This is a genomic window from Castellaniella sp. (assembly GCF_041675725.1).
In the GTDB taxonomy this organism is placed as follows: Bacteria; Pseudomonadota; Gammaproteobacteria; order Burkholderiales; family Burkholderiaceae_B; genus Castellaniella.
In genome coordinates this window covers 1-55680 of the sequence record NZ_JBAYTI010000011.1, presented here as the reverse complement: position 1 = coordinate 55680, position 55680 = coordinate 1, and the positions used below count along the sequence as shown (strand labels likewise).

57 protein-coding genes and 1 other RNA gene (1 of these 58 only partly in view) are annotated in these 55680 nt (G+C 64.0%); 27 read left to right on the top strand and 31 right to left on the bottom strand.

Annotated features, from left to right (window positions below; translation table 11 throughout):
* The 5 genes from WCZ84_RS03690 to WCZ84_RS03670 all read right to left on the bottom strand — a co-directional run.
* On the bottom strand, positions 1-647 hold the 5' portion of the coding sequence (locus WCZ84_RS03690) for an SIMPL domain-containing protein (protein WP_372684910.1). The gene continues 88 nt to the left of window position 1, outside the view; only the first 647 of its 735 coding nucleotides appear in the window; the start codon lies at positions 645-647; its stop codon lies off the left edge, out of view.
* A 92-nt stretch (positions 648-739) separates the two neighbouring features.
* A non-coding RNA gene (gene ssrS, locus WCZ84_RS03685) (6S RNA) lies at positions 740-920 on the bottom strand.
* A gap of 40 nt (positions 921-960) precedes the next feature.
* Positions 961-1263 carry a cell division protein ZapA gene (locus WCZ84_RS03680; RefSeq protein WP_372684909.1) on the bottom strand — a complete coding sequence of 101 codons (303 nt, stop codon included), beginning with the start codon at positions 1261-1263 and terminating at the stop codon, positions 961-963.
* A 2-nt stretch (positions 1264-1265) separates the two neighbouring features.
* Complete coding sequence (locus WCZ84_RS03675) at positions 1266-1667, bottom strand: hypothetical protein (RefSeq protein ID WP_372684908.1); 402 nt, start codon at positions 1665-1667, stop codon at positions 1266-1268.
* A 4-nt stretch (positions 1668-1671) separates the two neighbouring features.
* Positions 1672-2232 carry an RNA pyrophosphohydrolase gene (locus WCZ84_RS03670; protein ID WP_372684907.1) on the bottom strand — a complete coding sequence of 187 codons (561 nt, stop codon included), beginning with the start codon at positions 2230-2232 and terminating at the stop codon, positions 1672-1674.
* A 66-nt stretch (positions 2233-2298) separates the two neighbouring features.
* Here WCZ84_RS03670 and WCZ84_RS03665 point away from each other — a divergent pair, with 66 nt between their 5' ends.
* The 10 genes from WCZ84_RS03665 (at position 2299) to WCZ84_RS03620 (ending at position 11019) form a co-directional block, all read left to right on the top strand.
* Positions 2299-4050, top strand: a complete 1752-nt coding sequence (locus WCZ84_RS03665) for a proline--tRNA ligase (RefSeq protein ID WP_372684906.1) — start codon at positions 2299-2301, stop codon at positions 4048-4050.
* A 51-nt stretch (positions 4051-4101) separates the two neighbouring features.
* Positions 4102-4524, top strand: a complete 423-nt coding sequence (gene ybgC, locus WCZ84_RS03660) for a tol-pal system-associated acyl-CoA thioesterase (RefSeq protein ID WP_372684905.1) — start codon at positions 4102-4104, stop codon at positions 4522-4524.
* A gap of 4 nt (positions 4525-4528) precedes the next feature.
* Positions 4529-5203, top strand: coding sequence for a protein TolQ (gene tolQ, locus WCZ84_RS03655; RefSeq protein WP_372684904.1), 675 nt, complete (start codon positions 4529-4531; stop codon positions 5201-5203).
* Positions 5203-5634 (top strand): ExbD/TolR family protein, encoded by a 432-nt coding sequence (locus WCZ84_RS03650; protein ID WP_372684903.1) that lies wholly within the window; start codon positions 5203-5205, stop codon positions 5632-5634. The genes tolQ and WCZ84_RS03650 overlap by 1 nt, the downstream gene beginning before the upstream one ends.
* Positions 5635-5660: 26 nt before the next feature.
* Positions 5661-7025, top strand: a complete 1365-nt coding sequence (gene tolA / locus WCZ84_RS03645; protein ID WP_372684902.1) for a cell envelope integrity protein TolA — start codon at positions 5661-5663, stop codon at positions 7023-7025.
* 2 nt (positions 7026-7027) lie between these two features.
* The gene (gene tolB, locus WCZ84_RS03640) at positions 7028-8320 is read left to right on the top strand and encodes a Tol-Pal system beta propeller repeat protein TolB (RefSeq protein ID WP_372684901.1); all 1293 of its coding nucleotides are present in this window, start codon (positions 7028-7030) and stop codon (positions 8318-8320) included.
* 33 nt (positions 8321-8353) lie between these two features.
* Positions 8354-8848 carry a peptidoglycan-associated lipoprotein Pal gene (gene pal, locus WCZ84_RS03635; RefSeq protein WP_372684900.1) on the top strand — a complete coding sequence of 165 codons (495 nt, stop codon included), beginning with the start codon at positions 8354-8356 and terminating at the stop codon, positions 8846-8848.
* A 62-nt stretch (positions 8849-8910) separates the two neighbouring features.
* On the top strand, positions 8911-9582 hold the full coding sequence (ybgF, locus tag WCZ84_RS03630) for a tol-pal system protein YbgF (protein ID WP_372684899.1): 672 nt from the start codon (positions 8911-8913) through the stop codon (positions 9580-9582).
* Positions 9582-10481 (top strand): alpha/beta fold hydrolase, encoded by a 900-nt coding sequence (locus WCZ84_RS03625; protein ID WP_372684898.1) that lies wholly within the window; start codon positions 9582-9584, stop codon positions 10479-10481. The genes ybgF and WCZ84_RS03625 overlap by 1 nt, the downstream gene beginning before the upstream one ends.
* Positions 10482-10581: 100 nt before the next feature.
* On the top strand, positions 10582-11019 hold the full coding sequence (locus WCZ84_RS03620) for a PaaI family thioesterase (RefSeq protein WP_372684897.1): 438 nt from the start codon (positions 10582-10584) through the stop codon (positions 11017-11019).
* A gap of 22 nt (positions 11020-11041) precedes the next feature.
* Here the strand turns inward: WCZ84_RS03620 and WCZ84_RS03615 are convergent, their stop codons facing one another.
* From WCZ84_RS03615 to ahpC, 6 genes are all read right to left on the bottom strand, one after another.
* Positions 11042-12130 (bottom strand): BMP family ABC transporter substrate-binding protein, encoded by a 1089-nt coding sequence (locus WCZ84_RS03615; protein ID WP_372684896.1) that lies wholly within the window; start codon positions 12128-12130, stop codon positions 11042-11044.
* Between the two features lie 25 nt (positions 12131-12155).
* Positions 12156-13073: an ABC transporter permease gene (locus tag WCZ84_RS03610; protein ID WP_372684895.1), complete on the bottom strand. Its 918-nt coding sequence runs from the start codon at positions 13071-13073 to the stop codon at positions 12156-12158.
* Positions 13074-13077: 4 nt separating this feature from the next.
* Positions 13078-14142, bottom strand: coding sequence for an ABC transporter permease (locus WCZ84_RS03605; RefSeq protein WP_372684894.1), 1065 nt, complete (start codon positions 14140-14142; stop codon positions 13078-13080).
* Positions 14135-15688: an ABC transporter ATP-binding protein gene (locus tag WCZ84_RS03600; protein WP_372684893.1), complete on the bottom strand. Its 1554-nt coding sequence runs from the start codon at positions 15686-15688 to the stop codon at positions 14135-14137. The genes WCZ84_RS03605 and WCZ84_RS03600 overlap by 8 nt, the downstream gene beginning before the upstream one ends.
* A gap of 173 nt (positions 15689-15861) precedes the next feature.
* On the bottom strand, positions 15862-17430 hold the full coding sequence (gene ahpF / locus WCZ84_RS03595; protein ID WP_372684892.1) for an alkyl hydroperoxide reductase subunit F: 1569 nt from the start codon (positions 17428-17430) through the stop codon (positions 15862-15864).
* Between the two features lie 30 nt (positions 17431-17460).
* Positions 17461-18024, bottom strand: coding sequence for an alkyl hydroperoxide reductase subunit C (gene ahpC / locus WCZ84_RS03590; RefSeq protein ID WP_372684891.1), 564 nt, complete (start codon positions 18022-18024; stop codon positions 17461-17463).
* Positions 18025-18574: 550 nt separating this feature from the next.
* Here ahpC and WCZ84_RS03585 point away from each other — a divergent pair.
* From WCZ84_RS03585 to pyrF, 4 genes are all read left to right on the top strand, one after another.
* Positions 18575-18862, top strand: coding sequence for a co-chaperone GroES (locus WCZ84_RS03585; protein WP_269360072.1), 288 nt, complete (start codon positions 18575-18577; stop codon positions 18860-18862).
* 33 nt (positions 18863-18895) lie between these two features.
* Positions 18896-20542 (top strand): chaperonin GroEL, encoded by a 1647-nt coding sequence (gene groL, locus WCZ84_RS03580; RefSeq protein WP_372684890.1) that lies wholly within the window; start codon positions 18896-18898, stop codon positions 20540-20542.
* A 148-nt stretch (positions 20543-20690) separates the two neighbouring features.
* Positions 20691-21080 carry a diacylglycerol kinase gene (locus WCZ84_RS03575; protein WP_372684889.1) on the top strand — a complete coding sequence of 130 codons (390 nt, stop codon included), beginning with the start codon at positions 20691-20693 and terminating at the stop codon, positions 21078-21080.
* 78 nt (positions 21081-21158) lie between these two features.
* On the top strand, positions 21159-22001 hold the full coding sequence (gene pyrF, locus WCZ84_RS03570; protein WP_372684888.1) for an orotidine-5'-phosphate decarboxylase: 843 nt from the start codon (positions 21159-21161) through the stop codon (positions 21999-22001).
* Here the strand turns inward: pyrF and WCZ84_RS03565 are convergent, their stop codons facing one another.
* From WCZ84_RS03565 to ftsY, 7 genes are read right to left on the bottom strand one after another with little or no spacing between them, the layout of a single operon-like run.
* On the bottom strand, positions 22002-22505 hold the full coding sequence (locus tag WCZ84_RS03565; protein ID WP_372684887.1) for a CinA family protein: 504 nt from the start codon (positions 22503-22505) through the stop codon (positions 22002-22004).
* Complete coding sequence (locus WCZ84_RS03560; RefSeq protein WP_372684886.1) at positions 22502-23026, bottom strand: phosphatidylglycerophosphatase A; 525 nt, start codon at positions 23024-23026, stop codon at positions 22502-22504. Before WCZ84_RS03560 ends, WCZ84_RS03565 begins: the two co-directional genes overlap by 4 nt.
* On the bottom strand, positions 23023-24024 hold the full coding sequence (gene thiL / locus WCZ84_RS03555) for a thiamine-phosphate kinase (protein WP_372684885.1): 1002 nt from the start codon (positions 24022-24024) through the stop codon (positions 23023-23025). The genes WCZ84_RS03560 and thiL overlap by 4 nt, the downstream gene beginning before the upstream one ends.
* 12 nt (positions 24025-24036) lie before the next feature.
* A complete protein-coding gene (gene nusB / locus WCZ84_RS03550) occupies positions 24037-24549 on the bottom strand; it encodes a transcription antitermination factor NusB (protein WP_372684884.1) in 513 nt (170 codons plus the stop codon).
* A complete protein-coding gene (gene ribH / locus WCZ84_RS03545; protein WP_372684883.1) occupies positions 24518-25054 on the bottom strand; it encodes a 6,7-dimethyl-8-ribityllumazine synthase in 537 nt (178 codons plus the stop codon). The genes nusB and ribH overlap by 32 nt, the downstream gene beginning before the upstream one ends.
* Before the next feature lie 15 nt (positions 25055-25069).
* A complete protein-coding gene (gene ribBA, locus WCZ84_RS03540) occupies positions 25070-26254 on the bottom strand; it encodes a bifunctional 3,4-dihydroxy-2-butanone-4-phosphate synthase/GTP cyclohydrolase II (RefSeq protein WP_372684882.1) in 1185 nt (394 codons plus the stop codon).
* A 58-nt stretch (positions 26255-26312) separates the two neighbouring features.
* Complete coding sequence (gene ftsY / locus WCZ84_RS03535; protein WP_372684881.1) at positions 26313-27455, bottom strand: signal recognition particle-docking protein FtsY; 1143 nt, start codon at positions 27453-27455, stop codon at positions 26313-26315.
* Between the two features lie 101 nt (positions 27456-27556).
* On the opposite strand from ftsY, the gene WCZ84_RS03530 reads away from it, so the two are divergent.
* Together WCZ84_RS03530 and coaD are read left to right on the top strand one after the other, a co-directional pair.
* On the top strand, positions 27557-28186 hold the full coding sequence (locus WCZ84_RS03530) for an RsmD family RNA methyltransferase (protein ID WP_372684880.1): 630 nt from the start codon (positions 27557-27559) through the stop codon (positions 28184-28186).
* Positions 28183-28692, top strand: a complete 510-nt coding sequence (gene coaD, locus WCZ84_RS03525) for a pantetheine-phosphate adenylyltransferase (RefSeq protein ID WP_372684879.1) — start codon at positions 28183-28185, stop codon at positions 28690-28692. Before WCZ84_RS03530 ends, coaD begins: the two co-directional genes overlap by 4 nt.
* 30 nt (positions 28693-28722) lie before the next feature.
* Here coaD and WCZ84_RS03520 read toward each other — a convergent pair whose 3' ends face one another.
* On the bottom strand, positions 28723-29124 hold the full coding sequence (locus WCZ84_RS03520) for an MOSC N-terminal beta barrel domain-containing protein (protein WP_372684878.1): 402 nt from the start codon (positions 29122-29124) through the stop codon (positions 28723-28725).
* Between the two features lie 12 nt (positions 29125-29136).
* Complete coding sequence (locus WCZ84_RS03515; RefSeq protein WP_372684877.1) at positions 29137-31698, bottom strand: AsmA family protein; 2562 nt, start codon at positions 31696-31698, stop codon at positions 29137-29139.
* Between the two features lie 212 nt (positions 31699-31910).
* Here WCZ84_RS03515 and WCZ84_RS03510 point away from each other — a divergent pair, with 212 nt between their 5' ends.
* The 5 genes from WCZ84_RS03510 to WCZ84_RS03490 all read left to right on the top strand — a co-directional run bounded on the left by WCZ84_RS03510 (position 31911) and on the right by WCZ84_RS03490 (position 36743).
* Positions 31911-33029 carry a Re/Si-specific NAD(P)(+) transhydrogenase subunit alpha gene (locus tag WCZ84_RS03510; RefSeq protein WP_372684876.1) on the top strand — a complete coding sequence of 373 codons (1119 nt, stop codon included), beginning with the start codon at positions 31911-31913 and terminating at the stop codon, positions 33027-33029.
* A complete protein-coding gene (locus WCZ84_RS03505; protein WP_372684875.1) occupies positions 33029-33337 on the top strand; it encodes an NAD(P) transhydrogenase subunit alpha in 309 nt (102 codons plus the stop codon). Before WCZ84_RS03510 ends, WCZ84_RS03505 begins: the two co-directional genes overlap by 1 nt.
* Complete coding sequence (locus WCZ84_RS03500) at positions 33334-34770, top strand: NAD(P)(+) transhydrogenase (Re/Si-specific) subunit beta (protein WP_372684874.1); 1437 nt, start codon at positions 33334-33336, stop codon at positions 34768-34770. The genes WCZ84_RS03505 and WCZ84_RS03500 overlap by 4 nt, the downstream gene beginning before the upstream one ends.
* Before the next feature lie 91 nt (positions 34771-34861).
* A complete protein-coding gene (locus WCZ84_RS03495) occupies positions 34862-35521 on the top strand; it encodes a thiopurine S-methyltransferase (RefSeq protein WP_372684873.1) in 660 nt (219 codons plus the stop codon).
* Between the two features lie 70 nt (positions 35522-35591).
* Positions 35592-36743, top strand: coding sequence for an ABC transporter substrate-binding protein (locus WCZ84_RS03490; protein WP_372684872.1), 1152 nt, complete (start codon positions 35592-35594; stop codon positions 36741-36743).
* Here WCZ84_RS03490 and WCZ84_RS03485 read toward each other — a convergent pair.
* The 3 genes from WCZ84_RS03485 to WCZ84_RS03475 form a co-directional block, all read right to left on the bottom strand.
* Positions 36740-37501, bottom strand: coding sequence for a DsbC family protein (locus tag WCZ84_RS03485; protein WP_372684871.1), 762 nt, complete (start codon positions 37499-37501; stop codon positions 36740-36742). The two genes, WCZ84_RS03490 and WCZ84_RS03485, sit on opposite strands and share 4 nt — an antisense overlap.
* A gap of 79 nt (positions 37502-37580) precedes the next feature.
* Positions 37581-38765 (bottom strand): FAD-dependent monooxygenase, encoded by a 1185-nt coding sequence (locus WCZ84_RS03480; protein WP_372684870.1) that lies wholly within the window; start codon positions 38763-38765, stop codon positions 37581-37583.
* Positions 38766-38826: 61 nt separating this feature from the next.
* Entirely contained in the window at positions 38827-40086 is a 1260-nt protein-coding gene (locus WCZ84_RS03475; RefSeq protein WP_372684869.1) for a murein transglycosylase A, read from the bottom strand.
* Between the two features lie 73 nt (positions 40087-40159).
* On the opposite strand from WCZ84_RS03475, the gene rpe reads away from it, so the two are divergent.
* The 6 genes from rpe to trpC all read left to right on the top strand — a co-directional run bounded on the left by rpe (position 40160) and on the right by trpC (position 45866).
* A complete protein-coding gene (gene rpe, locus WCZ84_RS03470) occupies positions 40160-40891 on the top strand; it encodes a ribulose-phosphate 3-epimerase (RefSeq protein ID WP_372684868.1) in 732 nt (243 codons plus the stop codon).
* A 58-nt stretch (positions 40892-40949) separates the two neighbouring features.
* Positions 40950-41642, top strand: a complete 693-nt coding sequence (locus WCZ84_RS03465; RefSeq protein ID WP_372684867.1) for a phosphoglycolate phosphatase — start codon at positions 40950-40952, stop codon at positions 41640-41642.
* Positions 41639-43159, top strand: a complete 1521-nt coding sequence (trpE, locus tag WCZ84_RS03460) for an anthranilate synthase component I (protein WP_372684866.1) — start codon at positions 41639-41641, stop codon at positions 43157-43159. The genes WCZ84_RS03465 and trpE overlap by 4 nt, the downstream gene beginning before the upstream one ends.
* A gap of 254 nt (positions 43160-43413) precedes the next feature.
* Positions 43414-43980, top strand: coding sequence for an aminodeoxychorismate/anthranilate synthase component II (locus WCZ84_RS03455; protein WP_372684865.1), 567 nt, complete (start codon positions 43414-43416; stop codon positions 43978-43980).
* A 51-nt stretch (positions 43981-44031) separates the two neighbouring features.
* Positions 44032-45066 (top strand): anthranilate phosphoribosyltransferase, encoded by a 1035-nt coding sequence (gene trpD, locus WCZ84_RS03450; RefSeq protein WP_372684864.1) that lies wholly within the window; start codon positions 44032-44034, stop codon positions 45064-45066.
* Positions 45063-45866: an indole-3-glycerol phosphate synthase TrpC gene (trpC, locus tag WCZ84_RS03445; protein ID WP_372684863.1), complete on the top strand. Its 804-nt coding sequence runs from the start codon at positions 45063-45065 to the stop codon at positions 45864-45866. The genes trpD and trpC overlap by 4 nt, the downstream gene beginning before the upstream one ends.
* A gap of 15 nt (positions 45867-45881) precedes the next feature.
* Here the strand turns inward: trpC and WCZ84_RS03440 are convergent, their stop codons facing one another.
* The 8 genes from WCZ84_RS03440 to atpG all read right to left on the bottom strand — a co-directional run bounded on the left by WCZ84_RS03440 (position 45882) and on the right by atpG (position 55667).
* Positions 45882-47378 (bottom strand): sugar ABC transporter ATP-binding protein, encoded by a 1497-nt coding sequence (locus WCZ84_RS03440; RefSeq protein ID WP_372684862.1) that lies wholly within the window; start codon positions 47376-47378, stop codon positions 45882-45884.
* Positions 47378-48454: a strictosidine synthase gene (locus WCZ84_RS03435; RefSeq protein WP_372684861.1), complete on the bottom strand. Its 1077-nt coding sequence runs from the start codon at positions 48452-48454 to the stop codon at positions 47378-47380. Before WCZ84_RS03435 ends, WCZ84_RS03440 begins: the two co-directional genes overlap by 1 nt.
* On the bottom strand, positions 48451-50583 hold the full coding sequence (locus WCZ84_RS03430; protein ID WP_372684860.1) for an ABC transporter permease: 2133 nt from the start codon (positions 50581-50583) through the stop codon (positions 48451-48453). The genes WCZ84_RS03435 and WCZ84_RS03430 overlap by 4 nt, the downstream gene beginning before the upstream one ends.
* Positions 50584-50643: 60 nt before the next feature.
* Positions 50644-51648 (bottom strand): sugar ABC transporter substrate-binding protein, encoded by a 1005-nt coding sequence (locus tag WCZ84_RS03425; RefSeq protein WP_372684859.1) that lies wholly within the window; start codon positions 51646-51648, stop codon positions 50644-50646.
* A gap of 44 nt (positions 51649-51692) precedes the next feature.
* Positions 51693-52694 (bottom strand): ABC transporter permease, encoded by a 1002-nt coding sequence (locus tag WCZ84_RS03420; protein ID WP_372684858.1) that lies wholly within the window; start codon positions 52692-52694, stop codon positions 51693-51695.
* Positions 52695-52863: 169 nt separating this feature from the next.
* Positions 52864-53289, bottom strand: coding sequence for a F0F1 ATP synthase subunit epsilon (locus WCZ84_RS03415; RefSeq protein ID WP_372684857.1), 426 nt, complete (start codon positions 53287-53289; stop codon positions 52864-52866).
* 9 nt (positions 53290-53298) lie between these two features.
* Positions 53299-54720 (bottom strand): F0F1 ATP synthase subunit beta, encoded by a 1422-nt coding sequence (atpD, locus tag WCZ84_RS03410; RefSeq protein WP_372684856.1) that lies wholly within the window; start codon positions 54718-54720, stop codon positions 53299-53301.
* Between the two features lie 41 nt (positions 54721-54761).
* Complete coding sequence (gene atpG, locus WCZ84_RS03405) at positions 54762-55667, bottom strand: F0F1 ATP synthase subunit gamma (RefSeq protein ID WP_372684855.1); 906 nt, start codon at positions 55665-55667, stop codon at positions 54762-54764.
* Positions 55668-55680: the final 13 nt, after the last annotated feature.

Here is a 55680-nt window from a genome sequence, read left to right as displayed (position 1 = left end):
GCGGGGGCGGCATCGGCGGCCATGCTCAGCATACGGGCAGGCCCCGGCATGGGCTGGAAGCGCCCGGCGCCCGAGAGATCGATAGTACGCAAACGATAGCCGGCGAAGCCCAGCGCGTCGGTGAGCGCCTCGGCGCGGGCCCGGAAGGCCTTGACGGCCTGCCCGAGCAGCGCCTGCTCGGTCGCTGCCTGCCGGGCTTCGGAGACAGAGAAATACAACCCGCCAATGGCCATGTATTCGGCCTGCTCGGCAGCCAGCCCGGACACCCGTGGAAAATCCTGGGAAGTGAGGATGATTTCGGCCCTGCCCCGCCATTCGGTGATGCGCCCGTCCCGATCCGTGGACGGCCATAGGCGGTAGCTGCCGCTGTGTGCGGCGATGCCTTCATGGCCGGAGACGGCCTTCATGACCCCATCCAGCCGTTGGTTGAGCTGCTCGGCCACCGCCCCCTGCGAGGAACCCGCGAGTTCGGCCACCAAAGTGATCTGCACGGTGTCTTGATCGACTTCGGCGCTGGCCTCGGCCGACAGGTTGGCGAGCGGCTGCTGCGGGCCGCGATCACGCGCCTGCACGGCAAGCGGCGCCAGCAGGGCAAGCGCTGCCAGCCACAAGCCAATATGACGGTGTCTGTAGAGGAACGATTTCATGGGGATCCTGAAAACAAGGACCCGCCGCACGTGTGCGACGGGACCGCGTACAAAATATGCCGTTTCGCTGGCGCACGCCACACAGCACTGAAAAATGCCCCGCCTGTGCCGTCAAGGCCGGCATCCCGGAACCGGAGGTTCACGGTGGTCGCCATCAGCCAGGTTTTGGGCTATCCAGGTGAAGGAAGCTCACCCGCCTGTCAATCCGGCAACCGATGCCTTAAGCATTGGTTCAAGGAATGATAGGCCTGGTCACGAACACGGCAGGGACTTGATCGAACACCCACCGAACACGCTGGGTGTGAAAAGCCTTTTAAACGGTGAGGCCCGGAACCTGATCGAGCAAACCGTTCATGTCTTCAATTTTACTCTTGAAATCGCCCAAGGCAAGTTGCCCCAGCGGGCCATCGGGTGCGCGCATGGCGAGCAGTTCGTTGGCGATCTGTATGGCCGCCATCACCGCAATGCGCTCGGTGCTGCCGACCTTGCCCGATTGCTTGACGGTCTGCATGCGCTGATCGACCAGACGCACGGCGGCCAGCAAAGCGGGTTTTTCGTCGGCGGGGCAGGCCAGAGAGTAGTCGCGCCCCAGGATGGTGACATCCACGCGTTCCATGATCAGTTCTCCGCGCCCGGGAGGCGTTCGAGGATGAGCTCGATCTGTTGCTGTGCGCCGGTGGCGACGTCGATCAGACGGTCGCGCTCGGTGACGGTGCGATCGAGCTGGTTCTGCAGGGCCTGGGACCGGCCCTGGTGATCCTGCAGGCGGCTTTCGAGGTCTTGGCGGACCCGGTCGGATTCGAGGCGCGCGGCCTGAAGACCCTGTTCGTGCTCGGCCAGTTGCTTATTGGCCAGGGCCAGGGCCTTGCTGTCGCGAGCAGCCTGTTCCTGCATGTCCCGACACCGGTGTTCGAGTTCGGCGATGCGGGCCGCGCGGGTTTCGGACTCGGAGCGTGCCTGCTGCAGCAACGCCACGACCTGCCGAATGCGGGTAGCCAGTTTGTCTAGATCCTGTAGCATGCCTTCAGACCTTGGTGTGAGCCGATGGGGGGGGCGCCGGCATGGCCCCTTCAGGGCGCCGATGGTGCCGCAGATAGCGATTTTCCTGCCCGCGGGCAAACAGCAAACCCGAGAGCTCGTGCAGCGCCCGTGAATAGACGTCGCGCTTGAATTCTATGACGGCATCGAGGGGGACCCAGTACGTGTTCCAACGCCAGGCGTCGAATTCGGGGGTGGATGTCGCCCGCAGGCTGACGTCGCAATCGCGCCCCACCATGCGCAAAAGAAACCAGATTTGCTTCTGCCCGCGATAATGACCGCGCAGTTCGCGCCGGACATAATGATCGGGTACGTCGTAACGCAGCCAGTCTCGTGTCCGCCCCAGAATGCGTACGTGTTCGGCCTGCAGACCGGTTTCTTCGTGCAGTTCCCGGTACATCGCCTGTACGGGCGATTCACCCTGTTTGATGCCCCCTTGGGGGAACTGCCAGGCATGCTCCTTGATGCGCTTGCCCCAGAACACCTGGTTTTTGCGGTTGACCAGAATGATGCCGACATTGGGACGGTAGCCTTCTCGATCCAGCATGGGCCACCTCTGCCATGAATTCAATACAATTACCGTCGATTATACGTACCTACCGGGATCCCGACCATGCGCGCCAGCCAGTACCATCTGAATACCCTGAAAGAAGCCCCGGCCGAGGCCGAAGTCGTCAGCCATCAGCTCATGACCCGGGCAGGCATGATCCGCAAGATCGCGGGGGGCATCTACACCTACATGCCGATGGGCCTCAAGGTCCTTCGCAAGATCGAAGCCATCATCCGCGAAGAGATGAACCGTGCAGGGGCCATCGAGCTGCTCATGCCCGTGGTGCAGCCCGCCGAGCTCTGGCAGGAATCGGGGCGCTGGGAAGAATACGGCCCCGAACTGCTGCGTCTGCATGACCGGCATGACAGGGATTTCGTGCTCCAGCCCACGTCTGAAGAAGTCATCACCGACATCGCGCGCAACGAGATCCACAGCTGGCGCCAGTTGCCGCTGAATTTCTACCACATCCAGACGAAATTCCGCGACGAGCGCCGCCCCCGCTTCGGCCTGATGCGGGGCCGCGAGTTCATCATGAAGGATGCCTACTCATTCGACCGCAACGAGCAAGAAGCCCTTCTCAGCTATGAGCGCATGTATGAAGCCTATCAGCGCATCTTCACCCGCCTGGGCCTGAATTTCCGGGCCGTCGCAGCCGACACAGGTTCGATCGGCGGCACGCGCAGCCATGAATTCCAGGTCATTGCAGAGACGGGCGAAGACCTGATCGTCTACAACCCGAAGACGGACTACGCGGCCAACATCGAACTGGCGGATGCGCCCTGCCTGCTGCCGGCGCGCGAGGCGGCAGAGGTCCCCCTCGAAAAACGCGCGACACCGAATGCGCCCAAGTGCGATATCGTGGCCACCCAGCTGGGGCTGCCGCTTGCACGCACGGTCAAGGCCATCGTGCTGGCCGGCGAGCAGCCCGGCGCAGAGGCTCGTCTGTGGCTCCTGCTGGTCCGCGGTGACCACGACGCCAACGAAACCAAGATCGGCAAGCTGCCCGGCCTGGAGAACGGTTGGCGCATGGCCACCGAAGACGAGATCCTGACGACCTTCGGGTGCGAGCCCGGCTACCTGGGTCCGGTCGGGCTGACCCCGGGGGCCATCACGGTCGTGGCGGACACCACAGTGGCGCGAATGGGCAATTTCGTCTGTGGCGCCAACGAGGCCGGCTACCATCTCAGCGGGGTCAACTGGGGGCGCGATCTCCCGGAGCCCGACCTGATCGCGGATCTGCGCAACGTGGTGGCGGGCGATCCCGCCCCAGAGGGCGGCACGCTTGCCATTCAACGGGGCATCGAAGTCGGCCACGTATTCTTCCTGGGCGACAAGTACTCCCAGGCCTTGAACGCCACCTTTCTGGATTCGGACGGCAAACCGACCGTGCTCCAGATGGGCTGTTACGGAATCGGCGTCAGCCGCATTGCCGCTGCGGCCATCGAACAGAACCACGATGACCGGGGCATGATCTGGCCGCTCGCCATCGCGCCCTTCGAAGTGGTGATCTGCCCCATCGGGCTGGGTAAAAGCGACGCCGTGCGAGCGGCAGCCGACCGTCTGTACCAAAATCTGCTCGCCGAAGGCGTAGACGTGATTCTGGATGATCGCGATATCCGTCCGGGTGTGATGTTCGCGGATTGGGAACTCATTGGCGTACCCCTGCGGGCCACCCTGGGAGAGCGCAGCCTGAAGGCCGGCGCGGTCGAGATCCAGGCCCGCACGGACGCCCAGGCCGAAGCAATACCCGTCGACCAGGCACTGGGCCACATCCTGCAACGGCTGAAGGCAAGCCGCCTTCAGGACACCCCCTGAACCCGGCCGCGGCGCCCAGGCCGCGGCCTGTCACAAGGCCTCACCAAAATCATGTCCGCCGACACACCTGCCCGTTACACCGAATGGCCCGTTCGCGTATATTACGAGGATACCGACACCGGGGGTGTCGTGTACTATGCCAATTACCTCAAGTTCTTCGAGCGCGCCCGTACCGAATGGCTGCGCGCGCTCGGGCTTGATCAACGCATGCTTGCGATACAAGAACACTTATTGTTTGTAGTCCGGCGCGCGGACATGGCCTGGCGGCAACCCGCGCGTCTTGATGACCGTCTCACGATCCGTACACGCATGAGCGAACTGGGGGCGTCCTCGATGCTGTTCGAGCAGCAGGCGTGTCGCGACGGCACCATACTGGCGGACGGCCAGATCCAAGTCTGCACCGTGAACGCCGGCAGCTTCAAACCCGTGCGTATTCCCGCTACCCTACGCATTCTTTTGCACAAGGCACAGTAACCAAATGCAAGCCACTAGCGATCTGTCGCTGCTTTCCCTCATGGGCAATGCCAGTCTGCCCGTCCAACTGGTCATGCTGCTTTTGCTGATCGCCTCGATCGTGTCGTGGGCCTTCATTTTCAGTAAGTGGTCGGCACTGAAACGGGCTGATGCACAAACCAGCCGGTTCGAGGAAGATTTCTGGGCGGGGGGCGATCTCACCGTTCTGCAGCAGGCCATCGCCAGCCGGCGCAGCGAGTATGGCGCCTTGGCGCGCATCTTTGATTCGGGCATGACAGAATACCTTAAAGCCCGTCGGGCACAAAGCCGCGGCGACACCTTGCTCGATACGCCACGCAGAGCCATGAAGGCGGCTTTTCAACGCGAGATGGACAGCCTCGAAACCCATCTCAATTTCCTCGCATCGACCGGATCGGTCAGCCCGTATGTCGGCTTGCTCGGTACGGTGTGGGGCATCATGCACGCGTTCATGGGCCTGTCCACGATGCAGCAGGCGACCTTGGCCGCCGTAGCCCCCGGTATTGCCGAAGCGCTGATCGCGACCGCCATCGGCTTGTTTGCGGCCATACCCGCCGTACTGGCGTACAACCGCTATACCAGCAAGATCGACAGGCTGGCCATGCGTTTTGAAAGCTTCATGGACGAATTCCTGAACATCCTGCAGCGACAGGTGCACTGATGAACACATTGAACAATCGCCGCCGCCGGCGCCTGAACAATGACATCAACGTCGTACCGTACATCGATGTCATGCTCGTGCTGCTGGTCATCTTCATGGTGACGGCGCCGATGATCACGCCAGGGCAGATCGAATTGCCCACAGTAGGCACGGCTTCGGAAGTCCCGCTCACACCGGTAGAAGTCCAGATCGACGCCCAAGGGCGCCTGGCAGTTCGGCTGCGCGAAGGTTCGGCTGCGTTCCGGCCAGTGGACAAGGCCAACCTGCCCGCCGAGATCCAGGCATTGGCCGCGCCGGACGCACCCGTTGTGATATCGGCCGATGGCCAGGTGCCCTACGAAACAGTCATGCACATCATGGACCAACTGCGTGACGCGGGCGTCGCCCGCCTGGGCCTGCTGGTCAACCAGAATGCCCAGGCACGCCCCTGAGGCACCCCGATGGCCACGCCTGCTTCATGACTCAGCCCGATCCAGATCTCGTCCAACGCAAGCGCGCTCAGCGCCCCCCTCGCGATGACCAGTACGGCGTATTGCTCTCGCTGCTCGCGCATGGCCTGCTGATCCTGCTCATGGTGTTCGGGTTTGCCAGTGCACCCGATAATCCCGGCCCCGTCCAGGTCGAATTGTGGGCCCGAGGCACGGACACGGCGGTTCCTACGGACCTACCCGAAGTCAATACATCGGAGCCGGAACCCGAACCGCTATCCGAGCCCGAACCCGAACCTGAAACCGAGCCCGCGCCAGAAGTGGACCCCGAACCAGAGCAGGTCCCCGAGCCAGAGCCCGAGCCAGAGCCCGACAGAAGTGCAGAACTGGCGGCCGAGCTGGCCCAGCAACAAGCGCTGGCTCAGCAGGCCGCAGCCCATGCTGCCCAGCAGGCGCTCGAGCACGAAGCGCAGGTCGAAAAAGCCCTGGCGGAAGCACGGGCAGCCGCACAGGCGCGCGAAGAGGCGGAGATCGCTTTGGCCAAAGAGCGCAAAGCACGCGAGGAAATGGAGCGCAGGCTGGCCGAACAGGCTGCCCGTGAAGCCGAAGAAAAGGCGGCGGCCGAGAGAGCCGCTGCGGAGAAGGCCGCTGCCGAGAAAGCGGCTGCTGAGAAAGCCGCTGCCGAGAAGGCCGCCGCCGAGAAAGCCGCTGCCGAGAAGGCCGCTGCCGAGAAGGCCGCTGCCGAGAAGGCCGCCGCTGAGAAGGCCGCCGCTGAGAAAGCGGCTGCCGAGAAAGTGGCTGCCGAGAAAGCCGCTGCCGAGAAGGCCGCCGCTGAGAAAGCCGCCGCTGAGAAGGCGGCTGCCGAGAAGGCCGCTGCCGAGAAGGCCGCTGCCGAGAAGGCCGCTGCCGAGAAAGCCGCTGCCGAGAAAGCCGCTGCCGAGAAGGCCGCTGCCGAGAAGGCGGCGAAAGAAAAGGCTGCAAAGGAGAAAGCGGCCAAGGAAGCAGCCGCCCGTCGCGAAGCCCTGGAAGCCTTGCGCAGTGATGCCCTGCAAGCCGCCGGTATCCCGGATGGCAATGCCAACCGCAACCAACGCGGTGGCGGTGGCAACGATGGCTATGCTGCAAAAATCCGGGCGTGCGTGCAGCCCGGCGTCATCTACAATGTCCCGGCACAAACCGGCACGCAAAACCCAACCAGTCTGTTCCGGGTTCACCTGGAAAGCAACGGGCAGGTACGTCAGGTCGAACTGATCCGTTCCTCTGGAATTTCACGTTTTGATGGCGCCGTCCAAAAGGGCATTCTGGCGTGCTCACCCTTCCCCAAGCCGCCCGGCGGCAAATATCCATCGTATATTGATGTAGATTACCGGATGTATGATCAAGGAGGTCGTTGACCATGGACGGATTCACAAGACACTTTTGGCGGTACGCTGTCGGGCTGGCCCTGACCCTGTTGCTGGCCCTGGGGCTGTCGGGGGTCGCGACAGCGCAGTTGCGTGTCGATATCTCGGGCGTCGGCGCCACTCAGTACCCCATTGCCATCGCTGACTTTTCCGGTTCGGCAAACGCGAACATGGTGCCCGAGGTGATCCGCGCGGATCTCACACGCTCCGGGCAATTTCGCCTGATCGGCACGTCGGGTGCCTCGCTCGACGCCGGCAGCACCATCGATTACGCAAGCTGGCAAGGACGCGGCGCAGACTATCTGGCCTACGGTTCCGTGTCGCAAAGCGGCGATCACTATACATTCGAATACCGGCTGGTCGACAACGTGCGCAAGGCCGAACTCGACCAGGCCTCGATCGACGGCACCGAGTCGGATATGCGGCGCATCGCCCACCAGATTGCAGACCGCATCTACGAAAAAATCACCGGTATTCGTGGTGTGTTTTCGACGCGAATCGCCTACGTGTTGCAGGCAGGCAACAATTATGAGTTACAAATTGCGGATGCGGATGGCCAGAACCCGCAGGTCATGCTGCGCTCCAAACACCCCATCATTTCACCCGCCTGGTCGCCCGACGGCAAGCAGCTCGCCTACGTCAGTTTCGAGTCGGGCAAGTCAGTCATCTACATCCAAACGCTGGCGACCGGCCAGCGCCAGCCCGTCTCCAACTTCAAGGGCAACAACAGCGCACCGGCCTGGTCGCCCAACGGCCAGAAGCTGGCCATCGTACTCTCCAAGGATGGCATTTCGCAGATCTACACCATCAACACCGACGGATCCGACCTGCGCCGTCTGATGCGCTCGCCACTGATCGACACCGAACCCAGCTACGCACCGGACGGCCAGTACCTGGTGTTCACCAGCGACCGGGGGGGCAGTCCGCAGATATACAAGGTGGCGGCCGACGGCGGCGATGCACAGCGCCTGACCTTTTCGGGAAGTTACAATATCTCACCCAAGGTCTCGCCAGACGGCCAGCAACTGTTGTACGTTACTCGAAGCAATGGCGCCTTCAGGCTCGCCACCCTTGGTTTGTTCTCAGGCACCGAGCAAATACTCACGGACGGGCCTGATGACCAATCCCCCAGCTATGCACCCAATGGCATGCAGGCACTCTATAGTGCTATCCAGAATGGGCGCAGCGTGCTGGCGGTCACGTCGATCGATGGACGCGTTCACCAGACTCTTTCAGTGCTCAACGGCAAAGTCAGTGAACCCGCCTGGGGCCCATTCACCCACTGATTTTTCCGTGTGACTCTTTCAAAAGGACTTCAAATGAGCTCGCGCATTATCCGGACCTTGACCATCGCCGCTGCTGTAGGGGCATTGGCCGCCTGCAGCTCGGTGCCGCTGGACGAAAACGGTGCCGGCAGCGGCATGGATTCGTCGGTATCCACCGGCCAGGTCATGGATCCATTCAACCCTCAGAGCCCCCTTGCGCAGCAGCGGTCGGTGTACTTTGAATTCGACAGCTATACCGTGCCCGACCAGTACCGGGGTGTCGTCGAAATGCATTCGGGCTACCTGACCAGCCATCCAGGGCAAAACGTGCGGGTCGAAGGCAATACAGACGCCCGGGGAAGTACAGAATATAATCTGGCCTTGGGCCAGCGCCGCTCGGATGCCGTGGCGCGCATGATGACGCTGCTGGGTGTCAATGCAAACCAGGTTGAAGCCATCAGCTTCGGCAAGGAACGTCCCAAGGCATTGGGCAACACCGAAGCCGATTACGCCGAAAACCGTCGCGCCGACTTCAACTATCTGCGTTGATCACGGTCGGGCAGCACTGGCGCCGCGGCAGTCGTGCTGCGGCGTTTTTCTTTGGAACCGACATGCTTACAGCCTATTTGCCCCTCTCCGCGCGAGCCAGCGTGCTCGTATTGGCCCTGTCCCTGCTCAGCCCGGCAGCCCAGGCGTTTTCGGACGACGAAGCACGCCGCGCCATCATCGAGCTCAGGGCACAAATCAAGCAGATGAACGAACAAAGCCAGCAAGCACGCATCCAGCTGTCCAACCAGATGGACCAGCTGCAGCAGGAAGTCGCTGCCCTGCGCGGCCGCATCGAGGAAATCGGCGGTCGGCCTGCTGCTGCGCAACGGGCCGCGGGCCCACAAGCGTCCGCAGGCGCAGACCCTCAGCAGCGGGCCGTCTACGAGGCCGCGGCCGATCTTTACCGGAATGGCCGCTATGCCGAGGCGGCCTCCGGCTTTGCCAGTTTCGTGGGTTCTTATCCCGATAGCCCCATGATCGGTGATGCACTGTTTTACCTGGGCAGCAGCCAGTACGCCTCGAAGCGCTTTGCCGATTCAGTCAAATCAATGAACACGTTGGTTCAGCAACATCCGAATGATCCCCACGCACCCGACGCGCTGCTGGTGGCGGCCATCAGCCAGATCGAGCTGAACGACATGAAAGGGGCCAAAGCCAGCCTGCAGCGTATCCTGGACGACTACCCGGGCAGCTCGGCCGCCGAAACCGCGCGCAACCGCATCAAGCTGCTTTGATGGCTTCCGGGTCCAGCGCACGACACGGGCCCGGCGCGGATATCGGCGAGGCCGTCCGGATCCGCACGCTGTCGTCGGGGCCCCTGCACTATGTCCAGGCCGGCCAAGGCGACCCAGTGCTATTGATCCACGGCTCTTTGTGTGATTATCGCTATTGGCGCTGGCAGATCGCGGCACTGCAACCCGGCCATACCATCATCGCGCCCAGTTTGCGCGGGTGCTGGCCCGCCGTCGGGCGCCATCCCCAGAAAGGCTATGGTGTCATGGCGCACGCGCGCGACCTGCAGGAACTCCTGCACGCCCTGGATTGCGGCGCCGCGCATATCGTGGGCCATTCTCGCGGTGCCGAGGTCGCCTGGGCCCTGGTGCGCCAGGCGCCCGGGCTCTGTCGCAGCCTCACGCTGGCCGACCCTGGCTTCCGGTTCGCCGACGAGCCGGAAAGCCCGCCCTTCTACGCGCAGACCGCCATCACCTTGCAGCAAGGTGATACCACAGCGGCACTGGCGGAATTCGTGGACACCGTGAACGGGGCCGATACCTGGCGCAAAATGGTGCCCTGGTTCAAGGAAATGGCCCAAGACAACGCCATGACCCTGCTGTCCCAGGTGCAAGAGCAACGCCTGGTGATCACGGATGCCGAAATGGCCCGGCTGGCCCTACCGGTCCTGCTGATCGGCGGCGCCCAGAGCCCTGCAAAATACGGGCAGCGGCTAGAACGCCTGGAGCGGCTTGTGCCCAATGCCAGGCGTACGCGTATTGCCATGGCGGCGCACGGCATGAACCTGGCCAACCCACGCGCCTTCAACCGCGCGCTGCTGGGTTTTTTCGAGACAGCCCGCTGCCAGACATCGAGCCCGCAGGCGCTGCAGACCGCGCTGCCGGACCATTCCGGCGGTTAATCGGCCACACCCACGATGCGCACGGCGCAGTGTACTATGGGCCTCTCATGGGCATCTTGCCCATTAATTTCGATCGACAACCATCCACGACCTTCTTGCCATGGCTCATCCGCAACCGGTTCCCTGCATCACGCCCGAAGCATTCCAGGACCTGCTCGACCGGCAGCACCCGTTTTCGAAGATACTGCGTGCAGACATACAGGAAATCGGCCACGGATGGGCGCGGCTGCGCCTGCCGCCCAATCCGGACAACCAACGCCTGGGCGGGATCGTGGCCGGCCCCATGCTGATGGGCCTGGCCGACCTGGCCCTGTACGCAGCCATCGTAGGCGCCACCGGCGCCGCAGAAGCCGTGACGGCAAGCCTGACGATCAATTTCCTGCGCGGTGCGCCATCCGGAGGCATCGTGGCCGAAGCCCGGATATTGAAAACCGGCCGCATGACGGCCGGTGAGGCTCTGTTGTTGCCCGACGGGGGCGGGGATCCAGTGGCGCAGGTCATCAGCACCTGGTCGATCCCGCGCCCCCGGGGCGCCTAGCCCAAGTGTTCAGCTCTTGCGCTTAGCTCTTGTTGAGCTTGCCAACGACCCCTTCGACATAGTAGTCCATGGCATTCAACCCGTCGTCATCCAGGGCGCCTTCCGCCAATACCACGCGACCGTCATTGGTCTTGATCGGCGCGGCAAAGGGGTTGAGCTGACCGCTGGCGATGTCTTCTTCCATGGTCTTGAGCTTGGCCTGGAGATCATCGCCGACATCCGCACCAAAACCTTCCAGATCGACCATGCCTTCTTTGAAGCCCCCCCACAACTGATCCGGCTTCCAGGTGCCGTCCAGCACGGCCTGCGCGGTGCGGGTGAAATAAGGCCCCCAATGATGGGTCACCGCCCCCAATTGAGCGGTAGGACCGAACTTCTGCATGTCTGAATGATACGCAATAGCGCGCTTGCCCCGCTCTTCGGCAGCCTGGACCGTGGCCGTGGAGTCAGTGTGGTGGGTGACGATATCCGCACCCTGATCGAGCAGGGCCAGGGCGGCATCGCGCTCTTTGCCCGGATCAAACCAGCTGTTGACCATGATCACGCGAACTTCGGCATCCGGCTTGACGCTACGCAGGCCCCGCGTGAATGCGTTGATCCCCTGCAGGACTTCGGGGATCGGATAGGCGCCCACATAGCCGACCACGCCGGTATCGGTCTTGTGTCCAGCCAGGACACCGGCCATGTAGCGGGATTGATAGAAGCGGGCGTTGGTCGTGCCGACGTTGGGTGCCGTCTTGTACCCGGTCGAGTGCACGAACTTGACGTCCGGAAACTGCTTCGCCACCTTGATGGTGGGATTCATGTAGCCGAATGATGTCGTGAAGATCAGCTGATTGCCCTGCTGAGCCAGGTCGCGAATCACGCGCTCGGCATCGGCGCCCTCGGGTACGTCTTCCACGACCTGGGTGATCACGCGGTCGCCAAGCTGCTCGAGCATGTACTTGCGGCCCAGGTCCTGCTGCCAGGTCCAGCCGGCCTCGCCGATCGGGCTGACATACACGAAACCAATTTTGAGGGGTTCTTCGGCCATGGCCGGGCCGGCAGCCCACAGGCAGGCCGTGGCCGTGACGGCGGCTGCGAAGACATGACGCAAACGTAAGGATTTCATGAATGAGATCTCCGTAATGAAATGATCAGCGGTTGGGAATGAACGCGCGGCCCAAGGATGCGGGCATGTTGATACGGATCCAGTCCACATTGCGCGAAATGAGGACGAGCACGAGAATCGTGGCCAGGTAGGGCAGCATGGACAGCAGCTGCGATGCAATGGGCACCCCAAGTGCCTGCATGTGAAAGGTCAGTATAGTGATGCCGCCGAACAGATAGGCCCCCACCAGGACACGCATGGGCCGCCAGGTCGCGAATGGGGTCAGTGCCAATGCGATCCAGCCGCGTCCCGCGACCATGTTTTCAACCCACATCGGGGTATACACGAGGGACATGAACGCGCCCGCCAGGCCGCAGCACGCGCCACCGAACAGCAACGCGGCCAGGCGAATGCGCCGCACCGGATAGCCCAGGGCATGGGCCGACTCGGGCGATTCGCCGACAGCGCGCAGGACCAGACCGGCCCGCGTACGATATAGGAACCAGCTCAAGCCCACGGCCAGTGCGACGGTCGCGTAGACCAGCGGGTGCTGCTGGAACAGCGCCTTGCCCAGGAACGGGATGTCGGACAACCCTGGAACCGCCCATGACGACGCCTTGAGCGTGGCACCGACATAGGGCAGGCCAATAGAAGCCGACACGCCGACCCCGAAGATCGACAGCGCCAGGCCACAGGCGATCTGATTGGCACTGAGCCAGACGACCAGCCAGGCGAACCCGCCAGCCATGACGGCACCTGCCAGGGCCCCGGCGACGAAACCGGCAAGCACACTGCCACTTTCTACCGCCACGGCAAAGCCCAATGCCGCCGCAACCAGCATCATCCCCTCGGAACCCAGATTGATGACGCCGGACTTCTCGTTGACCAGCAGGCCCAATGCGGCGAGCATCAGGGGCGTGCCCGCCATCATGGCGGCTGCGATCAGTGGAGCCAGTGCATCCATGGCCTCAGGACCTCCAGCGCAAGCGTTGATGAATCAGCACGTCACAAGCCAACAGGGAAAACAGGAGAATCCCCTGGAAGATGCCGGTGATCGCACTGGGCATACCCAGCCGGGTCTGTGAGAGTTCGCCGCCGATATAGAAGAGAGCCATGATGAAGCTGGCAAAAATGACACCAATCGGATGCAGCCTGCCCACGAATGCCACGATGATGGCGGCAAAGCCGTAACCTGGCGATACCGACGGCGTCAGCTGGCCGATCGGACCCATGACTTCACAGGCGCCCGCCACCCCCGCCAGCGCCCCCGAACCCAGCAGGCAGCCCCACAGCGCACGGCGCGAAGAAAACCCGGCATAACGGGCCGCCAGCGGCGCCAGCCCCCCTACCGTGAGGCGAAAACCGGCCAGCAGGCGAGCGAGAAACAGCCACGCCCACAACGCCACCAGCCCCGCCAGGATAATCCCCACGTGCAATCGTGTACCGGGCAGGATGGGCAGGAGAAAGTCGTCATCGAACATGCGTGACTGCGGAAAACCAAAGCCATCCGGGTCGCGCATCACGCCATGTACCAAATAACTGAGGAGCAGTTCGGCCACATAGACCAGCATCAGCGACACCAGGATTTCATTGGCATGAAAGCGATCCCGCAGCCAGGCCACGATGCTCGCCCAAAAAGCGCCGCCGACTGCGCCGGCCAGGACGGCCAGCGCAATCATCAGCCAGCCGCCCTGCCCGCCGCTCCCGTCATCGAAAGTCAGGACAAAGGCCGACGCCGCGATCGAGCCCACGACCAGCTGGCCTTCGGCGCCGATGTTGAACACGTTGGCACGAAAGCACAGTGCCAAGCCGATGGCACACAATAAAAGCGGTGCCATTTTGACCCCGATCTCGGCCCAGCCCTGCAGGCTGGACAACGGAGCAACAAGCAGCACATGCAGCCCCTGGACGGGAGACTTGCCGACGCCGATGAACATCAGCGCACCGCACAAGGCCGTCAGCAGCAAGGCCAGCAAAGGCGACAGCCACAGCATGCGCCGAGAAGGCTCGGCACGCGGCACCAATTCAAGCATGCTGCACCCCGGGCGCCGCCGCACCAGATGAGGCGGCCAGGTCACCGGCCCCTGGCCACAGGCCACTCATCCACTGGCCGATCTGCGCGCGCGTAGCTTCGCTGCGGGACAACGCCGGCGACATGCGCCCCTTGGCCATGACCACCAGGCGGTCGGAGAGCTCGAGGAGTTCGTCCAGCTCTTCGGAGATCAGCAGCAGGGCACAGCCTGCCTCGCGCAAGGCCAGCAATTCATTGCGGATGCGGGCGGCCGCACCGACGTCGACCCCCCAGGTGGGCTGCGCGATGATCAGGACGCGCGGCGCCGCGATCACCTCGCGACCTACGATGTATTTTTGTAGATTGCCCCCCGAAAGACTGCCTGCCTGTGCCTGCGGCCCGGGCGCCTTCACGCCAAACCGCCGGATGACGTCCGTTGTGAGACGGTGCACGGCGCCCTCGCGGATCCAGCCGCGACGTACGGTGTTCGGCCCCTGATGGGTCAGCAGCAGATTACGGCCCAGACTGAGCTCGGGTACGGCACCCCGCCCCAGCCGTTCTTCGGGCACGAATGCCATGCCGTGTTCGCGACGCCAGGAGACTGGCCGCTGCCCCATGGCCTGACCATCGAGCACGATGCTGTCGGGCCGCGCTCGGGTGTCTTCGCCGGACAGCACCCCCATGAGTTCTTGCTGACCATTGCCAGACACGCCGGCAACACCCAGGATCTCGCCCTCATGCAGGCCGAAGTGGATGTGCTCGAGGCGGGTGGCGAACGGATGCGCGCGCTCGAGATCCAGCCCTTGCACCTGCAGGCGCAGCGGCCCGGGCGCGCGGCTCTGGCGCACAGGGACCGGCAGATCGGCCCCTATCATGAGGCGCGACAGACTGGCTTCGGTTTCCTCGCGCGGGTCGCAGACCCCGGTGACCTTGCCCGCACGCATGACCGTGCAGCGATGGCACAGCGCGCGGATTTCGTCGAGTTTGTGGCTGATGTAGAGGATGCTGCAACCTTCGCTGGCCAACTGCCGCAAGACGTCGAACAGGCGCTGAACGGCTTGCGGCGTAAGGACGGAAGTGGGCTCGTCCAGGATCAGCAGCCGCGGCTTGCCAAGCAAGGCACGTACGATCTCGACACGCTGCCGTTCACCGACCGACAAGGTATGCACATGTCTTAGAGGTTCCACTTCGAGCCCGTACTGGCGCGCCGTTTCAGTGATCTGCCCCGCCAGCGTGGGCAGCGGCGTACCGGGTGGCAGGCCCAGTGCGATGTTCTCGACCACCGTGAGCGTATCGAACAATGAAAAATGCTGGAATACCATGCCCAGCCCCAACGCACGGGCCGCTGCGGGATTGTCGACCTGTACGGGCTGGCCATCCCAGTGAATCTCGCCGGCATCCGGGCGCACCACCCCATAGATGATCTTCATCAGCGTGGACTTGCCGGCGCCATTTTCACCCAGCACCGCATGGATTTCCCCAGGTTCGACCGCCAGATCGACGGCGTCATTGGCCAGTACGGCAGGATAGCGCTTGCTGATGCGGTGCAGAGCCAGGCGAGGGGGCATGGATGGATCCAGGTGTCGTGCGGGACGGGAGAGATGGCCAATTCTACTGAGTGATCGCTGCGGCTCCAAAAGGGTTAACCCTGATTTCAGGCCGGCGCAGCGTGCAGATCGTGCCCTTGCCCATGCCCGAAGCCAGGCGCACGAAAAGGCCCCATGCCCACGCAAGACTGCCCTCAGGCGGCCTCGGACGTCTCCACCGAGCTGCGGATCAGGTAGTCGAAAGCAGCCAATGCGGCCTTGGCGCCTTCGCCGGCGGCGATGATGATCTGCTTGTACGGCACGGTGGTCACATCGCCCGCCGCGAAGACCCCGGGCACGGAGGTCTGGCCTCGCGCATCCACCAGGATCTCACCATGCGGCGACAGATCGACAACCCCCTTGAGCCACTCGGTGTTGGGCACCAGGCCAATCTGGATGAAGACCCCTTCGAGATCGACCTGATGCATCGCCCCGGTGTTGCGGTCTTTGTAGCTCAGGTGGGTGACCCGCTTGCCATCCCCGTGGATTTCGGTCGTTTGTGCCGACGTGAGGATCGTGACATTGGGCAGGCTGCGCAGCTTGCGCTGCAACACGTCATCGGCCCGCAGCGCGTGGTCGAATTCGATCAGCGTGACATGCCCCACCAGACCCGCCAGGTCGATTGCCGCCTCCACGCCAGAGTTGCCGCCACCGATCACGGCTGTGCGCTTGCCTTTGAACAGGGGGCCGTCGCAGTGCGGGCAGTATGCCACGCCGCGATTGCGGTATTCGTCCTCTCCGGGCACGTTGATCTGGCGCCAGCGCGCACCCGTGGAAAGAATCACGCTTTTCGCCTTGAGCACGGCGCCATTGGCCAGCTCGACCTGCACCGGCTGGCCAGGTATCAGCCGGCGTGCCTGCTGCAGGTTCATGATGTCCACCTCGTAGGCCTTGACGTGCTGCTCGAGCGCCACGCCAAACTTGGGCCCTTCGGTTTCGAGGATGGAGATGTAGTTTTCTATGGCCATGGTATCCAGCACCTGGCCGCCAAAGCGTTCCGCCACCACACCCGTGCGGATCCCCTTGCGTGCGGCATACACAGCCGCCGCCGCGCCTGCGGGGCCGCCGCCGACGACCAGCACGTCGAATGGCTCGCGTGCATTCAGCGCCTGGACCTTGGCCTCGTCATCACCCGCATCGAGCAGGGCCAGCAATTCTTCAACCCCGGCGCGCCCCTGGTGGAACAGCGCACCATCGAGGAACACGGCTGGCACGGAAAGAATCTCGCGAGCCTGAACCTCGTCCTGGAAATGTGCGCCATCGATGGCGACGTGCCGGATGCGCGGGTTGATGACCGACATGGCATTCAGGGCCTGCACGACATCCGGGCAATTCTGGCAGGACAGCGAAAAGAAGGTCTCGAAGTGGTAATCGCCCGGCAAGGCCCGGATCTGCTCGATGACGTCGTCGTCCAGCCGGGGGGGATGCCCGCCCACTTGCAGCAAGGCCAATACCAGCGAAGTGAATTCGTGCCCCAGGGGAATGCCGGCAAAACGCACGCCGATGTCGGAGCCTGCGCGCGCGATTTCGAACGAGGGCACCCGACCATCGGGCGCCTCGGCCTGCACCAGCGTGATTTGGCCGGACAGCGCTGCAATCTCTTCGAGAAAGGCCTGCAGCTCGCGCGAACCGGCATCGTCACCCAAGGCGGCACGCAGTTCGAGCGCCTGAGTGACGCGCTCGAGATACGTGGCTAATTGTGCTTTCAGATTGGCGTCCAGCATGGCGGTCCCCTTTGTATAAATATGGCTGACTTAGATCTTGCCCACCAGATCCAGCGACGGCTTCAGCGTCTTCGCGCCCTCTTCCCACTTGGCCGGGCATACTTCACCGGGATGCGCCGCAATATACTGCGCCGCCTTGACCTTGCGCAGGAGCTCGGAGGCGTCACGGCCGATGCCGTTGTCATGGATTTCGAGCACCTTGATTTCGCCGGCCGGATTGACCACGAACGTGCCCCGCAGCGCCACGCCTTCTTCTTCGATCAGAACATCGAAATTGCGCGACAGCTGGTGGGTGGGATCACCGATCATCGGATAGTTGACCTTCTTGATGGCTTCGGACGTGTCGTGCCAGGCCTTGTGCGCGAAGTGCGTGTCGGTGGACACCGAGTACACCTCGACTCCCATCTTCTGGAATTCGGCGTAATGGTCGGCCAAGTCTTCGAGCTCGGTGGGGCAGACGAAGGTAAAGTCGGCCGGATAAAAGACGAATACGGACCACTTGCCGGCGACCGTTTCGTTGCTAACGTCCACAAACTTGCCGTTATGGTAGGCAGTGGCCTTGAAGGGCTTGATGGTGGTGTTGATCAGAGACATACAGTGCTCCTTGAAAACGTTGAAAAAGGCCGCGAGGGCGACAGGAGCCAGTGTAGGCAAAGGCGCTCAATAAGTAAAATTGATTGTCTCAATTTCTGCGATAGTTATTAACTATCGTAGGAATTCCTTATGTGCGCTGATCATGTATACATGGCTTCATCCGGTCGCCAAGGGACACTGGCATGCTTGAAGAATGACCTGGGCGTCGTATCCGCCATTCGTTTAAAGGCGGTACAAAACGTCGAGGCATCTGCGAAACCCGATTCCCACGCTGGCAAATCCCGGAACGCTTTGTGGTGCTCCTGGAACTGCCCAAAGGTTCCACTGGCAAGGTGGACAAGGTCCAGCTCAGGGCCTTGGCGAAAAATACGGCGCAGAAGGAGGGTCACGCCTGATGTTCGGCCAGCGGGCAGTCCGCGTGGACGAATGAGAATATTGCCAAGGTACCCCTTGAAATTCAGAAAATCGTCCTTATAATTAGCACTCGATGGGGTTGAGTGCTAACAACGCCCCTGAATTTCCAACAATGTCTACCTACAGGAGTTCCTCCATGGCACTGCGTCCTTTGCACGATCGCGTGATCGTCAAGCGTCTGGACAACGAGCGCACCACCGCTTCGGGTATCGTCATCCCTGACAGCGCGGCTGAAAAGCCCGATCAGGGCGAAGTTCTGGCCGTTGGCCCAGGCAAGAAGACTGAAGACGGCAAGGTCATCCCAGTCGACTTGAAAGTCGGCGATAAGGTGCTGTTCGGCAAGTATGCCGGCCAGTCCGTCAAGGTCGACGGCGAAGAAGTCCTCGTCATCCGCGAAGAAGAAGTTCTCGCGGTGATCCAGTAATCTCAGATCCGTTTCACTCCAGGGAATTTCAAAATGGCTGCAAAGCAAGTTTATTTTGGCGATGACGCCCGCTCGCGCATCGTGCGCGGGGTCAATGTTCTGGCCAACGCCGTCAAAACCACCATGGGCCCGAAAGGCCGCAACGTCGTACTCGATCGCTCCTTCGGCGCCCCCAACGTCACCAAGGACGGGGTGTCGGTTGCCAAGGAAATCGAACTCAAAGACAAATTCGAGAACATCGGCGCTCAGCTGGTGAAGGAAGTCGCCTCCAAGACGTCCGACAATGCCGGTGACGGCACCACCACCGCCACGGTGCTGGCCCAGTCCATCGTCGAAGAAGGCCTGAAATATGTAGCGGCCGGCATCAGCCCGATGGACCTCAAGCGCGGCATCGACAAGGCCGTGGCTGTCGTGGTGGACGAGCTCCACAAGTTGTCCAAGCCCTGCACCACCAGCAAGGCGATCGCTCAGGTCGGCTCCATCTCGGCCAACAGCGACGAGTCCGTGGGCGAAATCATCGCCAATGCGATGGACAAGGTCGGCAAGGAAGGCGTGATCACCGTCGAAGACGGCAAGTCGCTCGAAAACGAACTCGACGTGGTCGAGGGCATGCAATTCGACCGTGGCTACCTGTCGCCCTACTTCATCAACAATCCCGACAAGCAGGTGTCGGTGCTCGAAGATCCGTACATCCTGATCTTCGACAAGAAAATCAGCAACATCCGCGATCTGCTGCCGGTGCTCGAGCAAGTGGCCAAATCCAGCCGTCCGCTGCTGATCGTGGCCGAAGACGTCGAAGGCGAGGCCCTGGCCACCCTGGTGGTCAACAACATCCGCGGCATCCTCAAGACCACGGCCGTCAAAGCACCTGGCTTCGGTGACCGCCGCAAGGCCATGCTCGAAGACATCGCCATCCTGACGGGGGGCACGGTGATCTCCGAAGAAACCGGCCTGTCCCTGGAAAAAGCCACCCTCGAACTGCTCGGCCAGGCCAAGCGCATCGAAGTGGCCAAGGAAAACACCACCGTCATCGACGGTGCCGGCCAGGCAGCCAACATCGAAGCGCGCGTGAAGCAGATTCGCACGCAGATCGAAGAAGCCACGTCCGACTACGACCGCGAGAAGCTGCAAGAGCGCGTGGCCAAACTGGCCGGCGGCGTGGCCGTCATCCGCGTGGGTGCGGCCACCGAAGTCGAAATGAAGGAAAAGAAGGCCCGTGTCGAAGACGCCCTGCACGCCACGCGCGCGGCCGTCGAAGAAGGCATCGTCCCGGGCGGCGGTGTCGCGCTGATCCGTGCCAAGGCCGCCGTGGCCAAGGTCACGGGCGCCAATGCCGACCAGGATGCCGGCATCAAGCTGGTGCTGCGCGCCATCGAATCGCCCCTGCGCACCATCGTGAACAACGCCGGTGAAGAAGGCAGCGTCATCGTCAACGCAGTCGAAAAGGGCGAAGGCAATTTTGGCTACAACGCCGCGACGGGCGAGTACGGCGATCTGGTCGAGCAAGGCGTGATCGATCCCACCAAGGTCACCCGCACGGCCCTGCAAAATGCCGCATCGGTTGCCAGCCTGCTGCTGACCACCGAGGCCGCCGTGGCTGAAATCGTCGAAGACAAGCCCGCAGCCCCGATGCCCGACATGGGCGGGATGGGTGGCATGGGTGGCATGGGCGGCTTCTGAGCCCGGTCGCACCGTCTCCGACAACAGCCCACGCCCAGTGGGCTGCAAACCCCCGCCTGGGCCAGACCCCCAGGCGGGGGTTTTTTCTGCTGGCCGCTTGAATAAACCCATCCAGCTGCCTATGATCCTCGATATTCACGAGACCACTATGGCGCGCACCTCTTTCGACAAAAGCACCGGGCCCGTTTCCCGCATCATGCAGGCCTTCGGCTTTTCCATGCAGGGGCTGGGCGCCGCATGGCGCCACGAAGCCGCCTTTCGGCTCGAGGTCCTTCTGGCGGTGGTCTTCATGCCGTTGGCGATCTGGCTGGGGCGCAGCACCATCGAACAACTGCTGCTCGTGGGCAGCATCGCCCTCATGCTGATCATCGAACTCGTGAATTCAGCAATCGAGGCGCTGGCCGACGCGATCAGCACCGAACATCATCCCCTGCTCGGACGCGCCAAGGATCTCGGCAGCGCCGCCGTTCTGCTGGCTACGGTGCTCGCAGCGGCCATATGGGCCAGCCTGCTGCTGCCCCGCTGGTGGCCTGGCTGACAGATCGCCATGCCAGCCTGACCGCATCCGGGACACGCCCACCCCGATCCATTTTCCTGACTCAGACTTCGTGTTGCCATGAATTTCATCGACAAGCTCAAAAACGCCTGGGCCGTCCAGGATTCCCTGCTCATGGTGGGCCTGGATCCCGATCCGCGCAGGTTTCCCGCAGAACTGGCAGGCAGGCCCGATGCCATCAAGACATTCTGCCAGACCATCATCGATGCCACCGCCCCCTATGCGTGCGGCTTCAAGCCACAGATCGCCTACTTTTCCGCCCATCGCGCAGAAGACCAGCTCGAGGATATCTGCCAATACATTCACGAACACTATCCCCACCTGCCGGTCGTCCTGGATGCCAAGCGCGGCGACATCGGCAGCACCGCAAGCGAATACGCGCGCGAGGCATTCGAACGCTACCGGGCAGACGCGGTCACGGTGAATCCCTACATGGGCCGCGACTCGGTCCAGCCCTACCTGGACTACGGCGACCGGGGCGTGATCATCCTGTGCCGAACCTCCAACGTGGGGGGTGCGGACCTCCAGGACATGCGCCTGGCCAACGGCACGCCCCTGTACCTGCACGTCGCCGACCAGGTGGCCCGGGTATGGAATACCACCGGCCAGTGCGCGCTGGTGGTCGGCGCCACCTTTCCAGAGGAAATCGCACACGTACGCAGGCGCGTGGGTGACATGCCCCTGCTCATCCCGGGCATCGGGGTGCAGGGGGGTGACATATCGGCCACCGTGGCGGCTGGCCGCACGAACAATGGCACCGGGATGATGATCAACTCGGCACGCGCCATCCTTTATGCGGGGACGGACAGCAACTGGGCCCAGGCCGCCGCCAAAACGGCCCGGGTCACGCGCAGCGCGATACGTGCCGCGCTGGATGCCTCGACGAAGCCAGTGGGCGGATGATCAGGCAGCGATGTCGCCCAGCGCCCATTGCAGCGCATGACGCACCGATGCCATGCGCACGGCATGCCGGTCGCCATCGAAGAGCTGGACGTCGGCGCGTGTGACGATGCCGGTCGGTGTGCGCCGGGCCAGCCCGAAACACACCATACCGACCGGCTTGCCGACCGTTGCGCCGTCGGGCCCGGCAATCCCGGTGGTCGACAGGGCCAGGTGCGCGTCAGGCATGGCCAGCAGGGCACCCGAAGCCATTTCGATCGCCGTCTCCTGGCTGACCGCCCCGTGGCGCTCGAGGGTATGCGCCGACACCTGCAAAACCCCGATCTTGGCCTGATTGGAATAGGTGACATAGCCGCACTCGAACCACTGACTGGATCCGGGGACCGCGGTAATGGCCCCGGCCAGCAGACCCCCGGTACAGGACTCGGCCGTCATGCACCGCATGCCGGCACGGTGCAGACTGGCCCCGAATCCGGACGCCAGCGCCAGGATATCATCGTCGATCATGGAAATACCCCAAAATAGGTCAACACGGCCATGACCAGAATGGCGTACAACGCGGCCACCAGATCATCGACCATCACCCCGAAACCATTCTTGTAGTGTGTGTCCAGCCACCCCACCGGCGGCGGCTTGGCGATGTCGAAGAACCGGAACAGGACGACGGCGGCGCCTTGCGCCCAAAAACCGCCTGGCACCCACCAAAGCACAAGCCATATGGCGACGATTTCGTCCCAGTTGATGCCGCCATGATCGGCCACGCCGAGATCCTGCCCGCAGCGCTGCGCGGCCAGGCAGCCGACCCCGAAAGACGCGATCAGCAGTATGACCAGCGGGATCGTGCCCAGCCGCTGCAGAAATGCAGCCCACAAGGCCCAACCCAGCAAGGTGCCCCAGGTGCCTGGCGCCGGCGTGATCAGCCCGGACCCGAAGCCGAACGCCAGGATACGCTCTGGCCGGGCGAACACCCAGGCCGGTGTCGGGTGGACAGGGTGTGTTCCTGTGGCCGTCGGCGCCCCCGGTTTCATGGCGCCACCCCGGGCGGCGCGTCTTGTTCGGACGCGGCAAAGTGATCGAACCCCGCTTGCCGTACGACCATGGGCCGGCCGTCGGCATCGAGCACCTGCCACCCGGCGCCGGGTTCCAGAGATCCGATGCGGGTCAGCGCCACGCCGAGACGCTGCCCCAGGGCCTCGATATGCGCCCGCTGCCCCACAGGCGCCGTAAAACAGAGTTCGTAGGCGTCCCCCCCAGCCAGCACGGCGTGTTGCACGAGATCCGGGGCCAGCCCCTGCAAGGCTGGGTGAACCGGAATCGCGTCGAACCAGATGCGCGCAGCACACCCGCTGGCCGCCAATACATGCCCCAAATCCTGCAACAGGCCATCGGAAATATCGATGGCCGCGTGCGCGAGGCCGCACAAACCCTGCCCCAGGGCCAGACGCGGCTGTGGCCGCTCGAGGGCCGAACGCAGCGGCGCCAAACGCCCCGAGGGGTCGGGCAGCTGCCCCTGCAACCAGCGCAACGCAATATCCGCCGCCCCCAGGGCGCCGGATACCCAGACGTCGTCGCCCACCCGCGCCGCATCGCGGCGCAGGGCCAGCTCGGGGCGCACCTCGCCCAGCACTGTCACACACAGGACCATGCCCTGTCCGCTGCGCGTGGTGTCGCCCCCCAGCAGCGGGCAGTGCGCCGCATCGGCCAGGGCATGAAAGCCTTGGGCAAAGCCTTGCAGCCAGGTGTCATCCACGTACGGCAGGCCCAGCGCCAGCGTGCAGCCCAGCGGGCGGGCACCCATCGCCGCCAGGTCGGACAGATTGACCGCCAGCGCCTTGTGTCCCAGATCGACGGGATCCGACTGCGGCAGGAAATGCCGCCCTTCGAGGAGCATGTCTGTGCTGACGGCCAACTGATGGCCCTCGCGGATCGGCAACAGGGCGCAGTCATCGCCCACCCCGAGGAAAGGCGCGGGCACCGGACGGCTGAAGTGGCGCCGGATGAGATCGAATTCGCCGCCCTGTGCCATGCGGCCCCCGGCTCAGGCCCGCGTCCGGGCCTGGAATTCTGCGGCCCGGACTTCGGCTGCCAACCGGTCGAGCACCCCGTTCACGAACCGATAGCCGTCGGTGCCCCCGAACGATTTGGCCAGCTCGACCGCTTCGTTGATGGCCACGCGGTAAGGGACCTCGATGTGATGAATGAGCTCGAAACTGCCCATGAGCAGAATGGCATGCTCGATGGGAGAAAGTTCAGCCAGCGGCCGGTCGACGTACGGCAGAAAACGCTCACGCAAGGCGGGGGCCTGCCGTACGGCCCCGAGCAGCAGTGTTTGATACCAACCCCCGTCCGCTTGGTCGAAATCGGTGCCGTCGCGCACGTGGGCATCGATGGCGCCCAGTTCCTGGCTACCGTCTGCACCCTGCAGCAGCCAGGCATAGATACCCTGCAGGGCGAATTCACGCGCCATGCGCCGGGCACTGCGCGATGTCACGCGCGCCGCGGCACGCGGCGCACGTGATTCAGTCATCGTCATCGTCGTTTTCGTCGTCATCGAAGTCGTCGTCTTCGTCTTCGTCGAAATCGTCTTCATCGAGCTCGGGCTCGAGCGCGGCCACCAGATTGGCCATTTCGACGGCGGCCCGCGCGCAGTCGCGCCCCTTGTCGGCGGCACGGGCCAGCGCCTGCTCGTCCGTGTCGGTGGTGAGCACCCCATTGGCCACCGGGATCCCGGTTTCGAGCGCCACCCGGCTGATGGCCGAGGCCGATTCATTGCTGACGATTTCGAAATGATAAGTTTCGCCCCGGATGACGGCACCCAAGGCGATCAGGGCATCGAATTCGAAGGTTTCCGCCATTTGCGCCAGCGCCGTACCGATTTCGAGGGCACCGGGCACCGAAACCACCATGACATCGCGCTCGTCTACGCCCAGGGTGGCCAGTTCGGCCAGGCAGGTTTGCAGTTCGGCCTCGCCGATTTCGGCATTGAACCGTGAACGCACGATGCCAATGTGCAGGCCTTCCCCGTTGAGATCGGGGGTCATCACGTAGGGGTTCATATCTGGGTATCCTGATCAAGTCGTGGCGTCGGATTCGCCGGTTTCATTATGGTAACCCGTAATGGTGAGAGAAAACCCGGCCACGTTGGGCATTTTGCGCGGCCTGGCCAGCAGGCGGGCCTGCCCCACCCCCAGATCGCGCAGGATTTGCGCGCCGATGCCAAACGTGCGCAAGCCATGACGCTCGCCCGCCAGTGAGGATTCGGCCTGCGGGTCTTGTTCTTGCAGCTGCTGCCAAAGTGCAAACTGTGCGAATATCTGGTCGGCGGACCCCTGGCAATTGAGCAGCACCAGGACCCCGCTGGCGGCTGCGGAAATGGCCCGCAAGGCTTCTGGGATGGACCAGCTGTGCTGGGTGTCGCAGTCGCAGAGCAGATCGATCACGCTGGTGGGTTCGTGTACCCTGACCAGGGTTTCGTGGTCGGGCTGGATCTTGCCGTGCACCAGTGCCAAATGGGGCGCATGAGAGGCCCGGTCTCGGTAGGCCACGGCCGTGAAGGCGCCCCAGGGCGTGTTCACGGGGCGCGCCACCAGCCGCTCGATCATGGATTCGTGCTCGCTGCGATACTGGATGAGATCGGCGATGGTGCCGATCTTCAGGCCGTGCTCGCGGGCGAAGACCATGAGATCGGGCAAACGCGCCATGGTGCCATCCGGCTTGAGGATCTCGCAGATCACCGCCGCCGGCGTCAGGCCGGCCATGGCGGTGAGATCGCACCCCGCTTCGGTGTGACCGGCCCGCACCAGCACCCCCCCCTGGACCGCGCGCACGGGAAAGATGTGTCCGGGCTGCACGAGATCGGCCGGTTTGGCATCGCGCGCGACCGCGGCCTGAATGGTGCGCGCCCGGTCCGCTGCCGAGATCCCTGTGTCCACCCCATGGGCCGCTTCGATCGACACGGTGAAGTTGGTGCCGTAACGGGTGCCGTTCTGGCTGGCCATCATGGGCAGCTGCAACTGTTGGCAGCGGTCTTCGGTGAGCGTCAGGCACACCAGGCCACGCGCATGGGTCACCATGAAATTGATGGCCTCTGCGGTGACGAAATCAGCCGCCAGGACCAGGTCGCCTTCATTTTCACGATCTTCTTCATCCACCAGGATGACCATGCGGCCGGCGCGCAATTCGGCCACGATCTCTACCACGGGGGAGATGTTGAACATGGGCGACGCAGTGGCCGCCGCCCCTTTTGAAATACTCATGACGTTGTCCAGCCTGTCGAAAAAGTCCGAATGACGCCATTTTAATGCCAAAGGGGTTTCACCCCTGGCCGAGCAGGGCCTCGGCGAACTCGTCGGCCACGAAGGGCTGCAGATCCTGCATGCCTTCGCCCACACCGATCCAGTACACCGGGACCGGGCGTACGCCCTGGCTACCCGCCGCCACCGCAGCCAGGGTCCCGCCCTTGGCCGTGCCATCGAGCTTGGTGACCACCAGCCCGGTGAGCCCCAGCGCAGCGTCGAAGGCGCGGATCTGCGCCAGCGCATTCTGGCCGGTATTCCCATCGACCACCAGCAGTACTTCGTGCGGCGCATCGGCCATTGCCTTGCCGATGACGCGACGGATCTTCTTGAGTTCTTCCATCAGGTGCAGCTGCGTGGGCAGGCGCCCAGCGGTATCGACGATGACGACATCGGCGCCCCGCGCCTGCCCGGCATGCACGGCGTCGAAGGCCACGGCCGCGGGATCCCCGCCTTCCTGGGCGATCACCGTCACCCGATTGCGCGCCCCCCAGGCCTGCAACTGCTCACGGGCCGCCGCCCGGAACGTGTCGCCCGCAGCCAGCAGTACAGAAGCCCCGCGCGCCTGCAGGGCATGGGCCAGCTTGCCGATAGACGTGGTCTTGCCAGCGCCGTTGACACCGGCCACCATGATCACCATGGGATGCGTCTCACCCACCACGAACGGCTTCTCGAGCACGCGCAGATGATCCGCCAGCAGGCTTTGCAGGGCCCTGCGCACCGCTTCGGCCTGCTCGAGCCGCTCTTTGCGCACCCGCTGGCGCAGCGCTGACAACAAGATCTGGGTGGCGTCCACCCCGGCATCCGCCATGATGAGCGCCGACTCAAGTTCTTCGAACAGGTTTTCATCGACTGGCACCCCCACGAACAGGCCACCCAGGCTGGTGCGTGCCAGCCCGCTGCGCAGGCGCCCGAGCCACGAGCGCTTTTTTTCTGCGGAGGCCGGATCCCCAGACGGCTGCGCCACCATCGGCGCGGCCGCACTGGCCAGCGGCGGCGCGATGTCCGCCTGTGATACGGACGGTTCCGGCGGCGCGATGGATCCATCCGGCGGTGCGGCGGCCACGTGCGCGTCCGCCGGGTGCGGTGTATCGTCCGGCACCGAAGAAGGCGCGTCATTTTTAAGTTCTGCCGGACTCTTTTTCTTAAAAAATCTGAACATGGGCTTTACACTGAAAGTTGATGCGAACGGCCACCCCTGAAACCTGCACCGTGCCCGAAGCGCTCGGGCAGGGGCATGTCGCTTTCGCGTGAGTGCAGCGCATGAAAAAACACCAGATCCGTATTGTAGGCGGTACGTACCGCAAGACGCCGATACCGGTGCCGCCATCCGATCACCTGCGCCCTACGCCCGATCGGGTCCGCGAAACCCTGTTCAACTGGCTGCACCACCTGTGGGGCGGCCGTTTTGCCGGGCGGCGCGTCCTCGATCTGTTTGCCGGTACGGGCGCCCTGGGATTCGAGGCCGCCTCACGCGGGGTGGCCGAGGCCTGTCTGGTCGAGTCCTCCGCGGTCGCCCTGAGGGGTCTGCGGGCCACGCAGGCCCGGCTTCAGTCGCCCGCTATCCGGATCCATGCCGGCGACGCCCTGGCCTTTCTGCGGCACCAGGCCCAGCCGCGCTTCGATCTGCTGCTGCTGGACCCACCCTTCGGGGCGCATTGGCTGGAACGGACACTGCCGCTGGCGGGGCGGGCCCTCGTGCCGGGGGGGCTGATCTACCTCGAATCCGAAGCGCCACTGCCCGTCGCACCGCCGCGCAGCGAACTCGTGCGCCACGCCAAGGCAGGGCGGGTGCACTATGGCCTGATTCAGTTTGCTGCATTGCAAGAAAACAGGAATAATGACCCTGGCGAACCGGGTCCCCCCACCATCCATCCATCGGAGGCTGAATGATCACTGCTGTCTATCCGGGCACTTTCGACCCCCTCACGCGCGGGCACGAAGACCTCGTGCGACGTGCGGCCAGCCTGTTCGACCAGGTGGTCGTGGGGGTGGCGCACAGCCAGAACAAACGGCCATTCTTCACGCTGCAGGAAAGGCTGGAAATTGCCGATGAAGTCCTGGGGCACTATCCCAACGTGCGGGTGCGCAGTTTTGCGGGCCTGCTCAAGGATTTCGTGCGCGAACAAGACGCCCGCGTCATTGTCCGCGGTTTGCGGGCGGTCTCCGACTTCGAATACGAGTTCCAGATGGCAGGCATGAACCGCCACCTGCTGCCTGAAGTCGAAACCCTGTTCATGACGCCATCCGATCAGTATCAGTTCATTTCAGGCACCATCGTGCGCGAAATCGCCATCCTGGGCGGGGACGTCAGCAAATTCGTGTTTCCGTCCGTCGAGCGCTGGCTGCACGCCAAGGCCAAGATCTGGCGCGAGCAGCACTCGCAAACACCCGACTGATGCAATACCGGCCGGCCTGGCCGGATGCGTTCAGGGCCAGCGAACGGCAGCGGCTTCGGGGTGAATCTTGACCAGCCGGCAGGGCTGCCCCAGCCATTGCTCGAACCAGGCGGCCGCGATATCCCCTTCATCCACGGCGCGCACGGATTGCCCGGCCACCTGCACGACACATTCCACGTCGGGGTCGTCTTCGATGACCTCCAGCGGTATGTCCAGGCGCAGCATGCCGGGCGCCCGCAGTGCCAGATAGCCAAACCGCAGTTGCAGGTCCAGGCCCGACAAACCCGGGGCCTGGTGCGCGTCCAGCCAGTTCAGGCCGGCATCCACCACCAGCCAGCGGCGATGCCAAGGGCCGGCGGCCTCGTCTTGCAGCATCGGCCCTGACGCCAGAGGCTGAAAGCCCGGCTGATCCGTTGTGTCCGGTGTATTCATGGTTCCCTCAACTTATTTCCCCAACAGACCCTTGAGGGCCTTTCCGATGCGCTCGACCGGATCCGGCGCCGACTCGGCCGGCAGCCCATCGCCATCCACCTCGGGCAGCTGCGCCTGGTCGAGCGGATCACGCCCTTCGAGTAAATCCATCAACCCCGTCTTCACCACCTGCTGTACCGCCTGGTTGCGTACATCCGACCAACGCACCGAATACGCAGGATCCCCCCAGGGCCCCTCGATGCGGATCGGGATGGTGGCGCCCGCGAGTGGGTCGAGGGCGCCCTTGAGCGCTTTGGGCAACTTGGCCGCCACCTGCACCCGCAAGATGAGGTCCAGCGTTCGGCCCGTCAGGCTGATCCGCGCCGGATCCCCTTCGGTCACCCGCAACAGGTTGGAGGCCAGCACGAAGCGTGACACGACACCTTGCCCTTGACTCAGGTCGAGATGCCCGCTCAACTGGCTGAAGGGTGTGCGACCCTGGGGGTCGAAGGGCGAGGATACAGCATCCAGCCGACCCTTGAGGACGTTGGACAAGGAGCGCGCGACCTCGGTCAGCGTGCGCTCGGCGTCTACGCCATGCACCGCCCCGTCGGTCATCCGCCAATCTGCGCGCCCCCCCAGGTTGGCCAGCATGGTGTCCCCGGTATTGCCGGCCGTGTTCAGGTCGACCCCCAGCCCGAGGGTGCCCGACACGGGCTGCCGGCCCATGGCGGCCTGCAGCAAAGGGCCCACCGCCACCTTGGCCAGATCCACCTTGGCGCTGAAATGATGGTCTGCCGAGGCTGTCAGGTGCCCGGTCAGCGCCCCGCCATACAGGCCCGCCTTCAGGCCCGAGAGCGCCAAGGTGCCTTTTTTGGCCTGCAACCGCCCCTGCACCTTGCTGAGCTGAACGCCATGCGCTCGCAGATCGGCCACCGCGATCTCGCCATCCAGGTCCAGATGCTCGAGAAACGCCAGATCGAAACCGGGGTTTCGCGCTGAATCGGCCGGCTGCGGCGACGGGGTGCCGGCGGCCGCACCCGGCGTGCCGGAATCGGCCTCCGGACCCGCTTCGGAAGACGCCGGCGTGGCCAGCCAGGGATCGAGATCCAGGCGCTCGGACTTCAGGGCAAAGCGCGTCGCCAGCGCCTGCCACCCCGCAACGTGGGCCTTCAGGCTGGTCTGTGCGCCGTCGATCATTGCACTCAGGTCGGCATCGACCTTGGCCGCGGCCGCGTCTACGTGCACGCTGCCAATCATGGGAACGGAATATTCCTGATCCGGCTGCTGCTGATCGCGCAAAACCACGTCCCCTTTCAGGGCGGTCAGGGCCCCCTGCTGTTTCGCCATGTTCCAGTTCAGCGGCGATGCGAGCTTCAGGCTGACCAGACGAGAACCGCTGCGCACGGCGCCGTCGAGCTTGAGCGTACGAAAGCGCCATTCTTTGACGTTGCCCGACAGGCCTTCGAGGCCCAGCGACCCCACCACGGCATCATTGGACCCGCTCTTGAACGTCGCGGATACCGGCTCGGCTTCGGCCGTCTGCTCGGACAGCTTGAGTGCCGGCGCCTCGAGGGCCAGCTCGAAGGCTTGCCCCTGCCGCTGGCCACTGGCCCGCAGGCTCAGGCTGTCGACGGCCCAGTCGTCGCCGGGCGCCCCCAGGCTCAGCCGATCGGCCGTGAGCTGCGCCTTCAAGCCCTGTATGGCGCCCGCGCCCAGCATTTCACCCTTCAGCGACCATTCGAGGCGCTGGGCCGAAAACCGCTGTTCGCGGCCGTCCCAGGCGACATTACCGGCCAGCGTGATGTGCGCCTGGTCCAGATCGCCCAGGCGCCCCTCGAGGCCGACACGGATTTTCTGCGCCTCGTAGCGGTTCGCGGAGGGATTCAGGCTGAGCAGGGCCTGGGCCTGCAAACGGGCCGCATGGACGGGCTCGGCGCCGGAGAGCAAGGCTTTGAACGAGACTTCGAAGGGCTGATCGTAGGTCACCCGGCCGGTGCTGGCATCGATCTGGGCCAGCGTGCTCGACAGACCCGTGCGCTCGTCGATGTACCGGATTTCGCCATCGCGGATATCCAGGCCCGCGATATCCACATGCAAGTCCTCGCCGGGTGCGCGTGCTGCGCCCGCTGCGCCCGCCGCCGTCTCGGTGGCGAGGTCCGCGGGCCCACCCCCGGCCGTCGGCGGTTCGATCCGGCGTACCAGCAGGTCATCGAAATTGAAATGCCCTTCGGCGTCCTGCACGACACGCACCCGGACGCCCGAAAGGGCGACGTGATCCACCACCAGGCGATTGGACAGCAACGGCCAGATCGCCACGGCAAAGCGTGCGCTGTCCACCGAAATGAACGGCTCGTCGGCCTGCACGCCGGATAACGACACCTGACCCACCGACAGGCCGATGCGCGGAAACAAGGACAAGCCGATATCGCCTGCGATCGTGAGCGTGCGGGCGGTGCGTTCGTGCACCAGCGTTTCCAGCCTGTCTTTGTACGCGTTGGGGTTGAAGGTCAGCAGGAAGATGCCCAGACCGACCACGGCCACCAGCAAAACCAGCACCAGGCCGAACAAAACCCGTTTGAACCACACGCTCATGTTGTAACCTGTCCCGTAAAATCCACGTTCACATATCCATCAATGAACCAGCTGAATGCTAACTCATGACGGATGATTGCACGAGACCAGCGCACCAGAGAACCACTATCCTTGTTGCACAAGCCCCTCTTTCGTAGAAGAATGCCTGCAACACAACCCTTGGGAGATATCATGAATTGCCCATACAGCCACCGCAAGCGATGGAGCCCGACATGCAGCTAGGGATTCCGCAAGAAACGCTGCCCGGTGAAACCCGCGTCGCGGCCACCCCCGAAACGGTCAAGAAACTGGTGCAGGCAGGGCATCACGTCATGATCCAGGCGGGCGCGGGCCTGGCCGCCCGGTACCCGGATGGCGACTATGAAAAAGCCGGGGCCACGCTGTGCGACGCCAAGGCCGCGCTCGGCTGCGAGCTGGTACTCAAGGTCCGCCGCCCCAGCCACGAAGAGCTCCAGGGCATGCGGGCCGGCAGCGTACTGCTGGGCATGCTCGATCCGTTCGATGCCGATGGCCTGCAAGCCATGGCAGGCGCAGGCCTGACGGCCTTCGCGCTCGAGGCCGCCCCTCGTACCACGCGCGCCCAAAGCCTGGACGTGCTGTCCTCGCAGGCCAACCTGGCGGGCTACAAGGCCGTCCTGCTGGCCACACAGCACTATGGGCGCATTTTTCCCATGATGATGACGGCCGCGGGCACGCTCAAGGCGGCCCGGGTCGTGGTGCTGGGTGCCGGGGTGGCCGGCCTGCAGGCGATCGCAACCGCGCGGCGGCTGGGCGCCGTGGTCGAAGCATCCGACGTGCGCCCTGCCGTACGCGAGCAGATCGAATCCCTGGGGGGCAAGTTCATCGACGTTCCCTTCGAAACCGACGAAGAGCGCGAAATCGCCCAAGGCACAGGCGGCTATGCGCGCCCCATGCCCGCCAGCTGGATGCAGCGCCAGGCCACCCTGGTGGCCGAGCGCTGCAAGCAGGCCGACATCGTCATCACCACGGCGTTGATCCCGGGCCGGCCCGCACCGGTGCTGATCCAGCCCGACACGGTGGCCGCCATGCGGCCCGGCTCGGTCATCGTCGACCTGGCTGTCGAACGGGGCGGCAACTGCCCCCTGTCGGTCGCGGGCCAAGTCGTAGAGCACGCCGGCGTGACGCTGGTGGGGCTGACGAATCTCCCGGCCCTCCTGGCCACGGACGCGTCGGCACTCTATGCGCGCAACCTGCTCGACTTTCTGAAACTCATCATCAACGACCAGGCACAGCTCGCCTTGCCGGAAGACGACGACATCGTCAAGGCCTGCCTGGTCTGCCACGATGGACAAGTACTGAGGAACCCCTGATGGAAGCCGTCAATCCTACCCTGATCAACATCATCATTTTCGTACTGGCGGTCTACGTGGGCTATCACGTCGTCTGGAACGTGACCCCGGCCCTGCACACCCCCTTGATGGCCGTCACCAACGCCATCTCGGCCATCGTGATCGTGGGTGCCATGCTGGCCACCGGGCTCACCGAAGGCACTCTGGCCCAGGTCATGGGCATCGTGGCGGTCGCCCTGGCCGCCGTCAACGTATTCGGCGGCTTCCTGGTCACCCAGCGCATGCTCGAGATGTTCAAGAAAAAGGACCGCAAGGGGGGCCAGTCATGATCTCGGCCAACGTCGTCACCCTGCTGTACCTGGTCGCGTCGGTATTTTTCATCCAGGCGCTCAAGGGGCTGTCGCACCCGACCACCTCGCGGCGCGGCAACGTGTTCGGCATGGTGGGCATGGCCATTGCGATCCTGACCACCGCGGCCCTGATTTTCGAGCTGTCGCGCGACGGCGCGGCCGGCCTGGGCCTGGGGCGCATCGTGCTCGGCCTGCTGATCGGCGGCAGCTTTGGCACGGTTCTGGCACGCAAGGTGCAAATGACCAAAATGCCCGAGCTCATCGCCTTCATGCACAGCATGATTGGCCTGGCAGCCGTGGCCATCGCCTTCGCCGTCGTGGCCGAACCCCATGCCTTCAACATCGCGGCCGCCGGTGCGCCCATTCCCACCGGCAACCGGCTCGAGCTGTTCATCGGCACCTTTGTCGGGGCCATTACCTTCTCCGGGTCCGTCATCGCCTTTGGCAAATTGTCGGGCAAATACAAGTTCCGCCTGTTCCAGGGCGCCCCGGTGGTGTTTGCCGGCCAGCATATGCTCAACCTGCTGCTGGCCCTGGTGATGCTGGCCTGCGGCATCTGGTTCATGGTCACGCAGTCGTGGCTGCCTTTCGTGCTGATGACGGCGATTGCCTTCGTGCTGGGCGTGCTCATCATCATCCCGATCGGTGGCGCGGACATGCCCGTGGTGATCTCGATGCTCAACAGCTACTCGGGCTGGGCCGCGGCCGGCATCGGGTTTTCACTGGAAAACCCGATGCTGATCATCGCCGGATCCCTGGTGGGTTCATCGGGGGCCATTCTGTCCTACATCATGTGCAAAGCGATGAACCGCTCGTTCTTCAACGTGATCCTGGGCGGGTTCGGCGCCGATGTTTCAGCGGGTCCGGCCGGCGCCCAAGAGCAGCGCAGCGTGAAGTCCGGCAGCCCCGACGATGCGGCCTTCCTCATGAGCAATGCCGATACGGTCACCATCGTGCCCGGCTATGGCCTGGCCGTGGCCCGTGCCCAGCACGCGCTCAAAGAACTGGCGGGCAAGCTGGGCGAGCAAGGGGTCACCGTCAAATACGCCATTCACCCGGTGGCGGGGCGCATGCCAGGACACATGAACGTGCTGTTGGCCGAGGCCGAGGTTCCCTACGACCAGGTGTTCGAGATGGACGACATCAATGGCGAGTTCGGCCAGACTGACGTGGTGCTCGTACTCGGCGCCAACGACGTGGTCAACCCGGCGGCCAAGAACGACCCCCAGTCGCCCATCGCCGGCATGCCCATACTCGAGGCCTACAAGGCGCGCACGGTCATCGTCAACAAGCGCAGCATGGCGGCCGGCTATGCGGGGCTGGACAATGAGCTGTTCTACATGGACAAGACCATGATGGTCTTTGGCGATGCCAAAAAGGTACTCGAAGACATGGTCAAGGCGCTCGAATGACACCGCGGGGCGGGCGCAGGCGCGCCCCGCCTCCCAGGCACGGGGCCGTCGGCGCACGGGCCTGATTCTTTCACCTACGAGAAGGCAATTCATGGACAACGAATTCTGGCTGCAGCGCTGGCAACAAGGGCAAATCGGCTTTCACCAGGGCCGCGTGATGCCGCTGCTGCAGAAACACTGGCAGTCTCTGGGCCTGCCCGCCGGCAGCCGCGTGCTGGTCCCGCTGGCCGGGAAATCACTCGACATCGCCTGGTTGGCGGCGGAAGGCCACGAGGTGCTGGCCGTCGAGCTCTCCTCCGTCGCCGTCGAGCAGTTTTTCAATGAACACGGGATACAACCCACCATCCGGGCCGCGACCCAGGGCACTTGGTACGAAGCCGACCGCATCCGCTTTTATTGCGGCGACATCTTCGAGCTGCAGGCCGACGAGCTGGGTGCCTGCGTGGCCAGCTACGACCGGGCGGCCCTGATCGCCCTGACGCCCGAGCTGCGGCAACGCTATGTACAGCGGGTCTATGGCGCCTTGCCGGCCGGTTGTCAAACCCTGCTGCTGGGCCTGGATTACCCCCAGGAACAAATGGACGGCCCACCGTTCTCGGTGCCCGAGGCAGAAATCCGGCAACTGTTCGAGCCCCGCTGGCAGGTCCGCCTGCTCGAAACACGCGACGTCCTCGCACATGAACCCAAATTTGCCGCGCGGGGCGTGACGCGCATCCACACCAGTGTCAGCCTGTTGACGGCGCGGTCGTGACCGCCGCGGCGCAGGCCACCGCCTGCATCCTGTTTTCCCGGTCCGCGTACCGGGTCTTTCGGAGTAATCAATGAAGACTTCCCTGCTACGGTTCAGTGTGCTGGCTGTGCTGCTCTCGGGTATTTCGTGCCTGGCCCAGGCACAGGTCAAGATCGGGGTGGTGGCCTCGGCCACGGGTCCAACGGCCCTGGTCGGCATCCCGCAAATCAACACGGTTCCCTTGCTGCCCACTCAGGCGGGTGACCTGACCATCGAGTACATCGCGCTCGACGATGGCAGCGACCCGACACAAACCGTCACGGCCTTCAAGAAACTCATGGCGGAATCCCAGGTCGATGCCATCATAGGCCCCACCGGTTCGCCCAATTCGATGAGTGTGCTGCCGTTCATCGCAGAAAACAGTACGCCCATGCTGGCGCCCGTGGGCGCAGCCGCCGTCGTCCTGCCCATGACCGAGCAGAAACGCTGGGCCTTCAAGACCACGCAGAACACCGACATCATTGCCCGGGCCCTGATCCAGGACATGAAGCGTCGCGGCATCAAGACGGTCGGTTTCATCGGGTTTGCCGATGCCTATGGCGACGACTGGCACCAGGTGTTCAGCACCCTGGCCAAAGAAAACGGCATCGACCTCATCATTGCCGAACGCTACCAGCGCACGGACAGCTCCGTCACCGGGCAGGCGCTCAAGATTCTTTCAGCGCGCCCCGATGCGGTATTGATCGCCGGAACCGGGGGCGCCGCCGCACTGCCACAAACCACGCTGGCGTCACAGGGCTATCAGGGGCAGTTCTACCAGACCCATGGGGCCGCACTGCCAGCCTTCCTGAAATTCGCGGGGCCATCGGCCGAAGGCACCATTCTGGCAGCCAGCCTGATGCTGGTATTGCCAGAGATCCCCGACAGCAACCCGTCCAAACCGATCGTCGAAGACTATATACAGCAGTATGAAGGGCGGTACGGTGAAAAACCCGCGACGTTCGGGGCCAACGTCTTCGATGCCGGCCTGCTGCTGCAGCAAGCCATCCCGCTGGCGGCCCAGGCCGCGCGCCCCGGCACGGTCGAATTCCGCAGTGCGCTGCGCGATGCCCTGGAACAGACCACCGAGCTGGTGGCCACCCAGGGGGTATACAACATGAGCCCTGCCGACCACAGCGGGTTCGACGAACGCGGCCGCGAGCTCATTACCGTGAAAAACGGCCAATGGGTCTTGCTGCGCTAGGGCGTCAGCGTATCGAATTTTTCCTGGAGAACCGCCAGGGGCATGGCCCCATTGATGCGGCTGCCATCGGCGAAGAACAGGGCTGGGGTGCCCTGCACATTGAGCTTGCGCCCCAGTGCGAGATTGCTCTGCAGCGGCGTCTCGCATTCGGCGACGGCGGGCTGCTTGCCATGCACCATCCAGTCGCGCCAGACCTGGGCCGGCTGATCGGCACACCAGATGTTGCGTGAACGGGTTCTGGAATCCGGGCTGAGTATGGGGTAGAGGAACGTATAGACCGTGATGTCGTCTATACTTTCCAGCGTTTTGTGCAACTGCTTGCAATAACCGCAGTTCGGATCTTCGAATACGGCGACCTCGCGGGCCCCCGAACCTTTCACCTGCTTGATGGCGTCATGCAGGGGCAGGCTGTCGAACGCCACCTGCTGCAGGGCCTCGAGCCGCTCGGCCGTGAGGTCGCGACGCGCACGGGCATCGATCAGCGAACCCTGCAAGACGAATTGCGCCTGCGCGTCTGTGTAGACCAGATCCAGCCCCACCTGGACTTCATAAAGGCCATCGAATGGCGTGGGCCGTACCGCCTCGGCCTGAATACCGGGGAAGCGCTGCTCGAAAGCGTGCTGAATGCCGGCCAGCTGATCAGGCGAAACGGTAGCCGCCTGAGCGGCCTCGCCAGTGGCGGCGGGTTGGCTGGGCTGCGATTGCGCAATCGAGGTGGCTGCCGACAACACGAGGGCAGCCCAAAAAACGGCTTTCATGAAAAGATTCCCGGGTCGACACCCTGATGCAAAAAAGAAGGTAACACGATGGTCGATCTGCCGCATCGAATCCGGCCCATCAACCCGCTGCCGCCCGGATCAGATGGCGCTTGATGAACGGGAGATCATCGACCAGCCGGAGCCCCTGGTTGCGAATCCAGGCAGCCGGTGCACAGTGCGCGCCGAACAGACGGTGCAGGCCGTCCGTGACGAAGCCCATGGCATAGACAGGCTCGAGACGCCGGCGCCGATAGCGCGCCAGTACACGGCGGTCGCCTGGATCATGGCCGGCCTCGCGCCCGGCGAGCACCTGCAGCAGGGTCTGGACGTCGCCCAGGCCCAGATTGAGCCCCTGGCCGGCCAGCGGATGCACCCGATGCGCGGCATCACCCACCAGCGCCACCCGCTGCCCGACCATGTCCGAATATTCGAGCGTCAGTGCAAACCCACGGGGTGGCGTGCGCAGGCGCAGGCGGCCCAACCGGGCCCCCGTAATGGCCAGCGCGCGGCTTGCCAGCCACTGCTGGCGGGCATCGGCGCCCAGCGCCTGCCAGGCCATTGCCTGGCCATGGGGCATGGACCAGACCAATGAAGCCTGCGGCCCCTGATCCGTATCGGGCATAGGCAGCAGCGCGAACACCGAATCGCCCGTGAACCATTGGCAGGCTCGATTCTGGTGCGGTATTTCGATGTCGACGTGCGCCACCACGCCCTGATCCCCATAGGGGGCGTATCGGTGTGTCACCCCGGCCGCCAGCCGGACTGGCGAGCGAGCCCCGTCGGCCCCGACCAGCAGGCGGGCCGACAGCACGTGACCGGCTTCGGTATGGACGCGGATTTCATCTGCCGAAGCGTGCAGCGATGCGAAACGGTCTTCGTGCCACGTCACCCCCATGACCTGCACGGCCTGGTGCAGCACGCGTTCGAGTTCGCCGGATTCGACGATCCAGGCCAGGGCCTGGCGCGCGTCATGCCAGGCCGACAAATCCAGGAAGCCATCGGCATCGCCGTAGATTTCCATGGTTTCCACCGGTGTGATGCGCCGCGCGTCCATGAGCCGCCAGACGCCCAGGTGCTCTAGCAGTGCCCGGCTGGCGGGCGAGAGGGCATACACCCGCGGATGATAGGCGTCATGTTCGGGCACCGGCGGTGGTGTGCGCGGCCCGAGGATCGCCACCGGCCGGCCGGCACGCGCGACCCCCAGGGCACAGGCCAGGCCGGCAATGCCAGTACCGCAGACCAGGATCGAGCTGTGCGTGTTCATGACCGTTCACCTTGCATGTTCATGATCGTTATAGTACCCGGCCTGCGAAGCGACCGGTGGATCAGCGAGCAGTCGGCGCGCCGGCAGAGACAGGCCAGAGCAGCCACACGTGGCCCTTCTGCTTCATGCGCCCTGCGCGCGCGCCGGCTTCATCGCCCGTACCCCAGTAAAAATCGACACGCGCCGGCCCTTGGATGGCCGCGCCCGTATCCTGGGCGAACACCAGGCGCTGCAGCGGCCCGGTGCCCCCCGGTTGCTGAGTGGCCAGAAACAGGGGCGTGCCCAGCGGCACGTAGTCGGCGTCGACCGCGACCGCCCTCTGGCCGATGAGCGGTACCCCATAGGCGCCACGCGGACCGAGTTCAGGATCCACAATCGTCTCCGCCCTGAAGAACACCATGGCTGGATTGACCGACAGAAGCTCGCCCAGCCGTTCGGGATGGCGACGCGCCCAGGCCTTGATGTTCTGCATCGATGCCTGCGCCAGGGGCATTTCACCTTGTTGTGCGAGCCACTGCCCAATGGATGCATACGGGCGGCCATTATGGTCGGCGTAGGCCAGCCGGATCGTGGAGCCGTCGGGCAGGCGGACCCGCCCAGAGCCCTGAATCTGCAGAAAAAACGCTTCGATCGGGTCATCGGCCCAAACGATGGCGGGCGGTTGGCGGTCGGGGTGGGCATCGATCTGGGCGCGGGTATCGTAGGGCACCACCCGGCGCCCCTGCAATTTGCCGCGTACCCGCTTGCCGGCCAGTTCTGGATACACCGCCCCCAGATCGATGGTCAGCAAATCATCCGGCACCGCATACAATGGCCACTGATAATCGCCCTGCCGCGTCCTGGACGCACGGATGAGCGGCTCATAATAGCCGGTGACCAGGCCGCCGGGACCTTCCAGGCGCCAGGGCCGCAAGTGCCCCTGGAGGAACTCGCGCACCGCAGCAGGGTCCTTGTCCAGACCGTCGTCCAGCGCCCGCCGGCACACCGGCTGCCACACCCTGGGCGCCGCACGGGCCGGCAACGCCAAGGCGCCGGATGTCGGGCGCATCAGACCGCGGCAGTTATTGATGAACGCCTTCCAGACCTGGTCGAGCCCATCGGCGGACCAGCCGGGCAAATCGGCCCATGGCACGGCCCGATACGACCCCTTGAGCGGACGCGGTGCGGTATCGGGCAGCGCCGACAGCGGCGGCACATCGAACAAAGTGACCTCTGTGATGTCTTCTGGGGAAACGGCCAGACCGTCTTCGTCTTGCAGGGGCGCTGTAGAACACGCGGCCAGGAAGGCCAGTAGAACAAGCAGGGAGGACGGCTTTCTCATTCGGGGTCCCGGCCATTGCAGTGCACTAAAATAGTGCTTGATCCAAAACTGCCATGATGACATATTCCACCCCATGAACGCCATGCCCGCCCTGCCCACCGCCCGTATCGCACCCAGTCTGCTGTCTGCCGATTTTGCCCGCCTGGGCGACGAAGTCGCAGCCGTGATGGCCGCCGGCGCCGATTGGATCCATTTCGACGTCATGGACAATCACTACGTGCCGAACCTGACCATGGGGCCCATGGTGTGCGCCGCGCTGCGCCCGCACCTATCGGCGCCGATCGACGTCCACCTGATGGTCGAGCCCGTGGATGCGCTGGTACCCGCATTTGCCCGGGCCGGGGCCGACATCATCAGCTTCCATCCCGAAGCTTCGCGCCACGTCGACCGCACCCTCGCCCTGATCCGCGACCAGGGCTGCAAGGCGGGGCTGGTGTTCAACCCGGCCACGACTCTGCACTGGCTGGATCACGTCATGGACAAACTGGACCTGATCTTGCTGATGTCGGTCAATCCGGGCTTTGGCGGGCAGTCCTTCCTGCCGCGCACGCTCGCCAAACTGGCCGAGGCACGCCGCCGCATCGATCAATGGCAAGCGCAGGGGGGGCAGGCCATCCACCTGGAGGTGGATGGCGGGGTCAAAAGCGACAACATCGCCGAAATCCGCGCGGCGGGGGCCGACACCTTCGTCGCCGGTTCGGCCATTTTCGGCCAGCCCGATTACCCGGCCGTCATCCAGGCGCTGCGCGCCGGCATCGCGCAAGGCGACGCCCAGCGCCAGGCCGCCTTCACGGCGGCCCGATAGGCGTCGCGATGCTACGATGACGCCCAACCCGAACCGATTGGCAGCCCCTGGCTGCCGCATGCACATGCCATTGAATGCCGTACACTTCGACCTCGACGGAACCCTGCTGGACACGCTGCCGGACATCGCCGCCGCCATCAATGCGATGCGCCAGGATTTTGGCGAGCCGCCCCTGGCACAAGACACCATCGCGGTGCACGTCGGCAAGGGCAGCGACACCCTGGTGGCCCGCATCCTGGGGCTGGGGGGCCGCCACCCCGGGCCCCTGCAACAGGCGCGCGCCCTGGACCGCTACCTGGCCCATTATGCACGGCTCAATGGCCGCGAAGCCCGCCTGTATCCAGGCGTGGTCGCGGGCTTGCGCCTGTTTCGCGACCACGGTTGCGCCATGGCCGTGGTGACCAACAAGCCGACCGCCTTCACCCATCCGCTGCTCGAGCAGTTCGAACTGCTCGATTATTTCGACGCGATCGTGTGCGGCGATACCTGCGCCACCAAGAAACCGGATCCCGCCCCCCTGCTGCATGCCTGCACCCTGTTGAATGAGCCGGCCGAAAACACCTTGTTCATCGGCGACTCGATCAACGATGCCCTGGCGGCCCAGGCCGCCGGCATGCGCATGCTGGCCCTGCCCTATGGGTACAATGAAGGCCGTTCCGCCCATACCCTGCCCGCAGACGCCGTCGTCGATACGCTCGAAGACGCAGCGGCCTGGGCCCTGGATACCGCCATGCAAGGCAAAGTACCATGACCGAAATCGAATTCAACGCCCTGGCTGCCCAAGGCTACAACCGCATCCCGCTGATCGCGGAAACCTACGCCGATCTCGACACCCCCCTGGCCATCTACCTGAAACTGGCCCACGCCGGGCCCGAGGCCGGCCGCAACAGCTGCCTGCTCGAATCGGTGGTCGGCGGCGAGCGCTTCGGGCGCTATTCATTCATCGGCCTGCCGGCCAAGACCCAGATCCGGTCCATGGGCACCCACACCGAGGTCATCACGCGCGGCGAGGTGGTCGAAACCCACGACGGCGACCCCCTGGCGTTCATCGAAGCCTACCAGAAGCGCTTCAAGGTCGCCCTGCGCCCCGGCATGCCCCGGTTTGCGGGCGGCCTGGCTGGTTACTTCGGCTACGACACGGTGCGCCACATCGAGCCGCGCCTGGGGCCGAACGTCAAGCCATGGCCGTCGGGGCAACAGACGGGCACGCCCGACATCCTGCTGCTGCACATCGACGAGCTGGTCATCGTCGACAACCTGGCGGGGCGCACCTACCTGATCATCTATGCCGACCCGCAACAGCCCGAAGCCTATGCGCTGGCGCGGCGGCGGCTCAAGGCACTGCGCGAAAAGCTGCGCACCCCGGTGGTCATCCCCTACGCCTACGCCAGCATGCAGACCCCAACCGAACGCGATTTCAAAAAAGAAGACTATCTCGCGGCCGTGCAAAAAGCCAAAGACTACATCGAAGCCGGCGATCTGATGCAGGTCCAGGTGGGTCAGGTGATCGCCAAACCGTTTCGCGATTCACCGCTGTCGCTGTACCGCGCCTTGCGCTCGCTCAATCCGTCGCCCTATATGTACTACTGGAATTTCGATCATTTCCACGTGGTCGGGGCATCACCTGAAATCCTGGTGCGCAAGGACCGCGAGGAAATCCAGGGCCAGTTGCGCGAAACCGTCACCATCCGGCCCCTGGCTGGCACGCGCAAGCGCGGCGCCACCCACGAAGAAGACCTGCGCCTCGAAGAAGAACTGCTGGCCGACCCCAAAGAGCGCGCCGAACACGTCATGCTGATCGACCTGGCCCGCAACGACATCGGCCGCGTGGCCAAGACAGGCAGCGTCAAGGTCACCGACACCATGACCATAGAGCGCTATTCGCACGTCATGCACCTGGTCTCCAACGTGTGCGGCGAACTCGACGAGGGCCTGAGCAACATCGACGTACTGCGCGCCACGTTCCCGGCAGGCACCCTCACCGGTGCGCCCAAGGTACGCGCCATGGAGATCATCGACGAGCTCGAACCCGTGCGACGCGGCATCTACGGCGGGGCGGCCGGCTACCTGAGCTACGGTGGCGAGATGGACCTGGCAATCGCCATCCGCACAGGCATCATCCGTGACGGCATGCTGTACGTTCAGGCAGCCGCGGGGGTCGTGGCCGACTCGGATCCCGAAAAAGAATGGCTCGAGACCGAAGCCAAAGCCCGCGCCTTGTTGCGCGCAGCCGAGCAGGTCCAGTTCGGTCTGGATGACCCCATCTGATCCGCGGCCCAGGCCAACGGAACAGCAGGCCCATGCAGGCTTGGCATGCATACTGGTACTTTCCCTTCTCGACATGTCTTTCTTCGGCACAGTACAATGCCGCACATGACACAACCAGAGAACCCTCACGTATCCACTTGGTGGCGCCTCTTCTAGGGGCGGCATGCTCGTGCGTGGTTCATCGCAACTTGCCGCCGTACTGGCGGCAAGTTTCTTGATCGATTGTCCCCAGCACGGTGGTTCCAGGAAAAACCATGAAGCTGCTGATGTTGGACAATTATGATTCCTTCACGTACAACCTGGTGCAGTATTTTGGCGAACTCGGCGCCCAGGTGCAGGTCGTGCGCAACGACCAGATCGACCTGGCGGGGGTCCAGGCGATCGCCCCTGACCGAATCTGCGTCTCACCCGGGCCTTGCAGCCCGGCCGAGGCCGGGATCTCGATCGAACTGATCCGCCATTTCGCGGGCACCATTCCCATCCTCGGGGTCTGCCTGGGCCACCAGGCCATCGGTGCGGCCTGGGGGGGGCGCATCGTACGGGCCCGTCAGCTCATGCATGGCAAGGTGTCCGAGATCACGCACCGGGGCAGCGATGTATTCCGCGGGCTGCCCTCGCCATTCACCGTCACGCGGTACCACTCGCTGGCCATCGACCGCAGCAGCCTGCCAGACTGCCTGCAGGTGACGGCCGAGACGGCCGATGGTGAAATCATGGGGGTCGCGCACGAATCCCTGCCCGTGTACGGGGTGCAGTTCCATCCCGAATCCATCCTGAGCGAGCACGGGCATGCCCTGCTGCGCAATTTTCTCGAAGGATGACGGCCTGTTGCCCGGTTCCACGCCTCGCCCACGTTTCAAGGAAATCGATTCATGTCCCCCATCACACCCACCGAAGCCCTGGTCCGCTGCATAGAGCACCGTGAAATCTTTCACGACGAAATGCTCTCGCTGATGCGCATGCTCATGCGCGGGGAAATGTCGCCGCAGCTGGCCAGCGCCCTGCTCATGGGGTTGCGTGTAAAAAAGGAAACCGTGGGCGAGATCACCGCGGCGGCCGAGGTGATGCGCGAGTTCGCGCTGGCCGTGGATGCGCCCCGGCCTGAAGACCTGCTGGACATGTGCGGAACCGGCGGTGACGGTTCGCGCACCTTCAACATCTCGACCGCCGCCATGTTCGTGGCGGCGGCCGGTGGCGTGCGGGTCGCCAAGCACGGCAATCGCAGCGCTTCGTCCTCATCGGGCAGCGCCGACGTACTCGAGGCACTGGGCGCCTGTATTACCGCCACGCCAGCCCAGGTGGCCGAATGTCTCGAAGCCACCGGTATCGGCTTCATGTTCGCACCGGCGCATCATGGCGCCATGAAAAACGTGGCCGCGGTGCGCCGTGAACTCGGTGTCCGCACGATTTTCAACATCCTGGGGCCGCTGACCAATCCTGCCAGGGCGGGCAACCAGCTGCTGGGGGTATTCCACCCGGATCTGGTCGGAATCCTGGTTCGGGTGCTGCAACGGCTGGGTTCGCGCCACGTGCTGGTCGTGCATGGCAAGGACGGCATGGACGAGGCCTCGCTGGGCGCCTCTACCCTGGTGGGCGAACTCAAGGACGGCCAGATCCAAGAGTACGAAATCCATCCCGAAGACTTCGGCATGGCCATGGTCTCGAACCGCAGCATCAAGGTGGCCGATCGCGAAGAATCGGCCCGGCTGGTGCGCTGGGCGCTCGATAATCACCGGGGTGCCGCGCGGGACATCGTGCACTTCAATGCCGGCCTGGCGCTGTACGCCGGCAATCGGGCCGAAAGCATCGAACAGGGCATCGCCCAGGCCGGCGACCTGATCGCATCGGGGGCCGCCCGCCAGAAGCTCGAAGAATTCTGTCAGTACACACAAAGGTTTGCCGCATGAACGACATCCTGGCCCGCATCCTCGAGACCAAACGCAGCGAAGTGGCCGCGGCGCGCCAGATGCGCAGCGAAGCCGAAGTCCTGCGCGAGGCTCAAAATCGCAAGGACATCCGTGGCTTTGCACGCGCCATCGAAGACAAGATCGCGCAGGGCAAGCCCGCCGTCATCGCCGAGATCAAGAAGGCCTCGCCATCCAAAGGGGTGATTCGCGCCGACTTCAACCCGGCCGCCATCGCCAGCAGCTATGCCTGTCATGGCGCCGCCTGCCTGTCCGTGCTGACCGACGTGCAGTATTTCCAGGGGGGCTACGATCACCTTCGCCAGGCCCGGGCGGCGTGCAGCCTGCCCGTGCTGCGCAAAGACTTCATGGTCGATCCCTACCAGGTGATCCATGCCCGCGCCCTGGGGGCCGACTGTATTTTGCTCATTGCGGCCGCCTTGCCGGCGGCCGATTTAATCGAGCTCGAGTCAGTCGCGCTCGAGCTGGGCATGGACGTGCTGATCGAAATCCACGATCCAGACGAGCTCGAAGCGGCGCTGGCACTGCAAACCCCGCTGTTGGGGATCAACAACCGCAACCTGCGCACCTTCGAGACCCGTCTCGACACCACCCTGTCCATGCTCGAGCAGCTGCCGCCCGGCAAGCGGGTGATCACCGAAAGCGGCATCCTCACGCCCGAAGATGTTCAACGCATGCGAGCGGCCGACGTGCAGGCGTTCCTGGTGGGCGAAGCCTTCATGCGCGCCCCCGATCCGGGCCTGGCCTTGCGCGCGCTGTTCATGGAACCGCATACTGCCTGAGCCCATCGCCCCAGGCTAGTGCACGGCGGCGTACATGATGCGCTCTTCGGTGGCGTTTTCGCGGGTGAATTCCTCGACCACGCGACCTTCGCGGCTTACCAGCACCCGGTCCGACAAGGTGAAAATCTCGGGCAGATACGAAGAAATCACCAGAACGGCCAGGCCGCTGTCGGCCAACTCATTGATCAGCTGGTGAATTTCGGCAATCGCGCCGACATCGACGCCGCGGGTCGGTTCATCGAAGATGACCAGGCGCGGCCGCTGCAGCAGAGACTTGGCAATCACCACTTTTTGCTGATTGCCGCCAGAGAGTTCGATCACGCGGGCGTCATTGCCGATCGCCCGGATATTCAGCCGGGCACGCCAATCCTTGGCCAACGCCTGCATCTGTGCCATGTTGACCCTCTGCGCGGCCCGGTGGGCGGCCATCTGGCCCACGTACAGATTTTCCGCAATCGACATGGTCTCGAAGAAGCCCTCGATCTTGCGGTCTTCCGTCACATACACGATACCGTCGCGTATGGCCTGCTTTGGGATGCGGTAGCGGATCGGCTTGCCCATGAGCCGGATCTCGCCCCCATGAAGAAAATCCCGCTTGAGTGCGCCCGCGATGATTTTTGCGGTCTCGGTGCGTCCGGACCCCACCAGGCCGAACATGCCCGTGATCTGGCCGGCATAAATGGAAAAAGAATTGTTCTTGACCATGCTGCCCATGGACAGGTTCTGCACGCTCAGCACGCGGGCGCCGCGCGCACGCGTGGATCGCCCCGCCGATGCGTGCCCATAGAGCTCATTGGAGAGCGTGCGCCCCACCATGGCGGCAATGATCCGGTCGCGATCCAGCGCTGCCGCCGATTCTGTCAGCACGTGTTCGCCATCGCGCAGAATCGTGATGCGATCGGCAATTTGCAGCGCCTCTTCGAGCGCATGCGAGATGAAAATAATGGACACGCCTTGTTTGCGCAGACGTTCGACGAGCGAGAAGAAATACCGCTTTTCCTCGGGAGTCAGCGAGGCCGTGGGCTCGTCGAACACCAGGACGCGCGCCTTGTGATGCACCGCCCGGGCGATCTCGACCAGCTGCTTCTGCGCAGCACCCAGCGACGAGACCAGATGCGCGGGATCCACCCCGAAATTGAGCGATTGCAGAAACGTCTGGGCCGAAATGTACAAGCCGCGCAGCCGGTTGAAGAGTTTTTCGTTACCCAGGTACAGGTTCTGGGCGACCGTCAGCGTCGGTACCAGGCTGGTTTCCTGGAATACCATGGCCACCCCGTGGGCCAAGGCCTCGGACGGCTCATCGAACGTGACCTCGCGCCCCTCGAGCACGATGCGCCCGGATGAGGGCGCGATGATTCCGGCAATGATCTTGGTGAGGGTCGACTTGCCCGCGCCGTTTTCACCCAGCAAGGCATGCACCTCGCCACGCCGCAAGTCGAAATCGATATCCTTGACCGCGTATACCCCCCGGTAGGATTTGCTGACACGCTCGAGCGAAAGTATCGTGTCCATCAGGGCTCCATGGCGAGAATCATGTCGCCGCCACGGCTGGCGGCATACAGCGTACCCTCATGCTCGAGCAGGCTGGTGATGCCATGGCGCCGGCCATCGGCACGGCTGTGCTTGCCGTGCACGGGGTTCAGGTCCGCATCCAGATACAGGGCCAGCCCATAGGACCGGGACGGCGCCCACGGCTTGAGGATGCCCATCTGCTTGAGGCCGCCGCGCTGCAGCGGCTCTTTGAAGCTGCGCTTGCCTGACAGCGCCGGGCAGATCCAGTGATCGCGCTCGAGTTCCCGGAGCATGTCGTTGCGATACCGGGTTTCGCGCAGGACCAGTTCAACCAACTGTGAACGCGGTGCGTACAAGGCCAGCCAGAACCCGCCCTGGGGGCCGGGTACCAGCCGCCCAGGGTACGCGGGCAGATCGCCCAGGACCTCGGCCGCTGCAACGCCAGGCTGCGCCGGCAGGCGGATCACACGGTGGCGCCAGCTCTCGGAGACCAGTACGCGCCCCTGGCCGTCCCCGGCCAGCCCCGCCGGCCAGGCCAGGCGGTCGGCCAGTTGGGTGGCCTGGCCCGTATCGAGATCGAGGCGCCACACGGAACCCAGGGCATTCCTCTGCATCAGGTCCAATTGCCAGTCGGCCGGCGCATTGCGGCTGGATCCCTCGGCAACGAGCACCGTACGGGCATCCTGCAGCCACAAGGCCGTCGGGCACGCCATGGGCCGGCCGGCCGCCCAGTGCGTATGGCGCGTGCCGTCGAGCGCCCCGGCACACACCAGGAGACTGCCGTCCGCCAATCCGGCGAGCAGCGTTTCGTCGCCCCAGGCCGCCAGACAGGCCACCGGCGCCGGCAGGCGGTGCAGCGGCGCATCCTGGCCCACGCGCCGGATGTCCGGCCCCGACGTATACAACAGCCCCCCCTGCCAGCGCACGAGGTTGTCCGGTTCGAGCGCCGTCTCCAGCACCCGCGCCTGATCGAGCAGCGTATTCGGCTGCAAGGCGCCATCCATGGCGGGCACCGTCACCGCGCTTTCACCGCGCCCGAGCAACCGATCGGCCAACCGCCGCCAGAACGGGATCATGTCGCCGCCCCCCAGTAGCTGCCCTGGCTCGTCCAGGACGTATCCGCCCCCGGAATCCGGTAACGGCCGATCCGATTGTTGAACACCCCGCCCAGGTATAGATAGCCCTTGTGTTCGCGTGGAGAGGTGATCATGGGGTGGTTTTCGCCGCTGCGATCCCAAAGCGACTCGACCACGCGGCCCGCCTCGTCGAACTTCAGAACGCAGCCCGTATTGAGATTGGGAAACAGCAGCTCATCCTGGGCGACCCGCCGTGCCATATGGCGGCGAAACGAGGGACGCCGCAGAGCCAGCTCGAGCGAGGGCGTGCGCATGCCCATGATCGCCAGCCAATAGCAGCCATCGGAGGCCCGGTTGATGTTGTCCGGATAGCCCGGCAGATTCTCGATCACGCGTTCGACGCGCCCGGCCCGCGGCCCGGCAAACCAGTAGCGGCTGATGCGGCACGCCCAGGATTCGGCAAAGAAGAAGGATTGGCCGTCATGGGACATGCAGATGCCGTTGGGAAAGACCAGACGGCGCAGGATCGTGCGCGTGCTGCGGTTGCGCGGATCGTAGCAGATGATGCGGCCGTTGCCGCGGCTTTCGAGTGCGTCCAGCGGCCATTCATGCATCTCGTAGCGCACCGTGGCCTCGCTGAAAAACACCCGGCCGTCCGGCGCGATGTCGAGGTCGTCGGCCAGGCGCAGGCGCGAGTCATCGTTGATGGACCACGGCGTACGGTTGGTTTCGTCGGTGAGCTTGAGGAATTCGCCTTGTGGATCGATCTGGTACAGCCCCATGCCGGCATCGCACAGCAGGAGATTGTCGTCCCGATCCATGGCAAAGCCCAGCGGCGTACCGCCGATATGTGAAAAAATCTCCATCTGCCGGTAGTCGGGCGCCAGGAAGCGGACCACGTCGCCGTGGCGCGAGCCGGTGTACAGGTGGTCGTGGCGATCGAAGATCATGTCTTCGGGCCCCTCGATCTGCCCCAACCCGATCAGTTCCACGTCTTTCAGCCGGTCGTTGATGGCATAGGGCGAATCGGCGTCGGGTTCGGTCGACGGGGCCGGCGGCAGCGCCAGGTACGTGGGCGACACATAGACTTTCGCCAGCAGCTTGTGCCGGTTCTTGAGCCAGCGCACGTCGATACCCACCGCCAGCAACAGGATCAGCCCCAGCACCAGCGAACTGGAGCCGCTGAGCAGGCCTAGCCGCACCAGGCCGTCGGTGACCAGCAATACCGTGACGGACCCGATGAAGGCCTTGGGCACGGAACCCTTGCCCCCACCCAGACTGTTGCCCCCCACTACGGCGGCCGTCAGGGCCATGACCTCCATGCCCACCCCCGTGGCCGGGCCGGCGTTATTCAGGCGGGCCGCATAGAGGATTGCGGATACCCCGCACAGGATGCCGGACATCACGTAGGTGCTGCATACGGTGCGCGGCACGGCAATGCCCACGTTGTAGGCGGAACGCCGCGAGCCCCCAATGGCCATGATGTGCCAGCCGGGCCGGGTGCGGCTCAGGAACAAGTGCGCGGCCACCGCAAATACGGCAAACAGCCAGAAGCCGAACGGCACGCCCAATACCGTACCCATGCCGACGAATTCCCAGGCGTCATCATCCAGGAAAACGGACGACACTGCGGCCGCCTGCTGCATGAGCAGTACGTCGACGATGGCCCGCACGATGATGAGGGTGACCAGTGTCGTCAGGAAGGCGCGCAGCTTCAGGTAGCCGACCAGCACCCCGTTGACCAGGCCCACCAACCCACAGACCAGCAGAACGGCCGGCGCCATGAGCCACACGGACCATTCGGCGACGTTCATGAGATAGAGCGCCGTGATGTTGCCCAGTGCCACGATCGAGCCCACGCTCAGGTCGATCCCGCCGGCCACCATGACGATCATCATGGCGCATACGACAAAGCCGAACTCGCCCAGCATGCGCAGAAAATCGACGATGGATCCGGCGGAGAAGAACTTCGGGATCTGCCAGCCCAGCAAAGCCATGACGATCAGCAGGCTGGCCACTGGAATGGCGTTTTCTATCCAGCGCTTGGCCAGCACCTCGCCCAGCAGGTGATCCGGCACCAGCCGGTAGCGCCACTGCAGATAGCGGTCATAAAGCGAACGACTGGCCACCCCATTCTCCCGAACCCGGCCCTGGCTGGCGCCAGAACCGGGAATTGCCCGACGGTCCGATCATTGCTGGTAATCGTTGAGGTCCCAGCAGGATTGGGGGGTCAGATTGTCCTTGTCGATCACGTCGAGCTTCGAATACAGATAGAACTGGCCCGTGCCCACGTCGAGCTTCTGTTGCAGGATCGTTTTCAGCGCCGAGCTGAGGTCGTGCCCCTGCAATGGTGCATTGAAGCTCACGTAGTGGGTGAACACGCCTTTTTTCACGTTGTCGCAGGCGCTGGTGGCGCCGCCGCCCGACGACACCACCGTGACCGGCTGAGCGGGCTTGGCATCGAGCACCGCATTGCCGATGCCAACGTCCATGCCGTCCCAGAAGCCCGTGATACCGCAGAGGTCGGGATGCTGGCGCAGGATGGTCGTGGTAATGGCGTAGGCCTTGGAGGAATCCCAATCGGCCGCCTGATCCGACACCACCGTGATTTCCGGATGCTTCTCCAGCACGTTGTTCACGCCTCGGAGTTGGTAGGTGCTGGCCGGATCGGTGACGGCCCCCTGCATGATCGCCACCTTGCGCGACGTGCCTTCGCCGCAGGCTTTGACCAGGGTCTCGGCGGCGCGTTCGCCGATTTCCGTCCAGTCGACGCCCACATAGGCCGACGACGTGTAGATCGCCTTGGTGTTCAGCTGCACCACCGGGATGCCGGCGCTTTCGGCGCGCTTGATGAGGCGCGCAAACGAGGTGACGTCCACATTGTGCACGACCATGATGTCGGGCTCTTCGGCGATCATGCTGGTCAGCGCCTGGGCGCCGACATCCGGTTTCCAGCTGTAGTCGCGCACGTTGATCTTTACCCCAAGCGGCTCGAGATCGCGCCGGATCGTGGATACCCAGGCCTGGCTGAGATCCAGCCCCATGGTGGCCACGGCGATCGATATGGTCTTGTCCTTGAAGGCGTCGTAGTAAGGTTGGCGCCCCGGGTCGACAATGCCGTCTTTCTGGGCAAACGCCAAGGTGCTGAGGGCGCTCAGGGCCGCAACGGCCAAAACCTGTTTCAGTGTTTTCATCTCATCCTCCTGCCTTCAAAGAGGCAATCTCTGGCGGGGCGTCATCAGATATCCCCCTGTTGCGCAGTCTGTTCGTCGCGTGGATTGAGGACGCTGTCGACTACGATGGCAATCAAGAGGATTACGCTCTTGATGATGTTCTGTGTGGTGTATTCGAGATTCATGATGGTCATTCCATTAATCAGAATGCCGATCAGCAGCGTGCCCACGATCACGTTGCGCACGCCGCCCTTGCCGCCGCTGAGCCCGATACCGCCCAGCACCACCACCAGGATGACGTCGTAGACCAGCGATGAATTGGCCACCCGCGTATTCATAGTGGCCACGGTGGCCGCCGTGACGATGCCCGCCAGGTAACCGATGGCCGCCGAAAGCACGTACTGCAGGCAGATCACGGGGCGTACGCCTATGCCGGTGAGCCGGGCCGTCTGGGGGTTGTCGCCTATGGCGCGCACGTACAGCCCTGCCCGCGCGTAACGCAGGAACAGCCATGCCAGCAGCGCGACGAGGCAGAACACCACCACTGGCATCGGGATGCCCAGCAGGCTGCCCGTCCCCAGAAACTGGACGCCCTCCCATTGCGTGGAAAGCGGGATGATTTCCTGGGACAGCAGGGCGAACATGCCAAAGCCATAGATGACGGCCCAGGTGCCAAGCGTGGCAAACAGAGCCGATATTTCGACATAGGCAATGAGAATGCCGTTGATGATGCCCACCAGCAGCACCAGCGCCAGCCCCATCAGCAGCGGCCCGGTGGCGCTTTCATCCGGCCGCGCCAGCGACAGGGCCCAGGCCACGGCGATGACCATGGTGGCCACCAGGGAGAGATCGATACCCCGCCCGATGATCACCAACGCCATGGCCAGGCCCAATATGCCGAGCACGGACACGTTGCGCAACAGGGGCAGCACGTTGTCGACCGTGGCAAAACCCGGCAGGGTGGCCGAAAACACCGCAAACAGGAGCACCGCCAAGAGAAAAACGATGCGCTCCTGCGTGAACCCACCATGATGCACCAGGCGTCTGAGGCGGTCGGTGGATGGCATGGTGTCTCCGTGGGCGGGGGGGCCGGGTCGGCCGTATGATATAGGTTGAAAACAATATACTGTATTCAATTTCCGTGATGTACGGAAGGGGCGAATTGGCAAGCGGGTGTTTCAAAACCCCAAGAGCAAAAAAAAGGTGCCTCGAAAGGCACCCTTTTTTTAGTGGAGCTCAGTGCGACCGGCGCCCCTGGCTGAACTTGCGCGCAGCCGCAGCCTGCGCGGCCAGCATCGCCAGTTCGGCCTCGACCACCGCCATGTCGGCCTTGTCTTTCGTGTTGCGCAGGGCCTCTTCGGCGCGCTCGCGCGCAGCCAGGGCCTTGGCCTCGTCCAGGTCGGCCGCACGGATGGCCGTATCCGACAGGACCGTCACCCCGTTGGGCTGCACCTCGAGGATGCCGCCAGCCACGAAGATGTTTTCTTCGGTGCCATCGGCCAGCTGGATTTTCAGGGTGCCGGGACGGACGCGTGAAATCAGTGGCGTGTGGCCGGGCAGGATGCCCAGGTCGCCGGATTCTCCGGGCAGGGCCACGAAGGTGGCCTCGCCCGAATAAATCGAGGCTTCCGCACTGACCACTTCGATATGCAGAGTCGCCATGGGGGTTCCTTATTGAAGCGTCTTGGCCTTCTCGAAGGCCTCGTCGATGGAGCCGACCATATAAAAGGCCTGCTCGGGCAAGGCGTCGCATTCGCCTTCGACGATCATCTTGAAGCCGCGCAGGGTTTCGGCCAGCGGTACGTACTTGCCGGGCGACCCCGTGAAGACCTCGGCCACGTGGAAAGGCTGCGACAGGAAACGCTGGATCTTGCGCGCCCGGGCCACGGCCTGCTTGTCTTCGGGGGAAAGCTCGTCCATGCCCAGGATGGCAATGATGTCGCGCAGTTCTTTGTAGCGCTGCAAGGTTTGCTGAACAGCCCGCGCCACGTTGTAGTGCTCTTCGCCCACGATCTGCGGATCCAGCTGGCGGCTGGTGGAGTCGAGCGGATCGACCGCCGGGTAGATCCCCAGCGCCGCGATGTCGCGCGACAGCACCACGGTGGAATCCAGGTGCAGGAAGGTGGTGGCGGGCGACGGGTCGGTCAAGTCGTCGGCCGGCACGTACACGGCCTGGATGGACGTGATGGAACCCGTTTTGGTGGACGTGATGCGTTCCTGCAGCTTGCCCATTTCTTCGGCCAGCGTCGGCTGATAGCCCACCGCGGACGGCATGCGGCCCAGCAGCGCCGATACTTCGGTACCCGCCAGGGTATAGCGGTAGATGTTGTCGACGAAGAACAGCACGTCGCGGCCTTCGTCGCGAAAGCTTTCCGCCATGGTCAGGCCTGACAGCGCCACGCGCAGGCGGTTTCCGGGGGGTTCGTTCATCTGGCCAAAGACCATGGCCACCTTGGACTCGGGCAGGTTGTCCAGCTGGATCACGCCCGCATCGGACATTTCGTGGTAGAAGTCATTGCCTTCACGGGTGCGTTCGCCCACCCCGGCAAACACCGACAGGCCGCTGTGCGCCTTGGCGATGTTGTTGATGAGTTCGAGCATGTTCACCGTCTTGCCCACGCCGGCACCGCCGAACAGCCCGACCTTGCCGCCCTTGGCAAAAGGGCACACCAGGTCGATCACCTTGATGCCGGTCTCGAGCAGTTCGACCGAAGGGGACAGTTCGTCGAACTGCGGGGCCGGCTGGTGAATGGCCCGACGCTCGGAGGTGCTGATGGCGCCGCGCTCGTCGATGGGGCGCCCCAGCACGTCCATGATGCGCCCCAGAGTGCCCGGGCCGACCGGTACGGATATCGGCGCACCGGTTGCCGCCACCGACATGCCGCGGCGCAGGCCATCTGAGGAGCCCATGGCAATGGTGCGCACCACGCCATCGCCCAGCTGTTGCTGCACTTCGAAAGTCAGGCCTTTTTCGGCGAAGTCGGATGACTCGTCGGCCAGGGTGAGCGCGTCGTAGATGTTGGGAATGCTGTCGCGGGGAAACTGAATGTCCACCACGGCGCCGATGCACTGAACGATGGTACCGTTGCTCATGTTTAGTCCTATAAAGATCCGTTTTGCGTTGCGCGCGTCGATCAGACCGCGGCCGCACCGCCCACGATTTCCGAAATTTCTTTGGTGATGGCCGCCTGACGCGTCTTGTTGTAGACCAGCTGCAGGTCGTCGATGACCTTCTTGGCGTTGTCCGAAGCCGCCTTCATGGCGACCATGCGCGCCGATTGCTCGCTGGCCATGTTCTCGGCGACCGCCTGATAGATCAGGCCCTCGACGTAGCGCAGCAGGAGGTCGTCGATGACGGTCTGCGAGTCGGGCTCGTAGAGGTAGTCCCAGCCATACTGGGTGTGCAGGGCACCGTCCTCTGCGGCGTCGGCATCGGCCTGGAAGGGATCTGCCAGACCGCTGGGCAGGGGCAGCAGACGCAGGAAGCTGGGCTCCTGGCGCATGGTGTTCACGAAGCGGCTGGTCGCCAGGTAGACGGCATCGATCTTGCCGCTGACGAAATCATCGAGCTGCACCTTGATGGCGCCGATCAGGCGTTCGAGATTGGGGGCGTCGCCCAGCTGGACCTCGGATGACACCACGTCGACACCGACCCGGTTGAGCAGGCTCAGGCCCTTGGAACCCAGCGCGGTGGCCTGCACCTTGATGCCCTGAGCCTCGAGGGCCTTGATCTGGTGCAGGACCAGGCGCGAGATGTTGGTGTTCAGACCGCCGCACAGGCCCTTGTCGGTGGTCACCATGATGACCCCGACGGCCGACAGTTTCGCGGGTTCTACCATATAGGGATGGGTGTAATCGGGGTTGGCCTGCATCAGGTGCGCGGCAATGGCGCGCACCTTGGTGGCGTACGGCCGGCCTGCGCGCATGCGGTCCTGCGCCTTGCGCATTTTCGCCGCCGCGACCATCTCCATCGCCTTGGTGATCTTGCTCGTGTTTTGCACGCTCTTGATCTTGGTTCGAATTTCCTTGATTCCAGCCATGGGCTCAATCCTT

Bases quoted from the DNA above. Each gene is read 5' to 3' on its own strand.
- WCZ84_RS03495 (WP_372684873.1), top strand. From the start codon at position 34,862: ATGGACAACGAATTCTGGCTGCAGCGCTGGCAACAAGGGCAAATCGGC.
- WCZ84_RS03440 (WP_372684862.1), bottom strand. From the start codon at position 47,378: ATGGACACGATACTTTCGCTCGAGCGTGTCAGCAAATCCTACCGGGGG.
- WCZ84_RS03500 (WP_372684874.1), top strand. From the start codon at position 33,334: ATGATCTCGGCCAACGTCGTCACCCTGCTGTACCTGGTCGCGTCGGTA.
- WCZ84_RS03585 (WP_269360072.1), top strand. From the start codon at position 18,575: ATGGCACTGCGTCCTTTGCACGATCGCGTGATCGTCAAGCGTCTGGAC.
- WCZ84_RS03575 (WP_372684889.1), top strand. From the start codon at position 20,691: ATGGCGCGCACCTCTTTCGACAAAAGCACCGGGCCCGTTTCCCGCATC.
- WCZ84_RS03490 (WP_372684872.1), top strand. From the start codon at position 35,592: ATGAAGACTTCCCTGCTACGGTTCAGTGTGCTGGCTGTGCTGCTCTCG.
- atpG (WP_372684855.1), bottom strand. From the start codon at position 55,667: ATGGCTGGAATCAAGGAAATTCGAACCAAGATCAAGAGCGTGCAAAAC.
- trpD (WP_372684864.1), top strand. From the start codon at position 44,032: ATGTCCCCCATCACACCCACCGAAGCCCTGGTCCGCTGCATAGAGCAC.
- ribBA (WP_372684882.1), bottom strand. From the start codon at position 26,254: ATGAGTATTTCAAAAGGGGCGGCGGCCACTGCGTCGCCCATGTTCAAC.
- WCZ84_RS03505 (WP_372684875.1), top strand. From the start codon at position 33,029: ATGGAAGCCGTCAATCCTACCCTGATCAACATCATCATTTTCGTACTG.
- WCZ84_RS03515 (WP_372684877.1), bottom strand. From the start codon at position 31,698: ATGAGCGTGTGGTTCAAACGGGTTTTGTTCGGCCTGGTGCTGGTTTTG.
- tolQ (WP_372684904.1), top strand. From the start codon at position 4,529: ATGCAAGCCACTAGCGATCTGTCGCTGCTTTCCCTCATGGGCAATGCC.
- ribH (WP_372684883.1), bottom strand. From the start codon at position 25,054: ATGAACCCCTACGTGATGACCCCCGATCTCAACGGGGAAGGCCTGCAC.
- WCZ84_RS03620 (WP_372684897.1), top strand. From the start codon at position 10,582: ATGGCTCATCCGCAACCGGTTCCCTGCATCACGCCCGAAGCATTCCAG.
- WCZ84_RS03475 (WP_372684869.1), bottom strand. From the start codon at position 40,086: ATGAGAAAGCCGTCCTCCCTGCTTGTTCTACTGGCCTTCCTGGCCGCG.
- WCZ84_RS03670 (WP_372684907.1), bottom strand. From the start codon at position 2,232: ATGCTGGATCGAGAAGGCTACCGTCCCAATGTCGGCATCATTCTGGTC.
- tolA (WP_372684902.1), top strand. From the start codon at position 5,661: ATGACTCAGCCCGATCCAGATCTCGTCCAACGCAAGCGCGCTCAGCGC.
- ybgC (WP_372684905.1), top strand. From the start codon at position 4,102: ATGTCCGCCGACACACCTGCCCGTTACACCGAATGGCCCGTTCGCGTA.
- WCZ84_RS03560 (WP_372684886.1), bottom strand. From the start codon at position 23,026: ATGAAACCGGGGGCGCCGACGGCCACAGGAACACACCCTGTCCACCCG.
- ybgF (WP_372684899.1), top strand. From the start codon at position 8,911: ATGCTTACAGCCTATTTGCCCCTCTCCGCGCGAGCCAGCGTGCTCGTA.
- WCZ84_RS03650 (WP_372684903.1), top strand. From the start codon at position 5,203: ATGAACACATTGAACAATCGCCGCCGCCGGCGCCTGAACAATGACATC.
- WCZ84_RS03425 (WP_372684859.1), bottom strand. From the start codon at position 51,648: ATGAAAACACTGAAACAGGTTTTGGCCGTTGCGGCCCTGAGCGCCCTC.
- WCZ84_RS03625 (WP_372684898.1), top strand. From the start codon at position 9,582: ATGGCTTCCGGGTCCAGCGCACGACACGGGCCCGGCGCGGATATCGGC.
- WCZ84_RS03510 (WP_372684876.1), top strand. From the start codon at position 31,911: ATGCAGCTAGGGATTCCGCAAGAAACGCTGCCCGGTGAAACCCGCGTC.
- coaD (WP_372684879.1), top strand. From the start codon at position 28,183: ATGATCACTGCTGTCTATCCGGGCACTTTCGACCCCCTCACGCGCGGG.
- WCZ84_RS03465 (WP_372684867.1), top strand. From the start codon at position 40,950: ATGCACATGCCATTGAATGCCGTACACTTCGACCTCGACGGAACCCTG.
- tolB (WP_372684901.1), top strand. From the start codon at position 7,028: ATGGACGGATTCACAAGACACTTTTGGCGGTACGCTGTCGGGCTGGCC.
- WCZ84_RS03565 (WP_372684887.1), bottom strand. From the start codon at position 22,505: ATGATCGACGATGATATCCTGGCGCTGGCGTCCGGATTCGGGGCCAGT.
- WCZ84_RS03605 (WP_372684894.1), bottom strand. From the start codon at position 14,142: ATGCTTGAATTGGTGCCGCGTGCCGAGCCTTCTCGGCGCATGCTGTGG.
- ahpC (WP_372684891.1), bottom strand. From the start codon at position 18,024: ATGTCTCTGATCAACACCACCATCAAGCCCTTCAAGGCCACTGCCTAC.
- WCZ84_RS03455 (WP_372684865.1), top strand. From the start codon at position 43,414: ATGAAGCTGCTGATGTTGGACAATTATGATTCCTTCACGTACAACCTG.
- rpe (WP_372684868.1), top strand. From the start codon at position 40,160: ATGAACGCCATGCCCGCCCTGCCCACCGCCCGTATCGCACCCAGTCTG.
- WCZ84_RS03520 (WP_372684878.1), bottom strand. From the start codon at position 29,124: ATGAATACACCGGACACAACGGATCAGCCGGGCTTTCAGCCTCTGGCG.
- WCZ84_RS03675 (WP_372684908.1), bottom strand. From the start codon at position 1,667: ATGCTACAGGATCTAGACAAACTGGCTACCCGCATTCGGCAGGTCGTG.
- WCZ84_RS03610 (WP_372684895.1), bottom strand. From the start codon at position 13,073: ATGGATGCACTGGCTCCACTGATCGCAGCCGCCATGATGGCGGGCACG.
- pyrF (WP_372684888.1), top strand. From the start codon at position 21,159: ATGAATTTCATCGACAAGCTCAAAAACGCCTGGGCCGTCCAGGATTCC.
- WCZ84_RS03615 (WP_372684896.1), bottom strand. From the start codon at position 12,130: ATGAAATCCTTACGTTTGCGTCATGTCTTCGCAGCCGCCGTCACGGCC.
- WCZ84_RS03420 (WP_372684858.1), bottom strand. From the start codon at position 52,694: ATGCCATCCACCGACCGCCTCAGACGCCTGGTGCATCATGGTGGGTTC.
- groL (WP_372684890.1), top strand. From the start codon at position 18,896: ATGGCTGCAAAGCAAGTTTATTTTGGCGATGACGCCCGCTCGCGCATC.
- nusB (WP_372684884.1), bottom strand. From the start codon at position 24,549: ATGACGACGAAAACGACGATGACGATGACTGAATCACGTGCGCCGCGT.
- WCZ84_RS03600 (WP_372684893.1), bottom strand. From the start codon at position 15,688: ATGCCCCCTCGCCTGGCTCTGCACCGCATCAGCAAGCGCTATCCTGCC.
- WCZ84_RS03435 (WP_372684861.1), bottom strand. From the start codon at position 48,454: ATGATCCCGTTCTGGCGGCGGTTGGCCGATCGGTTGCTCGGGCGCGGT.
- thiL (WP_372684885.1), bottom strand. From the start codon at position 24,024: ATGGCACAGGGCGGCGAATTCGATCTCATCCGGCGCCACTTCAGCCGT.
- WCZ84_RS03680 (WP_372684909.1), bottom strand. From the start codon at position 1,263: ATGGAACGCGTGGATGTCACCATCCTGGGGCGCGACTACTCTCTGGCC.
- WCZ84_RS03415 (WP_372684857.1), bottom strand. From the start codon at position 53,289: ATGGCGACTCTGCATATCGAAGTGGTCAGTGCGGAAGCCTCGATTTAT.
- ahpF (WP_372684892.1), bottom strand. From the start codon at position 17,430: ATGCTGGACGCCAATCTGAAAGCACAATTAGCCACGTATCTCGAGCGC.
- ftsY (WP_372684881.1), bottom strand. From the start codon at position 27,455: ATGTTCAGATTTTTTAAGAAAAAGAGTCCGGCAGAACTTAAAAATGAC.
- WCZ84_RS03485 (WP_372684871.1), bottom strand. From the start codon at position 37,501: ATGAAAGCCGTTTTTTGGGCTGCCCTCGTGTTGTCGGCAGCCACCTCG.
- WCZ84_RS03665 (WP_372684906.1), top strand. From the start codon at position 2,299: ATGCGCGCCAGCCAGTACCATCTGAATACCCTGAAAGAAGCCCCGGCC.
- WCZ84_RS03480 (WP_372684870.1), bottom strand. From the start codon at position 38,765: ATGAACACGCACAGCTCGATCCTGGTCTGCGGTACTGGCATTGCCGGC.
- trpE (WP_372684866.1), top strand. From the start codon at position 41,639: ATGACCGAAATCGAATTCAACGCCCTGGCTGCCCAAGGCTACAACCGC.
- trpC (WP_372684863.1), top strand. From the start codon at position 45,063: ATGAACGACATCCTGGCCCGCATCCTCGAGACCAAACGCAGCGAAGTG.
- atpD (WP_372684856.1), bottom strand. From the start codon at position 54,720: ATGAGCAACGGTACCATCGTTCAGTGCATCGGCGCCGTGGTGGACATT.
- pal (WP_372684900.1), top strand. From the start codon at position 8,354: ATGAGCTCGCGCATTATCCGGACCTTGACCATCGCCGCTGCTGTAGGG.
- WCZ84_RS03530 (WP_372684880.1), top strand. From the start codon at position 27,557: ATGAAAAAACACCAGATCCGTATTGTAGGCGGTACGTACCGCAAGACG.